This is a genomic window from Pseudomonas sp. CAU 1711 (assembly GCF_039888625.1).
In the GTDB taxonomy this organism is placed as follows: domain Bacteria; phylum Pseudomonadota; class Gammaproteobacteria; order Pseudomonadales; family Pseudomonadaceae; genus Aquipseudomonas.
In genome coordinates this window covers 53,768-109,664 of sequence record NZ_JBDQQT010000008.1, presented here as the reverse complement: position 1 = coordinate 109,664, position 55,897 = coordinate 53,768, and the positions used below count along the sequence as shown (strand labels likewise).

Sequence of the window (55,897 nt, the reverse complement as noted above, 5' to 3'; positions counted from 1 at the left end):
GAGGGCACCGCCGGCTGCGTGCGCGCCGTGCTCGAGCACGGTCTGTCCGGTGGCGGCCAGGTGCAGAAGCTGTGGTATGCCGGTCCCATGTTCCGCTACGAGAAGCCGCAGAAGGGCCGCTACCGCCAGTTCCACCAGATCGGCGTGGAAGCCTTCAACCTGCCCGGCCCGGACGTCGACGCCGAGCAGATCGTGCTGACCTGGCGCCTGTGGCAGAAGCTCGGCCTGGCCGACTCCGTGACCCTGCAGCTCAACAGCCTGGGCTCCAGCGAGGCGCGCGCGGCCTATCGCGATGCCCTGGTGACCTATCTCAACGAGCGCTTCGACCGGCTCGACGAGGACAGCCAGCGCCGCCTGACCACCAATCCGCTGCGCATCCTCGATAGCAAGAGCGCCGAGACCCAGGCCCTGCTGGCCGATGCGCCGACCCTGGCCGACTACCTGGACGAGGAGTCCCGCCTGCACTTCGAGGGCGTCAAGGCGCGCCTGGACGCCGTGGGCATCCGCTACGAGATCAACCACAAGCTAGTCCGTGGCCTCGATTACTACAACCGTACCGTGTTCGAGTGGGTCACCGACAAGCTCGGTGCCCAGGGCACCGTGTGCGCCGGCGGCCGTTACGACGGCCTGGTCGGTCAGCTGGGCGGTAAGCCGACGCCGGGCGTGGGCTTCGCCATGGGCGTCGAGCGCCTGGTCCTGCTGCTGGAGACCCTGGAGCTGCTGCCGGCCGAGCTCAATGCCCCGGCCGACCTCTACCTGTGCGCCTTCGGCGAAGCCGCCGAGCTGGCCGGACTGGGGCTGGCCGAGCGCCTGCGCGATGCCATGCCGGGCTTGCGCCTGCTGGTCAATGCCGGCGGCGGCAGCTTCAAGAGTCAGTTCAAGAAGGCCGACAAGAGCGGCGCGCGCTTCGCCCTGATCCTGGGTGAGGACGAACTGGCCGGCCGCGTGGTAGGTTGCAAACCCCTGCGCGACGACGCCGAGCAACAGACCATTGCCTGGGATGCGCTGCCCGCGCATCTCGCCGCCTGCCTGCAGGTCTGAGAATCAAGCGAATTTTAAGGAGTTATCCGGGTGAGCATGACCGAAGAAGAACAGATTGCGCAGATCAAGGAGTGGTGGCAGCGCAACGGCAAGCCCCTGCTGACCGGTGGCGCGCTGGCCCTGGCCCTGGTGTTTGGCTGGCAGGCCTGGCAGCAGCATCAGAGCAACCAGGCCCAGGAGGCATCGCTGCTGTACCAGCAATTGCTGGAGACCAGCCTGACCCCCAGCGGCCAGCCGGATGCCGGCAAGGTCGTCGAACTGGCCGGCAAGCTGAAGAAGGAGCACGCCGGCACGGCCTATGCCCAGTACGCCAGCCTGTTCGTCGCCAAGGTGGCGGTGGAGTCCGGCAAGCTGGACGATGCGGTGGCCGAACTCAAGCCGCTGCTGGACAAACCGGCCGACGCCACCATCGACGAGCTGGCGCGTCAGCGTCTGGCCCGCGTGCTGGCCGCCCAGGACAAGGCCGAGGAAGGCCTCGGGCTGCTCGACGGCGAGGCCGCCAAGGCCTGGCTGGCCAGCCGCGAAGAACTCAAGGGCGATCTGCTGGTGCAACTCGGTCGTAGCGACGAGGCGCATGCCGCCTACCAGAAGGCCAAGGATGCCCTGGCCGAAGATGCCGCCGTGGGCGGCCTGCAGATGAAACTCGATGACCTGGCTAAAGGGGATGCCTGACGTGATGCGCTGGAAGAATGCCGCCGTGCTGGCCCTGGCCGTGATGGCCGTGGGGTGCAGCAGCAACAGCAAGAAGGAACTGCCGCCGAACGAGTTGCCGAAGATCCAGGAGGAGGTGCGCCTGGAGGCCCAGTGGAGCCGCTCCATCGGCGATGGCCAGGGCGAGCTCTACAACATGCTGACCCCGGCCGTCGAGGGTGAGCGCCTGTACGCTGCCGCCGCCAACGGCGAGGTGATGGCTCTGGATCGCCTGACCGGCAAAGTGATTTGGGAAACCGAGCTGGACCTGCCGATCTCCGGCGGTGTCGGTGCCGGCTACGGCCTGGTGCTGGTCGGCACCCTCAAGGGCGAGGTGGTGGCCCTGGACGCCAGCAGCGGCGAAGAGAAGTGGCGCTCGCGCGTCACCAGTGAGGTGCTGTCCGCTCCTGCCACCAATGGCGATGTCGTCGTGGTGCAGACCCAGGACGACCGCCTGATCGCCTTCGACGCCAGCAGCGGCGAGCAGCGCTGGATCTTCGAGAACAGCCCGGCCGTACTGACCCTGCGCGGTACCAGCAGCCCGGTGGTGACCAACCGCCTGGTGGTCGCCGGCCTGTCCAGCGGCAAGCTGCTGGCGCTGGACGCCAGTCGCGGCATCCCGGTGTGGGAGCAGCGCGTGGCCATCCCGCAGGGGCGTTCCGAGCTGGAGCGGGTGGTTGATATCGACGGCAACCTGCTGCTGTCCGGCGGCAACCTCTACGTGGTGACCTACCAGGGCAAGGTCGCGGCCTTCGACTTGGACAGCGGTCGTCCGCTGTGGAATCGCGATGCCTCCAGCTATGTGGGCCTGGCCCAGGGCTTCGGCAGCGTCTACGTGAGCCTGGCCAATGGCGCCGTGGAAGGTGTCGACGAGAACTCCACCTCCGCGCTGTGGAGCAACGATGCCCTGCTGCGTCGCCAGCTGTCCGCGCCGGAAGTGTTCTCCAGCTATGTGGCGGTCGGCGACTTCGAAGGCTACCTGCATCTGCTCAGCCAGGTGGACGGCCACTTCGTCGGTCGCGAGAAGATCGACGGCGACGGCCTGCGCACCCGCCCGCTGGTGGTCGGCGACTGGATCTACGCCTACGGCAACAGCGGCAAGCTGGTCGGCCTGACCATCCGGTAGGATGGCTAGAGTCGCAGGCGAAACCCAGCATCGGCCGCACAGCGCTGGGTTTCGCTAGGCTCTACCCAGCCTGCGGAAGAATGAGTTCGGCCGCTGCCGTTTGACGGTAGCGGCCTTTGTGTTTTTTAGATTTCTTGCTGGAGGAGCCAATGGTTCCGGTAATCGCCCTGGTGGGCCGCCCCAATGTCGGCAAGTCGACGCTGTTCAACCGCCTGACCAAGACCCGCGACGCGATCGTGGCCGAGTACGCCGGCCTGACCCGCGACCGCCAGTACGGCGAGGCCAAGTGGCAGGGGCGTACCTATATCGTCATCGATACCGGCGGCATCTCCGGCGACGAGGAAGGTATCGATGCGAAGATGGCCGAGCAGTCGCTGCAGGCCATCGAGGAGGCCGATGCCGTGCTGTTCATGGTCGACTCGCGCGCGGGGATGACCGCCGCCGACCAGATGATCGCCGAGCACCTGCGCAAGCGGAACAAGCGCAGCTTCCTGGTCGCCAACAAGGTCGACACCGTCGACCCGGATATCGCCCGCGCCGAGTTCAGCCCGCTGGGCCTGGGCGACGCCCTGCCGATCGCCGCCGCTCACGGCCGCGGCATCAGCCAGATGCTGGAAGCCGCGCTGGGCATCTTCCCCAAGGACAATGCCGAAGAAGTGCTCGAAGGCGAGGAGGGCGAGGCCGAGGAAGTGGTTGCCGAGGGTCAGGAGGCCAAGCGCATCCCCGGCCCGAGCGAGAAGGACGGCATCAAGATCGCCATCATCGGCCGCCCCAACGTCGGCAAGTCGACCCTGGTCAACCGCATGCTCGGCGAGGAGCGGGTGATCGTCTACGATCAGGCCGGCACCACCCGCGACAGCATCTATATCCCCTTCGAGCGCGACGAAGAGAAGTACACCCTGATCGACACCGCCGGCGTGCGCCGTCGCGGCAAGATCTTCGAGGCCGTCGAGAAGTTCTCGGTGGTCAAGACCCTGCAGGCCATCCAGGACGCCAACGTGGTGATCTTCGTGATGGACGCCCGCGAAGGCGTGGTCGAGCACGACCTCAACCTGCTCGGCTTCGTGCTGGAGACCGGTCGCGCGCTGGTCATCGCCCTGAACAAGTGGGACGGCATGGAGCAGGGCGAGAAGGACTACGTGAAGACCGAACTGGAGCGCCGGCTGATGTTCGTCGACTGGGCGGATATCCACTTCATTTCCGCCAAGCACGGCACCGGCGTCGGCCACCTGTACAAGTCGGTACAGACCGCCTTCAAGGCCGCCGTCACTCGCTGGCCGACCAACCGCCTGACGCAGATCCTCGAGGACTGCGTGCAGGAGCACCAGCCGCCGACCGTCAACGGCCGCCGCATCAAGCTGCGTTATGCCCACCTGGGCGGCGCCAACCCACCGCTGATCGTGATCCACGGCAACCAGGTGGACGCGGTGCCGAAGACCTACACCCGCTACCTGGAGAACACCTATCGGCGCGTGCTCAAGCTGGTCGGCACGCCGATCCGCATCGAGTACAAGGGCGGCGAGAACCCCTACGAGGGCAAGAAGAACAAGCTCACCGAGCGCCAGGTCAACCGCAAGCGCCGCCTGATGAGCCACCACAAGAAGGCCGAGAAGAAGCGCAAGGACAAGAAAAGATAGCCATAAGCGGCAAGCCTCAAGCTGCAAGTGAAGCCGGGCCGCTTTTGCGTGCGGCTTGAAGCTTGTAGCTTGCAGCTTTCCCCGAGGACGTCCCGATGCTCGCCAGCAAGCTGCCGCATGTCGGCACCACCATCTTCACCCGCATGTCCCAGCTGGCCGCCGAGGTCGGTGCCCTCAACCTGTCCCAGGGCTTTCCCGATTTCGACGGCCCGCAGGCCCTGCGCGAGGCGGTGGCGCGCCATGTGCTGGAGGGACGCAACCAGTACTGCCCGATGACCGGCCTGCCGGCCCTGCGCCAGCAGGTGGCGGCCAAGCTCTCGCGCAGCTATGGCGTGCAGCGCGATGCCGACAGCGAGATCACCATCACCCCCGGCGCCACCGAGGCGATCTTCTGTGCGGTGCAGGCGCTGATCCACCCGGGCGACGAGGCCATCGTCCTCGACCCCTGCTACGACAGCTACGAGCCCTCGGTGGAGCTGGCCGGCGGCCGCTGCGTGCATGTGCCGCTGGCCCTGCCGGACTTCGCCGTGGACTGGCAGCGCCTGGCCGATGCGATCGGCCCGCGTACCCGGCTGATCTTCCTCAACTCGCCGCACAACCCCAGCGGCGCGCTGCTGACCCGTAGCGACCTCGACCGCCTGGCGGCGCTGATCCGTGGCCGCGATATCCATATCGTCAGCGACGAGGTCTACGAGCACCTGATCTACGACGGCGTGCGGCATGCCAGCGTGCTGGCCCATGAAGAGCTCTATGCCCGGGCCTTCGTGGTCAGCTCCTTCGGCAAGACCTACCACGTCACCGGCTGGAAGACCGGCTACGTGGTGGCGCCGCCTGCGCTCACCGCCGAGCTGCGCAAGATCCACCAGTACGTCAACTTCTGCGGGGTGACCCCGCTGCAGCATGCCCTGGCCGACTTTATGGCCGCATGCCCACAACATGTGGAGGAGCTGCCGACCTTCTACCAGGCCAAGCGCGACCTGTTCTGCGACCTGCTGGCCGGCTCGCGCTTCGGCTTCACCCGCGCGCCCGGTACCTACTTCCAGCTGGCCGACTACTCGGCGATCCGCCCGGATCTGGACGATGTGGCCATGGCCGAATGGCTGACCCGCGAACACGGCGTGGCGGCCATTCCGGTCTCGGTGTTCTACCAGCAGCCTCCGGCCGAGATGCGCCTGGTGCGTTTCTGCTTCGCCAAGCGCGAGGAGACGCTGCGCCAGGCCGCCGCCAAACTCTGCGCGGTGTAGGGTGGATAACCGCGAAGCGTTATCCACCGAGTTCTGGTGGATGTGAAAAACGACATCCACCCTACGGCGAGTGATATGAGATGAGCGACAAACCCGACCTCGAGCTGGCGTTGATCCAGAGCGAACTGGACTGGCACGACCCGGCCGCCAACCGCGCGCGCTTCGAGCCCTTGCTTACGCAGGCGCGCGGCGCCGACCTGGTGGTGCTGCCGGAGATGTTCAGCACCGGCTTCTCCATGCACTCGGCCGAACTGGCCGAGCCCGAGGACGGCCCGACCACGGCCTGGCTGCGCGAGCAGGCCCGGCGCATCGGCGCGGTGGTCACCGGCAGCCTGATCATCCGTGCCGCCGATGACAGCTATCGCAACCGCCTGTTGTGGGCGCGTCCGGACGCTTCGCTGGCGCACTACGACAAGCGCCACCTGTTTCGCATGGCCGGCGAGCACAAGCACTACGCGGCGGGCGAGGAGCAGGTGGTGCTGGAGCTCAAGGGTTGGCGGGTGCGCCCGTTGATCTGCTACGACCTGCGCTTCCCGGTGTGGAGCCGCGACGCCGGCGGCACCGACCTGCTGCTCTACACCGCCAACTGGCCGGCCGCGCGGCGCCAGCACTGGAACCGCCTGCTGCCGGCGCGGGCCATCGAGAACCTGTGCTATGTCGCGGCGGTCAACCGCATCGGCCAGGACGGCAAGGGCCACGCCTACGCGGGCGACAGCCAGGTGCTGGATTTCCAGGGCGAGCCCCTGCTGGCGCCGGGCGATGCCGCCGGGGTATTTCGCGTGCGTCTGTCGAGCGGCGAACTGACGGCCTACCGCGAACGTTTTCCGGCCCATCTGGATGCAGATGGATTCCGCCTGAGCTAGTTCAGGGTTGCTTCAGATAGCTGTCGTAGATGGCCTGGTAGCGGCCACTGGCCTTGAGCTCCTGCAGGCCGGCGTTGAAGTCGTCGCGGATATTCTCCGAGCGGAACACCGGTCGGTAGTTCAGCGGGTCTTCCTCGACGAACTCGTGGAAATCCACCGATTTGGCCTTGAACAGGGAAGTGCGGCCGAGTAGCTGCTCGAAGTACTGGTAGATGCTCTGGTCGCTCAGCACCACGTCGTAGCGGCCCTTGTTCAGGCCAAGGACTTGCAGCTCCTGATTGTTCTGCTCGAAGTAGAGCCCGGCGGCCTGGCTGGCGGCCAGCCATTCAGGGTAGCGTTTGGCCGCTCCCTGGAAGGCGACGATGCTCAGGCCGCGCAGGTCGGCCGGTTCGGTGATTTTCAGGCGGCGCCCCTTCAGGGTGACGAAGACATTGTGGTAGAGCACGGCCGGGTCGCCGTAATGGGCGCCCGCGCTGCTGAGATCCTGGCCGAGGTCGGTCATCGCCGCGTCCACCTCGGCCTGGCGAAAGGCCAGCGGCACTCGGGCGAGTGGGTAGTAGCGCGGTTTCAGCCGATGGCCGCGAAAGGCCAGGGCCTCGCCTATGACCTCCAGCTCGATGCCGCTGTCGCTTTCGGGAAAGCAGTAGGGTGGAATCTTCTCGCCGAAGGCCATCACCACATCCTCTGCCAGTGCCGACCCGGTAAAGGCCAGGAGCAGGGAGAACAGCAGGGGGCGCAGTGAGGGCATGGCGTGGGCTCCACGGGGTGGGCTTGTTCTGAGTCTAGAGCAGCATCCGCTCGGGCGAGCAAAAAGAAGGGGAGCTCTCGCTCCCCTTCATTCGGCTCAGGCCGCCGAGGCCTTTTCCTGTTCCTGGCTCAGGGCACGGTTGAGTGCGCTGAACAGGGCGCGGAAGGTCGCGGTGGTGAGGTTTTCGTCGACGCCGATGCCGTGCAGCGGGCGGCCGCCGTTCAGGCGTACCTCGATATAGGCCGCGGCCTGGGCATTGGTGCCGGCGCCGATGGCGTGCTCGTGGTAGTCCATGATCTCGATGCTCTGCGGCAGCGCGGCGACCAGCGCCTCCAGCGGGCCCTTGCCGGTGCCGTGCTTGCGGCGCAGTTCGCCGTCGCAGGTGACGTCGACGTCCACGGTGCAGATGCCGTTCTCCTCCTGCAGGCGATGGCTCTTCAGCGCGTAGGGGCTGTCGGCCTGCAGGTACTCGCTTTCCAGCAGCCGGTAGATCTGCTGGGCGGTCATCTCCAGGCCGAGACGATCGGTCTCGCGCTGTACCACCTGGCTGAACTCGATCTGCAGGCGGCGCGGCAGGCTGATGCCGTATTCCTGCTCGAGCAGGAAGGTGATGCCGCCCTTGCCGGACTGGCTGTTCACGCGAATGACGGCTTCATAGTCGCGGCCTATATCGGCCGGGTCGATCGGCAGGTAGGGCACTTCCCACAGCGTATCGTCCTTCTGCTGGGCGAAGCCCTTGCGGATGGCGTCCTGGTGCGAGCCGGAGAAGGCGGTGTGGACCAGGTCGCCGACATAGGGATGACGCGGGTGCACCGGAATCTGGTTGCAGTCCTCGACCACCTTGCGCACGGCGTCGATGTCGGAGAAGTCGAGCTTGGGGTCCACGCCCTGGGTGTACATGTTCAGCGCCATGGTCACCAGGCACAGGTTGCCGGTGCGCTCGCCGTTGCCGAACAGGCAGCCTTCCACGCGGTCGGCGCCGGCCATCAGCGCCAGCTCCGAGGCGGCCACGCCGGTGCCGCGGTCGTTATGGGTGTGCAGGCTGATGATCAGGCTGTCGCGCTTGTCCACGTGACGGCAGAACCACTCGATCTGGTCGGCATAGTGGTTCGGCGTGGCGCACTCGACGGTGGCCGGCAGGTTGAGGATCAGGCGTTGGCTCGGGGTCGGCTGGAACACCTCGATCACCGCGTTGCACACCTCGACGGCGAAGTCGGTCTCGGTGCTGCTGAACACCTCGGGCGAATACTCGAAGCCCCACCGGGTCTCGGGAGCGGCATCGGCCAGGCGCTTGATGGTCTTGCCGGCGGCCACGGCGATGGCCTTGACGCCGGCCTTGTCCTGGTTGAAGACGATCTTGCGGAAGCTCGGCGCGGTGGCGTTGTAGTAGTGGACGATGGCCTTCTTGGCGCCCTTGAGCGACTCGAAGGTACGCTCGATGAGGTCGTCGCGGGCCTGGGTCAGCACCTGGATGGTCACGTCGTCGGGGATATGGCCGCCTTCGATCAGTTCGCGCACGAAGTCGAAGTCGGTCTGCGAGGCTGACGGGAAGCCTACTTCGATCTCCTTCAGGCCCACGGCCAGCAGGCACTTGAAGAAGCGCATCTTCTTCTCGGCATCCATCGGTTCGATCAGCGACTGGTTGCCGTCGCGCAGGTCGGTGGACAGCCAGATCGGTGCCTGGTCGATGGCCTTGTCCGGCCAGGTGCGGTCGGGCAGGGCAATCGGCGTGAAGGGGCGGTACTTCTTCGATGGGTCTTTGAGCATGGTCATGGGCGAAATCCTGAAGGCGAGGCTTGGCGAGGTTGGCGCGAATCAAAGGGGCGGGCTTTAGCCACGCAGTCGCGGTGCAACCAGGCGCTGGCAGGCGTGCTGCCTGCGAAGAATGAGGGTGTGAGCTGTATGCATGCCGATTACCCTACTGGTCAAGGGTAATTATGGCAATGCCTGCAGATAAAACGCTATGAAATAGCTATTTTCTTGCCGTGAGGGTGAATTGTTGCGTGTTGTCGGCTTTTTGTGGCGGCTGATTGCTTGGCGATCAGGACAGCAGGCTGAGCACTGCCTGGGGCCGTTGGTTGGCCTGGGCCAGGACGCTTTGCGCGGCCTGCTGAATGATCTGCTTGGACACCAGAGTGCTGGTCTCGCTGGCGAAGTCGGTGTCGAGAATGCGCGAGCGGCTGGCGGAGGCGTTCTCGGCGATGCTCTGCAGGTTCTCGATGGTGGATTGCAGGCGGTTCTGCACGGCGCCCATATAGGCGCGCTGACGATCGATGTAGGCCAGCGCATCGTCGATGTCCATCACCGCCAGGCCGGGTAGGTCGACCAGGTCCAGGCGGCTCAGGGCCAGGCTGTCGGCGCTGAAGGAGCTGATGCCGATCCGGATGGTTTCGTAGGCTTCGGCGCCGACCTGGAAGTGGGTCTGGGCATTGCCGCCGACGCCGTTCGGGTTGAACAGCTCCGGCTCGTCGAGGGCGAAGCCCTGCGAGCCGGGCAGGCCGGTTCCCCGGTTGGGCAGCACGCTCTCGGCGGTCAGTTCGTTGCCGCCGTCGGCATCCAGGCCGCCGATGGCGCCGGTATCGGCGTTGGTCAGGTTCATGCCTGCGACAAAGGCCGAAGCGTCGGCATTGAACTGGGCGTCGAAGTCGGCCAGGCTGGAAAAGGCTCCTTTGCTGGCGTTGGTGAGCGCCTGATCGAGCGTCGAGCCAGCATTGGCGTTCAGGTAGCCCATGATGTCCTTGATGCCCTTGCCACCGGCCGCCTTGACGCTGTCGTGCATATAGCGAATGGCCGCATAGCCGGCGGAGTAGCCGGCCGAACCACTGACATCGTCGGCGTTGTAGGCGGCCAGGATGGCGGTGACGTCGGTGCCGCCTGCGGTGTCGGCGAACAGGCGCTCGTCGGCGCCATGCACCGCCTCGGCCGCGCCTTCGATGAACCAGCTGGTCAGGCCCGTCGCGAAGTTCATGGTGCGGCCCATTACCGCGTGAGCCATCTCGTGGGCTATCACCCTGTCGGTGTACTGCGCCGGGTTGGTGCCGCCGTTGGGGAGGGTCGCGGCGTCGAAGTAGGCCAGGTTGACGTCCAGTACCTGATTCAGCACGCGGCCGCTGGCGTCCGCCCCGCTGTAGGACACCGATGCCAGGGCGGTGCTACTGCTGTCATTGCTGAGGGTGATTTCCAGCTTGCTGCCGCCGGCGCGCAGGCCGTAGGCGTCGAAGACGCGCTGCTCGCCTTCGCTGATCCAGAAGCCCTTGAGCGAGTTGAGCACGGCACGCTGGTCGAGGTCTCCGAGCACCGAGTAGCTGCCCTGGTCGAACACCTTGCGTCCGGCGAAGGTGGTGGTCTCGTTGACCCGGTTGATCTCCTGCAGCAGTTGCTGGGCTTCCTGGTCGAGGGCCTGGCGCTCGCTGAGGCCGTTGGAGCCGTTCATCGCCTGCAGGCCGAGCGCGCGGATGCGCTGCAGGGCGTCGGTGACGCTTTGCAGCGCACCTTCCGCTACCTGCAGCAGCGAAATACCATCGTTGGCATTCCGTATCGCCACGTTCAGACCCCGCACCTGCGAGGTCAGTCGATTGGAAATCTGCAGCCCGGCGGCATCGTCCTTGGCGCTATTGATCCGCTGCCCGGTGGACAGGCGTTGCAGCGCCGTATTGAGGCCCGTGCTGTTGCTTTCCAGTTGGCGACGCGTGAATGACGACGAGATGTTGGTATTGACCGTCAGCATCCAGTCGGCTCACACAAATTGGCCGGACGGCAGTCCGGCTTCACTGGATAGATCGGCTCGGCAGGAAGTGGCTTGAGCGGCTGGGGAGGGAACCCGACGAACGGTAAGGTTCAGGGCCGGAACTGGCCGATGAAGATCGCCGGGTCGACGCGCGCGTCGTTGAGGCTGAGGTTCCAGTGCAGGTGCGGTCCGGTGGCGCGGCCGGTGGCGCCGACCTTGCCCAGCACGGCGCCGCGTGGCAGCTCGTCGGCGGGCTTCACGCTCACCGCCGACAGGTGGCAGAACATGCTGATCAGCCCCTGGCCGTGGTCGACGAACACCGTCTTGCCGTTGAAGAAGTAGTCGCCGATCAGTATCACCCGGCCGGCGGCCGGCGCCTTGATCGGCGTGCCGGCGCCCACGGCGAAGTCCAGCCCGGAGTGCGGGTTGCGTTCCTCGCCGTTGAAGAAGCGGCGCAGGCCGAAGGGCGAGGACAGCGGGCCGTCGACCGGCTTGTCGAGCAGCAGGTTGCTCGGCTGGCGCGGGCTGAACTGGCGGTAGGCGGCGCTCTGTTCGGCCAGTTCGCGCTCGATGCGCTTGAGATTGGCCGGGCTCGGATTGACCTGTTCCTGGTTGTTCAGGGTGATGCGCTGCTCGCGGTAATGCCTGGCGCCGACGCGAAAGTTCAGGGCGCGGCCATCCGCCTCGATGCGCTGCTCGCCCGGCGCCACGGTCAGCGGGATGCCGACTATGGCGATCCAGCGCCGGCCATCCTCCTTGATCACCAGCACCGGTTTGCCCTGGTAGCGAACCTGCGGCGCATCCTGGCCGTCGCCCAGGTCGAGCACGGCGACGCCGCCGGGCACCGGCTTGTTCAGCAGGCGGGTGATAAAGCCCTCGGCCTGGGCAGGCAGGGCGAGGCAAAGCAGGGTGAACAGGCAGACGAGGCGCATGGGCTATCCATGTGGCGATATCAGTCGAGCAGGGACAGGGTCACCGGCTCAAGATGGTTGTCCTCGACCCGCACGTCCAGTACGCCTTCGCCCAGGCGCGCCTTGAGGCGCTGGCCGGGCTGGGTCTGGCTGGCGGCGCGGATCGCCTGGCCGCGTTCGTCGAGGAGGATGCTGTAGCCGCGGCCGAGGGTGGCCAGCGGGCTGACGATATGCAGTTGCTGGCTGGCGGCGGCCAGTTGCTGGCGCTGCTGGCGCAGTTGCAACTGGATGGCGCGCGGCAGGCGCGCGGCCAGGCTGTCCAGGCGCTGGCGCAGCAGGGCCAGGGCGCGGCCCGGGTGCTGGGCGTTGAGGCGGCCCTCCAGGCGCGCCAGGCGCTCGTGGCGGCTATTGGTTTGCTGGGCGAAGGCGCGGCGCAGGCGCATATCCAGATCATCCAGGCGCTGGGCCTGCTGGCGCAGGCGCTCGCCGGGGTGGCGCAGGCGCCGGGCCAGGCCGTCCAGGCGCAGGCGCTCGCGGACCAGGCGGCTCTGCAGGCTCAGGGCCAGGCGGCGCTTGAGGCCGTCCAGGCGGCGCTGCAGCTCCGAGCTGTCCGGTGCCAGCAGTTCGGCGGCGGCCGAGGGGGTCGGCGCGCGCACGTCGGCGACGAAGTCGCTGATCGATACATCGGTCTCATGGCCGACGGCGCTGACGATGGGCGTGGCGCAGGCGGCCACGGCGCGCGCCACGGCTTCCTCGTTGAAACACCAGAGGTCTTCCAGCGAGCCGCCGCCGCGGGCCAGGATGATGGCGTCGAAGCCGGCGCGGTCGGCCAGCTCAAGGGCGCGGACGATCTGCGCGGTGGCATCGAAGCCCTGCACGGCGGTGGGCACCAGGGTCAGCGCCACCTGCGGCGCGCGGCGGCGGAACACGCTGATGATGTCGCGGATCACCGCGCCGGTCGGCGAACTGACGATGCCGATGCGCTGCGGGTGGGCGGGCAGGGCGCGCTTGCGTTCGGCGGCGAACAGGCCCTCGGCCGCGAGCTTCTCCTTGAGCGCCTCGAAGGCCAGGCGCAGGGCGCCGTCGCCGGCCGGCTCCAGCATATCGAGGATCAGCTGATAGTCGCCGCGCCCCTCGAACAGCGAGACCTTGCCGCGCACCCGCACCGCCAGGCCGTCTCGCAGGGCCTGGCGCACGCGCGCGGCGTTCTGCCGGAACAGCGCGCAGCGCACCTGGGCCTGGCTGTCCTTGAGGGTGAAATAGATGTGGCCGGAGGCCGGGCGGGCCAGGTTGGATATCTCGCCCTCGACCCAGACCTGGGCGAACACGTCCTCCAGCAGCAGGCGGGCGCGGTTGTTCAGTTGGCTGACGCTGAGTACGTCGCGGTCGAGGCCGAGGCGCTGGAAGGGATCGTTGAGCATGGCGGCATGATAAAGGCTTTACCGCCGGGGCCATAGCCGCTTGACCGGCCCGTCACCGGCATTAAGCTGCGCGCCTTTGTGCGTTTCGGTATGCCTGTCATGAGCGAGCAGATCATCCTCGTCCCCCGCATCTCCAGCCTGCCCGAGCACGAGGCCCGGGCAGGCCTGCTGCTGCGCTGGCTGGTCAGGCGCGACATAGTGGCCGCACTGCCGAGCACCTGCGGCGCCCTGGGCAACGGCATGGCCCATGCCATTGCGGCGGGCGCGCGGGCGATCGCCGAGCGCCCCGAGCGGCTACCCTTCGAGCAGCCGCTCAACGGCCTGCAGATCGTCAGCAAACGCTGCATCTATACGCCGAGCGAAGACTTCCTCGAGGAGGCCGGTTGCCCCGAGTGCCGCCAGGAGATAGGCGAGGCCCTGTTCGACAGCCTCGACGAGTGGATGCCCGGCGACACCGACAACTTCACCTGCCCTGAATGCGGCCACGAGGACGATATCAACGGCTTCCTGTTCCTGCAGCCCTGCGCGTTCTCCAATCTCGGCTTGGTCTTCAACGGCTGGGGCCCGGCCGGCCTGCGCCAGGCCTTCGTCGACGAGCTGGCCGAGCGCCTCGGTTATCCGCTGGCCCAGGTGCGGGTAAAACGCTGAGCGCACATTGAGCGCGGGCGCTCTGCTGGGTATAATGCCGCGCTTCTTATTTTTCCCTCCCGGGAGCCCCGCCATGCTGCGCATCAGCCAAGAAGCACTCACCTTCGACGACGTTCTGCTCATCCCCGGTTATTCCGAAGTCCTGCCCAAGGACGTCAGTCTCAAGACCCGCCTGACCCGTGGCATCGAGCTGAACATCCCGCTGCTGTCCGCCGCGATGGATACCGTCACCGAAGCGCGCCTGGCCATCGCCATGGCCCAGGAAGGCGGCATCGGCATCATCCACAAGAACATGACCATCGAGCAGCAGGCCGCCGAGGTGCGCAAGGTCAAGAAGTTCGAGGCCGGCGTGGTCAAGGACCCGATCACCATCGAGGCTGACGCCACCGTGCGCGACCTGTTCGAGCTGACCCGCCAGCACAACATTTCCGGCGTGCCGGTGCTGTCCAACGGCGATCTGGTCGGCATCGTCACCTCCCGCGACGTGCGCTTCGAGAACCGCCTGGACGCCCTGGTGCGCGACGTGATGACGCCCAAGGAGCGCCTGGTCACCGTGCCGGAAGGGGCCGACAAGGAGACCGTGCGCGAGCTGCTGCACAAGCACCGCATCGAGAAGGTGCTGATCGTCGACGGCGCCTTCAGCCTCAAGGGCATGATGACCGTCAAGGACATCGAGAAGGCCAAGGCTTACCCGCTGGCCAGCAAGGACGACCAGGGCCGCCTGCGCGTCGGTGCCGCCGTCGGCACCGGCGCCGATACCGGTGACCGCGTGGCCGCGCTGGTCCACGCCGGCGTCGACGTGATCATCGTCGACACCGCCCACGGCCACTCCAAGGGCGTGATCGACCGCGTGCGCTGGGTCAAGCAGAACTTCCCGGAAGTCCAGGTGATCGGCGGCAATATCGCCACCGGCGAGGCCGCCAAGGCGCTGGTCGAGGCCGGTGCCGACGGCGTCAAGGTCGGCATCGGCCCGGGCTCCATCTGCACCACCCGCATCGTCGCCGGCGTCGGCGTGCCGCAGATCAGCGCCGTGGCCAATGTCGCCGCCGCCCTGGCCGGCACCGGCGTCCCGCTGATCGCCGATGGCGGCATCCGCTTCTCCGGCGACCTGTCCAAGGCCATAGTCGCCGGCGCCTCCGCCGTGATGATCGGCTCCATGCTGGCCGGTACCGAAGAGGCGCCGGGCGAGGTCGAGCTGTTCCAGGGCCGCTCCTACAAGGCCTATCGCGGTATGGGCTCGCTGGGCGCCATGGCCCAGGCCCAGGGTTCCTCCGATCGCTACTTCCAGGATTCCTCGGCCGGCGCCGAGAAGCTGGTGCCGGAAGGCATCGAGGGCCGCGTGCCGTACAAGGGCGCCATGGCCGCCATCGTCCACCAGCTGATGGGCGGCCTGCGCGCCTCCATGGGCTACACCGGCTGCGCCACCATCGAGGAGATGCGCAGCAAGCCGGAGTTCGTGCGCATCACCGGCGCCGGCATGGCCGAGTCGCACGTGCACGACGTGCAGATCACCAAGGAAGCCCCGAACTACCGGGTCGGCTGAGCCGACTAGCCGCAAGCCGCAAGCCGCAAGCTATAAGCTGGGGCGTTGCGGCTGCAGCGCTCTATTTCAACTTGCAGCTTGCAGCTTGAGGCTTGCAGCTGCCTCGTAGAGGCACCCCATGGCTCACCACGACATTCACGCCCACCGCATCCTCATCCTGGATTTCGGCTCCCAGTACACCCAGCTGATTGCCCGCCGCGTGCGTGAGATCGGCGTGTACTGCGAGATCCATCCCTTCGACATGGCCGACGAGGCGATCCTCGCCTTCGCCCCGCGCGGCATCATCCTCGCCGGTGGTCCGGAGTCGGTGCACGAGGCCAACAGCCCGCGCGCGCCGCAGGCGGTGTTCGACCTCAAGGTGCCGCTGCTGGGCATCTGCTACGGCATGCAGACCATGGCCGAGCAACTCGGTGGCAAGGTGGAAGGCTCCAGCCTGCGCGAGTTCGGCTACGCCCGCGTCGACGTGGTCGGCAAGGCGCGCCTGCTCGACGGCATCGAGGACCATGTGGACGCCGACGGCGTGCTCGGCCTGGACGTGTGGATGAGCCATGGCGACAAGGTCACCGCCCTGCCGGCCGGTTTCCACATCCTCGCCAGCACCCCGAGCTGCCCGATCGCCGCCATGGCCGACGACGGTCGCGCCTATTACGGCGTGCAGTTCCACCCGGAAGTGACCCACACCAAGCAGGGTGGGCGCATCCTCTCGCGCTTCGTGCTGGACATCTGCGGCTGCGCGGCCCTGTGGACCCCGGCCAACATAGTCGAGGACGCCATCGCCAGCGTGCGCGCCCAGGTCGGCGGCTCCAAGGTGCTGCTGGGCCTGTCCGGTGGGGTCGACTCCTCGGTGGTCGCGGCCCTGCTGCACAAGGCCATCGGCGACCAGCTGACCTGCGTGTTCGTCGACAACGGCCTGCTGCGCCACCAGGAGGGCGACCAGGTGATGGCCATGTTCGCCGAGAACATGGGCGTGAAGGTGATCCGCGCCAACGCCGAGGACAAGTTCCTCGGTCGCCTGGCCGGCGTCGCCGACCCGGAGGAGAAGCGCAAGATCATCGGCCGCACCTTCATCGAGGTGTTCGACGAGGAAGCCACCAAGCTGCAGGACGTGCGGTTCCTCGCCCAGGGCACCATCTACCCGGACGTGATCGAGTCGGCCGGCGCCAAGACCGGCAAGGCTCATGTCATCAAATCCCACCACAATGTCGGCGGCCTGCCGGAAGACATGGCCTTCGAACTGGTCGAGCCGCTGCGCGAGCTGTTCAAGGACGAGGTGCGCAAGATCGGCCTGGAGCTGGGCCTGCCCTACGACATGGTCTACCGTCACCCGTTCCCGGGTCCGGGCCTGGGCGTGCGCATCCTCGGCGAGGTGAAGAAGGAATACGCCGACCTGCTGCGCCTGGCTGACCATATCTTCATCGAGGAGCTGCGCAACTTCGACTGGTACCACAAGACCAGCCAGGCCTTCGTGGTGTTCCAGCCGGTGAAGTCGGTCGGCGTGGTCGGCGACGGTCGGCGCTACGCCTGGGTCGTGGCCCTGCGCGCCGTGGAGACCATCGACTTCATGACCGCGCGCTGGGCGCACCTGCCCTATGAACTGCTGGAGAAGGTCTCCAACCGCATCATCAACGAGATCGAGGGCATCTCGCGCGTCACCTACGACGTGTCGAGCAAGCCGCCGGCCACCATCGAGTGGGAGTGAGCGAAAGGGCAGCGCAAGCTGCCCTTTTCGTTTATCCGGTCCACGCAAGATGCCGATTCCATCTAATGAGGCGGGGGGCTGCGGGCCTAAGCTGAGAGGTGATGCGCTTATTCGCGAGGATAGGATCATGGCTTCTCATGTCGATTGGCGGCTGCGCGGCGCGGGCGTCGACCTGTGCAACTGCGATTACGGCTGTCCCTGCCAGTTCAATGCCCTGCCGAGCCATGGCAAGTGCGAGGCGGCGGTGGGCTTTCATATAGTCGAGGGGCACTTCGGCGAGGTTGTGCTCGACGACCTGCATGTCGCCTGCACCTTCGCCTGGCCGGGGCCGATCCACGAGGGGCAGGGCCAGTGCCAGGCCTTTATCGACGAGCGTGCCAGCGAGGCCCAGCGCCAGGCCCTGCTGACCATCCTCAGCGGTCAGGAGCAGGAGCCCACGGCCTTCTTCGCCATCTTCGCCAGCACGCTGGCGACCATGCACGAGCCACAGTTCCTGCCGGTCGAGGTGCTTACCGACCGCGCCGGCCTGACCGCCAGCATCCGCGTGCCGGGGGCCATCGACGGGCGCGCGGAGCCGATTCGCAACCCCATGGACGGCTCGGTGCATAGGGTCAAGGTGGTGCTGCCCGAGGGCTTCGAGTTCACCGAGACGGACTGCGCCAGCGCCAGCTTCCGCACCCAGGGCGCCATCGCCTTGGACTATGCCGGGCGCAACGCCATGCTCTACGACCTGCACATGGGCCCCAATGGCATCATCCGCGCCTAGTCGTTTCGACTGGGGCGCCGTCGGCGCGAGCTCCGGGGTGCTGTCGCTCGGCGCGGCGGCCTGGTACTGGTCGGCGCACCAGGCGGCGGGCATGGCGGCCATGGGCGATATGCCGATGCCGCCGACCCTGTGGCTCTCGGTGCAGGGGCTGCTGGTCTTCGCCATGTGGCTGGTGATGATGCAGGCGATGATGCTGCCGGCCGCGCTGCCGGTGTTCCTGCTCTATCGCCGCTGCCTGCAGCGCGACAGCGCCCGCCCGCTCAAGCAGGCGGTGTTCTGTGCTGCCTACGCCTTGGTGTGGAGCGGCTTCGCCCTGCTCATGACCTTGCTGCAGGCCCTGGGCGAGTGGCTCGGCTGGCTCGACCCCATGGCCCTGCGCCTGCCGCCGCTGCTGGGCGCGCCGATACTGCTGCTGGCCGGCGTCTATCAGATGAGCCAGGCCAAGGCCGCCTGTCTCGCCCATTGTCAGAGCCCGCTGGGCTTCCTCCAGCACCATGCGCGCCCCGGTGCGCTCGGTGCCTGGCGCCTGGGGCTGCATCACGGCCTGTACTGCGTCGGCTGCTGCTGGGCGCTGATGCTGGTGCTGCTGGTAGTCGGCGCGATGAGCCTGTGGGGCATGGCCGCACTGGCGCTGCTGGTGCTGGCAGAGAAGCTGCTGCCCCTGGGCGCGGCCTGGCGCCGGGGCAGCGGCGTTCTGCTGCTCGCCGGCGGCGTGCTGCTGGCACTCTGGCCCTGAGCGGCGCGGCTGCGACATTCCCGCGTTCGACTTGGCCGGTGCCGAGCGCCTAAAATCGCAGCCTTTGTCATTGGCGCTAGAGCGCCGCGCATTGAAGGTGAGCGATGAATCTGAGCCGCAGGCAGGTGGTCGCCGGTCTGGCCGCCCTGGGCGTGGCGGGGCTCGGCGCCGGTGGCGTGCGCTACTGGCTGGGGCGCACGCGGGATGTGGCGAGCCACGACTACGAGCTGATCGCCGCGCCGCTTGATCTGGAGCTGGTGCCGGGGCACAGGACCCCGGCCTGGGCCTACGGCGGCCAGGCGCCCGGCCTGGAGCTGCGCTGCCGGCAGGGCGAGCGCCTGCGCGTGCGCTTCATCAACCGGCTGGAAGTGGAGACCACCATCCACTGGCACGGCATCCGCCTGCCCATCGACATGGACGGCGTGCCCTACGTCTCGCAGCTGCCGGTCAAGCCGGGCGAGTACTTCGACTACGAATTCGTCTGCCCGGACGCCGGCAGCTACTGGTACCACCCGCACACCGCCAGCGCCGAGCAGCTCGGGCGCGGTCTGGTCGGCCCGCTGATCGTCGAGGAACGCGAGCCGAGCGGCTTCGCCCACGAGCGCACGCTGAGCCTGAAGACCTGGCACGTGGACGAGCGGGGCGCCTTCACCGCCTTCTCGCTGCCGCGCCTGGCGGCGCGCGAGGGCACCCGCGGGCGCCTGTCGAGCATCAACGGTGTGCCCAACCCGACCCTGGAGCTGCCGGCCGGGCAAGTGGTGCGCCTGCGCCTGATCAACGTCGACAGCACCGTCACCTACCGGCTCAACCTGCCGGGCGGCGAGGCGCGAATCTATGCGCTGGATGGCAACCCGGTCGAGCCGCGTCCGCTGGGCAAGGACCATTGGCTGGGGCCGGGCATGCGCCTCGACCTGGCGCTGAAGGTGCCGGCGGCCGGTAACGAGCTGCCGCTGCGCAACGGCCCGCTGCGTCTGGCCACCCTGCGCAGCGTGGCCAGCGGCGAGGCGCCCGGCGACTGGCCGCCGCCCCTGCCGGCCAATCCGGTGGCCGAGCCCGACCTGGCTCGGGCCGAGACCCTGCGCTTCAACTTCGAGTGGACCGCCACGCTGGCCGACCCGCGGAAGGGGCCGGCACGCTACTGGCAGATCAACGGCCAGGCCTGGGATATCAACGACAAGCGCTGCGCCGAGCGGCCCATCGCCAGCCTCAGGCACGGCGGCCACTACATCTTCGTGCTGCGCAACATGGCCCAGTACCAGCACCCCATCCATCTGCACGGCATGAGCTTCAAGGTGCTGGACTCCGACCGCAAGCGCATCACCCCCTACTTCACCGATACCTATCTGCTGGGCAAGAACGAGACGGCGCGCATCGCCTTCGTCGCCGATAACCCGGGGGTATGGATGTTCCACTGCCATGTGATCGACCATATGGAAACCGGCCTGATGGCCGCCATCGAGGTGGTATGAGCAGCAAGCTACAAGCCGCAGGCCGCAAGCGGCGGGTGTTGCCCAGCGCCTGCCCCCGGGGGTGGCGATGAGCAGGCCACGGATAGTCGATCGCTCCCGCGATGAGGCATTCATGCGCGAGGCGCTGGAGCAGGCCGCATTGGGCGCGCAACGCGGCGAGGTGCCGGTGGGCGCGTTGCTGGTGCAGGACGGCGAGGTGATAGGGCGTGGTTTCAACTGCCCGATCTCCACCAGCGACCCCAGCGCCCATGCCGAGATGGTGGCAATCCGCGCCGCCGCCGGCGCGCTGCGGAACTACCGCCTGCCCGGCAGCACCCTGTACGTGACCCTGGAGCCCTGCAGCATGTGCGCCGGGCTGATCGTGCATTCGCGCATCGCCAGGGTGGTCTACGGCACCACCGAACCCAAGGCCGGGGTGGCGGTCAGTCGCGGGCAGTTCTTCGAGCAGGCCTTTCTCAATCACCGGGTGCTGATCGAGGGCGGGCTGCTGGCGCAGGAGTGCGGCGAGCTGCTCAGCGCCTTCTTCAAGGCGCGGCGCGGCGGCGAGCGGTAGTCCGGATGCCAGCCACAGCCGGGCTACAGCTGGCTCGGCTCTTCCTTGGGAATGGTCTTGTTCACGCCCGGCACGTGCAGGCCGCTCTCGGCCACCTGGGTGCCTTCCAGCTGCGGCTGGGTCACCCAGTTGAGGATGTCGTAGTAGCGGCGGATGTTGCGCACGAAGTGCACGGTCTCGCCGCCGCGCGCGTAGCCGTAGCGGGTTTTGCTGTACCACTGCTTCTGCGCCAGGCGCGGCAGCATCTTCTGCACGTCCAGCCACTTGTTCGGATTGAGGCCCTCGGCCTTGGCCAGCTTGCGCGCGTCGGCCAGATGGGCGATGCCGATGTTGTAGGCGGCCAGGGCGAACCAGGTGCGGTCCGGCTCTTCCATGTCCTCGGTCAGGCCGCTGTGCACCAGGGCGAAGTACTTGGCGCCGCCGGCGATGCTCTGCCTGGGGTCGAGGCGGTTGACCACGCCCATGGCCTGGGCGGTGTTCTGGGTCAGCATCATCAGGCCGCGCACGCCGGTCTTGGAGGTGGCGTCCGGGGTCCACAAGGATTCCTGATAGCCGATGGCGGCCAGCAGGCGCCAGTCCACCTTGTGCCGCTCGGCGGCCTTCTTGAAGTCCTGCTCGTAGCGCGGCAGGCGCTGCTGCAGGTGCTTGGCGAAGGTATAGGCGCCGACATAGCCGAGCACGTCGACGTGGCCGTAGTAGCGCTCCTTGAGGCGCTTCAGGCTGCCGTTCTGCTCGGCCTGGGCGAGGAAACGGTCGACTTCCTGCAGCAGGCTGCGGTCCTCGCCGGCGGCCACCGCCCAGCCGAGGTCGCGCACCTCGCCCAGGTCGAAGGCCACGCGCACGTTGGGGAAGTACACCTGGTTCATCGCCAGCTCGTTGGAGTCGACCAGGGTCAGGTCTATCTGGCCCTCGTCGACCATGCGCAGCAGGTCGACCACCTCGACCTCGGCGGACTCCTGATACTGCAGTGCGGGCAGGCTGCGCTTCAGCTCGGCCAGCTGCTCGGCGTGGCTGCTGCCCTTGAGCACCATGATGCTGCGCCCGATCAGGTCCTCGGGGCGGGTGGGGCGGCGCTGGCCGTTGCGATAGATGACCTGCGGGGTGACCTGCAGGTAGGAACGGGAGAAGTTGGCTTGCGCCCGGCGCCCGGCGCTGGCCACCAGGCCGGCGGCGGCCAGCGCCGGGCCGTTCGCCTGGTTGAGGCGGGCGAACAGGTCGTCCAGGTTGTCGGCGGTCTCGATGCGCAGCTCGACGCCGAGCTGCTCGGCGAAGCGCCTGACCAGCTCGTACTCGAAGCCGGTTTCGCCGGCGCGGTCCTGGAAGTAGGTGGTCGGGCTGTTGCGGGTGATCACGCGCAGCACACCCTCCTCCTGTACGCGCTCGAGGGTGGTGGGCGGCTTGGCGGCATTGCCGTCGCAGCCCGAGAGCGCCAGGAGGATCAGGGTCGCCAGCAACCAGGCGGTTGAGCGGATGCGCAACGCTATGTAGGCAAGCATCGGCGCAGTATACGCAAAGCCCCGGGGGCGCCATATCTGGACAGCCATCCATGGCTCTGCTAGGCGCTATCGCCACAGGTGCCGCCCGGCGGCGCTTTAGGCTAGAATGCACGGCCTCCAAGAACCTGTTCCGGAGGCCCGTGGCAGGTTCGAAGTACACCCCCTTCTCAGAGGCTGTTCTCCATGTTGATCCTGCGCGGCGCGCCCGCTCTTTCCGCCTTCCGCCACGGCAAACTGCTCTCGCAACTGACCGCCAAGGTCCCCGCCGTGACCGGGCTGTATGCCGAGTTCGCGCACTTCGCCGAGGTGGCCGGCCTGCTCGACGCCAGCGAGGAGCAGGTGCTGGCCCGGCTGCTGCAATACGGCCCGAGCGTGCCGGTGCAGGAGCCCAGCGGCCAGCTGTTCCTGGTCATCCCGCGCTTCGGCACCATCTCGCCCTGGTCGAGCAAGGCCACCGATATCGCCCATAACTGCGGCCTGGCCAAGATCGAGCGCCTGGAGCGCGGCATTGCCTATTACGTCTCGGGCGAGCTGTCCGAGGCCGAGCGCCAGGCCGTCGCCGCCATGCTGCACGACCGCATGACCCAGCTGGTGCTGGGCAGCCTGGAGCAGGCCGCCGGCCTGTTCAGCCATGCCGAACCCAAGCCGCTGACCGCGGTGGATATCCTCGCCGGCGGGCGCGCCGCGCTGGAAAAAGCCAACGTCGACCTGGGCCTGGCCCTGGCCGAGGACGAGATCGACTACCTGGTGAAGAGCTTCGTCGAGCTGGGGCGCAACCCGCACGACGTCGAGCTGATGATGTTCGCCCAGGCCAATTCCGAGCACTGCCGGCACAAGATCTTCAACGCCAGCTGGGATATCGACGGTCAGGCTCAGGAGAAGAGCCTGTTCGGCATGATCAAGAACACCTACCAGATGCACAGCGACGGCGTGCTGTCCGCCTACAAGGACAACGCATCGGTGATCGAGGGCTTTACCGCCGGGCGCTTCTACCCCAACCCGGCCACCCGCGAATACGGCGCCACTCAGGAGCCGGTGCATATCCTGATGAAGGTGGAGACGCACAACCACCCGACCGCCATCGCCCCGTTCCCCGGCGCCTCCACCGGCTCCGGCGGCGAGATCCGCGACGAGGGCGCTACCGGCCGCGGCGCCAAGCCCAAGGCCGGCCTGACCGGTTTCACCGTGTCCAACCTGAATATCCCCGGTTTCCAGCAGCCCTGGGAGAAGCCCTACGGCAAGCCCGAGCGCATCGTCACCGCGCTGGACATCATGATTGAAGGCCCGCTGGGCGGCGCCGCGTTCAACAACGAATTCGGCCGTCCGGCCCTGAGCGGCTACTTCCGTACCTTCGAGCAGGCGGTGAACACGCCGCGCGGCGAAGAAGTGCGCGGCTACCACAAGCCGATCATGCTGGCCGGCGGCATGGGCAACATCCGCGCCGAGCACGTGCAGAAGGGCGAGATCTCGGTCGGCGCCAAGCTGATCGTGCTCGGCGGCCCGGCCATGCTCATCGGCCTGGGCGGCGGCGCCGCTTCCTCCATGGCCACCGGTGCCAGCTCCGCCGACCTGGACTTCGCCTCGGTGCAGCGCGACAACCCGGAAATGGAGCGTCGCTGCCAGGAAGTCATCGACCGCTGCTGGCAACTGGGCTTGGATAACCCGATCAAGTTCATCCACGACGTCGGTGCCGGCGGCATCTCCAACGCCCTGCCGGAGCTGATCAACGACGGCGGCCGTGGTGGTCGCTTCGAACTGCGCGCGGTACCGAACGACGAGCCGGGCATGGCGCCGCTGGAAATCTGGTGCAACGAATCGCAGGAACGCTACGTGATGAGCGTGGATGCCGCCGACTTCGAGCGTTTCAAGGCCATCTGCGAGCGCGAGCGCTGCCCCTTCGCCGTGGTCGGCGAGGCCATCGCCGAGCCGCACCTGACCGTGTCCGATAGCCATTTCGGCAACAAGCCGGTGGACATGCCGCTGGAAGTGCTGCTCGGCAAGCCGCCGCGCATGCACCGCAGCGTGGCCCGCGAGGCCGAGCAGGGCGATGACTTCGACGCCGCCGGCATCGATATCGCGGAAGCGGTGAGCCGCGTGCTGCGTCACCCGGCCGTGGCCAGCAAGAGCTTCCTGATCACCATCGGCGACCGCACCATCACCGGCCTGGTCGCCCGCGACCAGATGGTCGGCCCCTGGCAGGTGCCGGTGGCCGACTGCGCCGTGACCGCCACCAGCTTCGACGTCTACACCGGCGAGGCCATGGCCATGGGCGAGCGTACTCCGCTGGCCCTGCTGGATGCCCCGGCCTCGGGGCGCATGGCGGTTGGCGAGACCATCACCAACCTGGCAGCAGCACGTATCGAGAAGCTGTCCGACATCAAACTGTCGGCCAACTGGATGGCCGCCGCCGGCCACCCGGGCGAGGACGCGCGCCTGTACGACACCGTCAAGGCGGTGGGCATGGAGCTGTGCCCGGCGCTGGGCATCACCATCCCGGTGGGCAAGGACTCCATGTCCATGAAGACCCGCTGGCAGGACGAGGGCGTGGACAAGTCCGTGACCTCGCCGCTGTCGCTGGTGATCTCCGGCTTCGCCCCGGTGCAGGACGTGCGCCAGACCCTGACCCCGCAGCTGCGCCTGGACAAGGGCGAGACTGACCTGATCCTGATCGACCTCGGTCGCGGGCAGAACCGCCTGGGCGGCTCGATCCTGGCACAGACCCATGCCCAGCTCGGCCAGGCCGTGCCGGACGTGGACGACGCCGAAGACCTCAAGGCCTTCTTCGCCGTGATCCAGGGCCTCAACGCCGACGGTCATATCCTGGCCTACCACGACCGTTCCGACGGTGGCCTGCTGACCACCGCCCTGGAGATGGCCTTCGCCGGCCACTGCGGCCTCAACCTGTTCCTCGACGGCCTGGCCGACGACGCCAGCGAACTGGCCGCCGTGCTGTTCAACGAGGAACTGGGCGCGCTGATCCAGGTGCGCCAGGATGCCACCCCGGAGATACTCGCCCAGTTCAGCGCCGCCGGCCTCGGCGACTGCGTGGCGGTGATCGGCCAGCCGGTCAACGACAGCAGCGTGGCCATCAGCTTCAATGGCGAGCCGGTGTTCGCCGGCGAGCGCCGCCTGCTGCAGCGCCAGTGGGCCGAGACCAGCTATCAGATTCAGCGCCTGCGCGACAACGCCGAGTGCGCCGACCAGGAGTTCGACCTGATCCTCGACGAGGACAACCCCGGCCTGTCGGTCAAGCTGAGCTTCGACGTCAACCAGGACATCGCCGCGCCCTACATCAAGAAGGGCGCGCGCCCGCGAGTGGCGATCCTGCGCGAGCAGGGCGTCAACGGTCAGGTGGAGATGGCCGCGGCCTTCGACCGCGCCGGCTTCTCTGCCATCGACGTGCATATGAGCGATATCCTCGCCGGCCGCGTCAGCCTGGAAGACTTCAAGGGCCTGGTGGCCTGTGGCGGCTTCTCCTACGGCGACGTGCTCGGCGCCGGCGAGGGCTGGGCCAAGTCGATCCTGTTCAACGCCCGTGCCCGCGACGGCTTCCAGGCCTTCTTCGAGCGCAAGGACAGCTTCGCCCTTGGCGTGTGCAACGGCTGTCAGATGATGAGCAACCTGCACGAGCTGATCCCGGGGAGCGAGTTCTGGCCGCACTTCGTGCGCAACCGCTCGGAGCAGTTCGAGGCGCGCGTGGCCATGGTCCAGGTGCAGGAGTCGGCGTCGATCTTCCTGCAGGGCATGGCCGGCTCGCGTCTGCCGATCGCCATCGCCCACGGCGAGGGTCATGCCGAGTTCGAGAGCGAGGAGGCGCTGCTGGAGGCCGACCTGTCCGGCACCGTGGCGATGCGCTTCATCGACAACCACGGCAAGGTCACCGAGAGCTACCCGGCCAACCCCAACGGCTCGCCGCGCGGCATCACCGGTCTGTGCAGCCGCGACGGCCGCGTGACCATCATGATGCCGCACCCGGAGCGGGTGTTCCGCGCCGTGCAGAACTCCTGGCGCCCGGACGAGTGGCAGGAAGACGCCGGCTGGATGCGCATGTTCCGCAACGCCCGCGTCTGGGTGGATTGATAGCGGGCCGCTCGCGGCCCCTCTGATGACCCTCTCCCGCGTGCGGGAGAGGGTGCCCCGCAGGGGCGGGAGAGGGCGTGTCAGACCCGCAGGATCCCAAGCTTCCCGAAGTCCGCCAGGTCTCCCCCGGCGAAAGCCATCTGCTGTGCCGCTGCGGGCGCTCGTCCGCACTCCCCGACTGTTCTCCCGGTTGCGCCGAAGGGCTGCGCCTGGAGCCCGTGCGCCAGCAATTTCTGCTGCTTTGTCGCTGTGGCCTGTCGCGGCGACTACCCTATTGTGACGGCAGCCACAATCCGCCGGCCGTGGGCCTGAAGGCGCGCTGGCGGCGCTTCGCCAAGGGCGATTAAGGCCTGTTGGCTTATGGCCAAAGGCTCTACTCAGGCCATGCACTATTGGCCTCTGGCGAACTCCAATACAGAGTTGCGAACTAGGCCACGCGAAATGTCTGAGGCAGAATGCCATTATCGCCTTGGCAGTGCGGCCGTGGGCCGCTGTATTCGTCGATGCTCGGAGGGGCTGGATGTATAAGTTCTGTTTCTATGTGCCGGAAGGCCACCTGGAAGAGGTGAAGGCAGCCGTGTTCGCCGCCGGTGCCGGGCGCATCGGGCAATACGACAACTGCTGCTGGCAGGTGCTGGGCAAGGGCCAGTTCCGCCCGCAGGCCGGTAGTGCACCCTTTCTCGGTCAGCCCGGACGGGTCGAGGAAGTGACGGAGTGGAAGGTGGAGTTGGTGGTGGCCGACGAGCTGATCCACGATGTGGTCAAGGCCATGAAACAGGCCCATCCCTACGAGACGCCGGCCTTCGATGTGTGGCGCCTGTCCGACCTGCAGTTCTGACGCTAAGGCCTGCGTCGTCCATCTGAGCAAGCCGCCTCAGGCCGGACTTCCCAAGAGTCCGCTGCACTGCTCGGGCATCAGTTCCTGTTGTCGGGCCGTTCCGGGATAGACCGCCAATTTGAAGCGGGGGTAGGCCGGCTACCCCCGTTGTGCTTGCAAGCCCCTGAAAGTAGCGCGAGGCATGTCGCGTGCCTCCGCCAGTTGGCCTGTGCGGTTAATTCGTGCATTCAAGTTCGAGTGCCAGGGTTTGCCAGACTAGACGCCGCGACGAGTCGTAGCAGAGCTACGGCGAGGAGCGGCAACGACGTATGGCGAAGCCTGGCGCCGAAATTGGATATTTGAATTAGCCAAACAGGCCACTAGGCAGGGGGGCGTGTCGACAGTTCGCTCATGCCGCTTCGGCATAGAACTCCGGCAGGGACATGCCGGTGTGCTCGTCGATGTCCGGCAGGTCGTAGTGTTCGTGACCACCGAGAGCGCAGTAGACCAGCCAGTGGTGGTCTTGGACGTTGAAGGAGAGTTCGTCGACCACTTCTTCCACTTCGTCCAGGGAATCGATCAGGTAGTCGTGATCAACGGGTTGTGGGTTCAGCATGGCGGTTCCTCCGCGGTAGTGGGACTGGATCGGTCATATGAAATGACTGATAGGTCATCCTGAGAGCATCAAACACTAGACCAGTTTGATGACAGTTTTCAGACGATTTGGTGATGACCGCAGACGCTCGTCGGAAACTAAGCTTCTAACCAGCCACCTTCCAGTAGAATGCCGCCCGCCTAGGCCAGGTCGCTCTCTGTGCAATGCCCGTTCGTGGTGCGCGATGAGGGGCTTCCAGGCGCTCTGCATGGCCCTTACGAGCCGCTCGCCGGTTTTTGGTGCGGGCTCTTTGTGCTCTTGGTGCATTTCGAGGTGAGTCGTGTCCCTGCAGTACCTCTGGAATCTGTTCTCCAGCCACCCCGCCCAATGGCTGAACGGCCTGGCCCTGTTCTTTGCCTTGGCCGGCAGTTGGGTGCTGCTTGCCACCCGGCTGCGTGAGCAGCGGGCGATGACCCATCTGGCCGCGGAGCAGAGCGAAGTCGACGAAGAGGCCTCACTGCTGGATGAGCCGACCCGGCGCATAAACCGGTTCTTCTACCAGTTCGGTGCTATCACCCTGAGCGGGGCTCTGCTGCTGTCTTGGTTCAGCACCGGCTTCTGACGCACCGGTCATCCCGCTTCCTGCGCTTTTCGTCGCACCTCTCGGCGAGCCAAGTCCGTTTGGCATCGACATCGCTCTGTCGCTCGCCCTAGCCCCTTCCCGACGGGGCTGGGGCGGAAAGCTGTCCGCGCAGTTATTGCCCATGTTCCCGCTAGAGAGGCGCTCCAGCCTGGCGTGTGAGGTTCGAGTTTGCGGGTGTGACCTGTTGGTCATAAATGGGTGCGCTGCGTGCGACTCTGTTCTTCGAATAATTATTTTGTCGATATTGATTGGTGTTTATGCTCGTGCAGTAGGCGCCTGAGTGGGCAATACAAGATGGGCGAGGAATTACCGTATTGACACCCATACAATGGCAAAATAGGATGCCCCGGCGTTGAGAGTGACCCATAAGCGACTGTTTGGAAGTCTGTCGCAATAACAATAATAATAATTTTTTTGCATTGCCTAAAATCAACCATGGCGTTGCGGGGGCATGGATGCGATATATATTGGTTTCATTTACTCTTTCCGTGAGTATGCTCTTTCAGTGGTGTGCTCATGCGGCGCAGGCTGAGCGCGCCACGGATCATTCTGAGGCAATTTCCCAAGCGCAAGATCGGCGGGCTGGCGAGATTATTCGACAAGCCGATCGTATTCGCGCTCCGGCCGAACCTTTCCGTTACGCCCTGACCCTCGTGGAAATGAAGGGCGATCAGGAAGTGACCCGGCAAAGTTTCGACGTGGCCATGCGCTTCTATAAGCCGGAGCCCGGGCAAGAAGGCGATGCGCGTGCACTGGTGCGCTTCGTCGATCCGCCTAGCGAAAAAGGCAAGTCGCTATTATCGATATTCGACAAACTTTGGTACTACGAGCCGAAGTTGCGTAGGCCCATTCCCATTTCGCGCCAGCAGCGTCTGGTCGGACAAGTGTCCAATGGCGATGTGGTGGCCACCGATTTCGATCTTTCCTATATCTCCAAGTTGGTCGGCAGCGAAGACTGTGAAGGGCGCAAGTGTTATCGCCTCGAGCTGCAGCGGCGTTGGTCCTATGTGACCTATCCGAAGATCATCTATTGGGTCGACGCCGAGAACTATCGCCCGTACAAGGCCGAATTTCTCGCCACCAATGACAAGTTGATCAAGCGTGCCTGGTACAAGGATTACAAGCCAGCGTTGGGTGTCGAGCGGCCGCACGAAATCTATATCGAAGACAGTCTGAAAAAAGAACAGTACACGCGCATGTTGTATTCCGACGTGCGTTTGGAGGCGGTGCCGGAAGCCTACTTCCAGAAAGAATACTTACTGCGTCTGCGCTGACGATCTGACAGGGAGCGGTAGGTATTCCGATGGTACGGAACGAGTTTCTGTGGGCCGGCGTTTGCCTCGCTCTGGTCGCCGGTGCGGCCAGGGCCGAGCAGTCCTGTAGTGTTTCCGGCTTCGCTGGAGCCGAGGCGGGACGTTCTGCGGTGCGGGATGCGCGGCTGAATCCGGACAAGGATTTCACCCACGCACTGAGCTCCGCGGCGGCCTATGGCGAGTTGAATGGGGATTGCACGGGCGATGCCGCGAAGCTGCACTTCAACCTGTTCGGCGAGCGTTTGCAGACATTCGGCGACAGTGGCAGCGCCCAGTCGAGCGAGGGTCATGACAATCGCGCTTTCGTCCGCGAGGCCTATATATCGCTGGCGCCGCACGAGTCGCTGTTCATCGATATAGGCAAGAAGGATATTCGCAACGGACAGTTCTTCTTCGTCAGTCCGTTGGATTTTTTACAGGCGCCGAGCAATTACTCGGAGCGTGGCACTGTCAATGCGTTGGGCGTGTCCTGGCGCGACACTTATCGCGAAGGCGCGATGGTCGCGCAACTGTCTTGGTTCAGCCAGGCAGGCACACTTGAGTTTGCCGTACTGCCGCAACTTGCCAACCCTTCGCACAAGTCGCGGGTGGCGGACTGGACAACCTTGCAGCGCACCAACTCGATGGAGCGCTACTACCTGTCGTATACCACGGCAGTATTCGAGGACTTCAATCCTCGTGCGGTGCTGGTTGGCGGCGAGAGTTACGCATTCGGTATAGGGACGAGTGGTTTTATCAATGACGACTGGATTCTCAGTGCCGAGTTCTCGGTGAGTGAAGACAGCCAGGTCAGAAAGTTCGACAGGACGGCGCTGGGCAAGTTGCAGTCATTCCAGTTGCCGACCGCAGAAGAGTTTTTCGAAGAGCAGAGTCGGGACCATTACTACCAGTTCGGTGCCGGCCTGAGATACACCACGGATAACAATACTGCCATCTCCCTGGAGTATCTGTTTCAGGATCAGGGTTGGCACCAGCAAGACTGGGATCATTATTTCGACACGCTCGATCTGCTCGAAGGGGCCTATCGAGCGACTGCCGCGGATTTATTCAGAGGTTACCAGCTGTTGTTCGTTCAGGAGGTGGACAACATGGCCCGACGCGACCTGCTGCCGGGGCGTAATTATCTGATGCTGCATCTGGACAAGAACGAAGCGGAGTTGCGCAGGCTGTCCTGGGAAAGTTCCACGATCTACAACATGGAAGATCGCAGCTTTGCCATCAATCTGCACTTCTCTTCGCAGTTGACGCGGCACTTCGAAGTGTACGCGGGGGGCGGTTATCTGGACGGTCCGGATAACAGCGAGTTCGGTCGGTTGGGAAACAGCGGGGTGGGTTATGCAGGCGTTCGAGCGATCTGGTGACAAGGCGGGTGTGGCCCTGCTGTTTCCGGGGCAGGGTACCCAGCATATCGGCATGGGCGAGGAGGTGCGCGATCAGTGCGCCGCCACCGCGCGTGTCTGGGACTGCGCCAGCGATATCGCCGGCTTCGACCTGCGCCGCCTGTGCAGCAAGGGGCCGATGCCCAAGCTGGACAAGACCCAGTACCAGCAGGTGGCGGTGACCTGCGTCAACCTCGCCAGCCTGGTGGCCCTGCGCGAACGCGGCGAGCCGCCGGTGGCGGCGGTGGCCGGGCACAGCGTCGGCGAGTTCTCCGCGCTGTTCGCCGCCGGCGTGCTGGGCATGGAGGACGTGTTCCGCGCCGTGGCCGCCCGTGGCCGCATCATGCAGGCGCTGGCGGAGCAGAGCGACGGCGCCATGTACGCCATCAAGGGCGTCGGCCGCGACGCCATCGCCGAGCTGATCGCCGCTCACGAACTGGCCGACGGCATCACCGTGGCCAATGACAACTCGCCACGCCAGCAGGTGATTTCCGGCAGCAAGCAGGCCCTCAAGGAGCTGCTGCCGGCATTGCTGCGCGCCGGTTTCGAGCAGGTCAAGCTGCCGGTCAACGGGGCCTGGCACAGCTCGCTGATGCTGCCCGGGCGCGACGACTTCCAGGCGGTGATCGACGGCCTTGAGTTCGCTGCGCCGCAGCTACCGCTGTATACCAACCAGGCGGCGGCAGCCGTCGCCGATATCGAGCAGATTCGCCGCGATCTGGTGGTCAATCTCTACTCCACCGTGCGCTGGCGCGAAACCATGCAGGCCCTGGTGGCCGCCGGCGTCGGCGGCTTCCTCGAAGTCGGCCCGAAGAAGGTCCTGGGCCGCCTGCTGCAGGACTTCACCGAGCTGCAGCCGCTGCCGCCGGTGAGCCATGTCTCCGACCATCTGGCGCCGCACGCGGCGCTGGCCGACTGAGGGCGCCCGGGACATGTTGCCGACCTTCCGCCAGCACGCCGGTCGCTATGGCTTCGGCCTGTGCCTGGGTGTCAGCCTGCTGTGCCTGCTGATGACCTTCGCCCTGCTGCGCAACAGCCAGGCCCCGGGCCTGCTGGAGCTGCTGCCGGCCGGCTTCGCCATCGCCTTCGGCGTCACCCTCGGCGCCTCCCGCGATGCGCCGGGCTACTGGATCTATGCGGCGCGCGCGCTCAAGTTCATGGTCCTGCCGGCGGAGCTGCAGCAGCTGCAACGGATGCGCATCGGACCGCTGGTCGCCGCGCTCAATCCGCTGCAGCGGCCGCTGAGCCTGCCGCTGCTGCTGGGCGGCCTGATCACCTTGCTGCTGTGGGCCGGGCTGACCCTGGTGCCGGCCTATCCGGCGGCGGTGGCGCTGCTGGTGCTCGGCCTGCTGTTCCCGCTGCTGCTGGCCCTGCTGCTCACCGGCAGCGCGTCCTACTTCATGGTGCTGGCCAGCGACCAGGGCGAGAACGCGCTGTTGCCGCACATGCGCCGCCTGCGCGACGCCGGGCGCTACCGCGTCGAGGACCTGGGCGTCAGCCTGTCGATCAGCCTGGCGCTGATCTGGCCGCTGCACAACCGCGCCGACTTCGACCTGCAGGGCGGCTACGAGCGACCGCAGTTCGTCGTGGCCGCGATGATCCTGGGCTGGATAGTCACCTTCTTCATGCTGCTCGGCGCCCGCCGCTCGCGCCTGCATGCGGCGGTGGGCGAGCGCCTCTCGGCCTTGCTGCGCAATGTGCCGCACGACCAGGTGGCGGGCGGCGGGCGCGGGTTGCCGCGCATGGCCCTGTACTACGCCCTGGTCGGCCTCTGGGCCCTGCTGCTCTGCTGGGTGCTGGCGCGGTTGCCGCAGCCGCTGCCGTTCCCGCTGTTCTGCGCGCTGCTGCTGGTCGTCCCGGGCTGGGCCTTCTGGCACGAGCGCGGCCTGACCATCAGCCGCGACGCCGAGCAGGCCGGCCAGTTCATCGACGAGCTGGGCGTGCAGCCGGTGGCCGCCGGCATGCCGCAGCGGCCGTAGGGGAGGGCACATGCATATCGGCATCGACATCGTGGAGATCGAACGCATCCGCACCGCCAGCCGGCGCAGCGGCGAGGGTTTTCTGACTCGGGTGTACACGGCGCAGGAGCGCGACTACATCGGCGACGCCGAGGCCAACGCCGAGCGCGCGGCGGGCATCTGGGCGGCCAAGGAGGCGGCGGTCAAGGCACTGGGTACCGGGTTTCGCGACGGCATCCAGTTCCACGACCTGCGTGTCGAGCATGAGGGCTCGGGGCGGCCGTACCTGGTGTTCGCCGGGCGCTTCCAGGAAGAAATGCAGCGGTGCGGGCTGACCGCGGCGAGTTTGAGCATATCCCACTGCGCAACCCACGCGGTGGCGGCGGTTGTGCTCGGGTGATAACCACAAGATAGGGCTAGGGCAATGGCAAGTTATACGGATTTGCAGGGGAAGGTCGCCTTGGTGACCGGCGCCAGCGGCGATATCGGCCTGGCGGTGTGCGAGAAGCTGCTGGAGGACGGTTGCAAGGTGTACGCCACCTACAACAACAACCCGGCGCGGCTCGGCGAGCTGGCCGACCGCCAGGAGTTCGCCGGGCGTCTGCTGACGCTCAAGTGCGACATCACCAACAAGGATGAACTGGACGCCGCCATGGTGCGGATCGAGGAGGCCGACGGCAAGCTCGACGTGCTGGTGAACAACGCCGGCAAGTACCGCGACAACCTGTTCTCGATGATGGATTTCGACGAGTTCGACGACGTCGTCAAGACCAACCTGTACGGCACCTTCATGGCCACCAAGGCCTGCCTGCGCCTGCTGCGCAAGGCCAAGCAGGCGGCGGTGGTCAACGTCTCGTCGATCGCCGGCATGACCAACAGCTTCGGCCAGACCAACTACAGCGCTGCCAAGGCCGGGATGATCGGCTTCACCCGCACCCTGGCCGGCGAGCTGGGCGCCAAGGGGGTGCGGGTCAACGCCGTGGCCCCCGGTCTGATCGAGTCGGTGATGACCAAGCGCGTGCCGCGCAACGTGATCCGCCAGACCCTCTCGGTGATTCCCCTGCAGCGCATGGGCGAGACCCGCGAAGTGGCCGAGGCCATCGCCTTCCTCTGTTCCAGCTCCTCGAGCTACGTCGTCGGCCAGACTCTGGTGGTCGATGGCGGCCTGATCATGCGTTAAGGAGGCCCCATGGCCGACTCCGAAGAAAGTCTCGTCGCACCCTCGATGCTCATGAAGATGGGCCCCTGGCGCTATCCGTTCTTCCTGGTCGACAAGATCTGCGAGTTCAAGCGCGGCTCGCGCGGCTATATCACCGCGGTGAAGAACATCTCCTTCAACGAACCGCAGTTCACCGGGCACTTCCCGGAGAGCCCGATCATGCCCGGCGTGCTGATCGCCGAGGCGATGGGCCAGACCAGCGACTACCTGACCCTGCTCACCGCCTTCTGCGAGGAGTACGAGCAGCGTTTCGACTGCGACCTGTCGGCCCGCCGCGACCTGCAGAAGGCTCTGCACAGCGAGGACGGCATGGCGATCATCGCCGCCATTCGCAAGAAGTGGGGCGGTGTGCTGGCCTCCCAGGACCTCAAGTTCAAGAGCGTGGTGCTGCCCGGCGACACCCTGTTCATGCGCAGCGAGCTGATCATGAAGGACCCGGCCGGCTTCAGCCACTTCAAGGTCGAGGCCCGCGTCGGCCGGCGCGTCACCACCGCCGGCAAGGTCGCCAACTTCTGGTTCGACATGACTAAACCACTCAACTACCCGGGCTGAGGCCCATCCGCGAGGACCACCCCATGGACAAGCAACTGCAAGACGCCATCGCCCAGCGCCGGGCCGTACTGGACAAGCTCAAGGACAGCCTGATCGACCGCCTCAACCTGTACCAGAACCGCGCCCAGATCGACGACGACACCCCGCTGTTTGGCAGCGGCCTGAAGCTCGACTCGGTGGATGCCACCGAGCTGGTGGTGATGCTCGACGAGGAATTCGGCGTGCGCGTTTCCGAGGGCGACGACCCGTCCTACATGCGCAACGTCAACTCGCTGGCCAACTTCATTCTGCAGCGCCAGGCCACAGCCGCCTGATCCCTGCCACTCAGACTTCGAGGGACATAATGATGAATCCGATGGAAGCCGTTCACCAAGCCGCCGGCGCCACCCTGGGCGAACGCAATGGCGTGCGCATCCCGCTGCACTACGGTCAGCCCGCCGCCGAGCACCAGGCCTCGCGCAAGAACATCCTGATGGTCGACTACTCGCACTTCGGCATCGTCGAGGTGCAGGGCGACGAGGCCTACGATTTCCTCAACCGCGTGGTCGGCGGCGACCTCTCGGTGATCCGCGACGAGCAGGCGCTGTACACGGTGCTGCTGGACGACAAGGGCCAGATCGTCACCGACCTCTACGTGCTGTGCGACGACGAGCGCTTCCTGCTGCTCACCGAATGGGTGCAGGGCGACAAGCTGGCCGCCAGCCTGCAGGCTCTGGTCGGCGAGGAAGAGGTCGAGATCGCCGCCAAGAACGAACTCGGCACCCTGCTGTTCGAGGGCCCCTACAGCTGGGAGCTGATGGCCGAGCTGTTCGGTTTCGACGTGCTCGGTCTGCCGTTCATCGAGTTCATGCATGTCGATGACGTGACCCTGCTGCGTGCCGGCAAGCACGGCGAGTTCTCCTACAAGGTGCTGGCGCCGCGCGAGGCCATCGCCGAGCTGTGGCAGCGCGCCCTGGAGGCCGGCGCCAAGTTCGACCTGAAGGCCGGCGGCATCGAGTTCCAGAGCCGTTCGCGCCTGGAGAACCCGTGCTGGGATCCGGCCCTGGTCGGTGAGTTCAGCCGCTGCCCGATCGAGCTGCAGTTGCAGTGGGCGGTGCGCTACGACAAGGACGAGTTCGTCGGCAAGGACGCCCTGCTGGCCAAGCTGGAGGAAGGCACCGCGCAGCGCGTGGTGGGCTTCGTGGTCAAGGGCGACGGTGCCGCCGCCAATATCGGCGACAGCATCTACAGCGGCGACAGCGCCATCGGCAAGGTGATCACCCTGGGCTGGTCCGAGGGCGTGCAGGCACATATCGGCCAGGCCCTGCTGGACAGCGAGTACGCCTATGCCGGCCTGGAGGGCTATGCCATCGACGCCAGCGGCGCGCGCGTCGCCATCAGCACCTCGGCGATCCCCTTCCTGCAGAACTTCAGCTTCCTGGTCAACCCGGCCGAGCACAGCTACGTCGACCCGTCGCGGCCGAAGAGCCTGCTGGAGCAGCAGGCGCAGTAACGACAGCAATCAGCCACAGCCGGGCGGGCCGCCGCAGCGGGCGGCCCGTGCCACAGGTCGAGGAGTAAGCAAATGGTTCAGCGCAAGCGGGTAGTGGTGACAGGGATGGGCGTGTTGACGGCGCTCGGCAACACGGTCGAGGCATTCCGCGAGGGACTGTTCGCCGAGAAGGCGGCGATCGGCGCGAGCCAGCACTTTAGCCACTACTACGAGGATGCCCTGGCCTCCGAGGTGCAGCAGCAGGTGGACTACCCCGGCATCGCCGCGGAGCGCCTGGCCGAGCTGGACCGCACCGCGCTGTGGGGCTACAAGGTCGGCCGCGACGCCCTGGAGAATGCCGGCCTGCTCGGCGACCCGCTGCTGGAACGCACCAGCCTGGTGGTCGGCGTGTCCTCGGCCAGTGCCGAGGCGATCATGCCGCTGATCGAGGGTCGTCCCGAGGAGTTCAACCCGCGCAAGATGGAGGTGTGCGGCAACTTCTCGGCGATCTGCCCGGTAGTCACCTCGCTGCTCGGCCTCAAGGGCGGCTTCGAGCTGGTGGCCACGGCCTGTACGGCCAGCACCAACGCCATCGGCATCGGTTTCGACCAGATCCAGAATTCCAAGAGCCCGGTGGCGCTGATCGTCGGCTCCGACCCGGTCTACCTGCCCACCTTCGCCGGCTTCTACGCGCTCAAGGCGATGCGCGAGGAGCCCTGCTGCCCGTTCTCCGGCACGCCCGGCATGTCCATCGGCGAGGGCGCCGGCGCCCTGGTGCTGGAGGAGTACGAGCACGCCAAGGCGCGCGGCGCCACCATCTATGGCGAGATCATCGGCTACGCCACCAGCTCCGACGCCCACCACGAGACGGCGCCGGACCCGCGCGCCGAAGGCGCCACCCTGGTGATGCGCGCGGCGCTGCGCAACGCCGGCATCGGCCCGGAGGCGATCGGCTACATCAACGCCCACGGCACCGGCACCGAGGCCAACGACCGCGCCGAGACCCTGGCGATGAAGAAGGTCTTCCCCAATATCGCCGAGATTCCGGTCAGTTCGACCAAGTCCTACTTCGGCCACAACATCGGCTCGGCCGGCATCATCGAGATGATCGCCTGCCTGACCACCCTGCCGGCCGGCAAGGTGCTGCCGACCCTGAACTTCAGCACGCCGCGCACCGGCTGCGACCTCAACTACGTGCCCAACCATTTCCAGGAGCACCAGGTCGGGCTGTTCATGAAGAACAACTACGCCTTCGGCGGCAACAACTGCAGCCTGATCGCCTCGGTCACGCCCGAGACGGCGGCGCCCACCGAGTACCGGCCACGCCGCGTGGCCATCACCGGCTTCGGCGCGCTCAGCTCGCTGGGCTACGGTGCCGAGCAGATCGCCGAGAACATCCGCAATGGCGTCGACGGCTCGCTGCTGGTCTCGGCCGATAGCTGGCTGGGCGGCGAGGGCGAGCGCGACCTGAACCAGCTGCTCAAGGCCAACCCGGCAATGGCCGAGCGCCTGGCCGGGGTGACCGAGGCCGACCTGCGTGCCATGCAGTTCCGCGCCCACGAAGTGCGCGGCATCGAGCCGCGCAAGCACGTGAAGAACTTCGATTCGCGCAAGGCCAGTCGCATCGGCACCCACGGTCTGCTGGCCCTGGAGCAGGCGCTGCAGAGCGGCGGGCGCAAGGTGCGCCATGGCGATACCGATGTGGCGCTGATCATGGGCATGTCCAAGGGGCCGCAGGCCACCATCGCGCGTTACGCGCAGAGCCTGCACCCGGACCCGAAGCGTGCGCGCACCTTCGAGTTCCCCTCGGCGCTGATGAACTCCACCGCCACCTTCTGCGCCATCACCAAGGGCCTGAAGGGCTACAACACCACCCTGTCCACCGGCTACAACGCCGGCCTCGGCGCGCTGCTCTACGGCTACGAGCTGGTGCGCCAGGGCCTGCAGCCCCAGGCCCTGGTCGGTGGCGCGGAAGAGAATGCCTACTCCGCCGTGCTGATGTCGCCGGCGGCCGCCGAGCGACTGAGCTGGAGCGAAGCCGCCGACGCCTTCCAGGTCTACGGCGCCAGCCCCAGCGGTTTCACCCTCGGCGAAGGCGCGGCGGTGGCCCTGCTCGAAGACCTCGATGCGGCGCGCGCGCGTGGCGCCGAGGTGCTCGGCGAGGTGATCGGCTACGGCCGCTCCTGCGACGCCGCCTACCCGGGCGAGTCGGGCCTGGCCACCGGCAATGCGATGATCGCCGCCATCCACCAGGCGCTGGCCGAAGCCGGCCTGCAGCCGGGCCAGGTCGACCTGATCTGCGGCACCAGTTGGGGCACCCGCGACAGCGCGGAGAAGGAACTGGGCGCGCTGCGCGCGGTGTTCGGTGCGCTGGCGGCCGAGGTGCCGCTGGTCAACTACAACGGCCACTTCGGCTTCGTCGAGTCGGCGGCCGGCCTGCTCAACCTGTCACAGGTGCTGCAGGCCCTGCGTAGCGGCGAGATCGCACCGATTCCGCATACCCGCGAGTTCTGCGCCGATGACATCGCTTTCGTCCGTCAGCCGCTGCGCCGCGAGGTGCGCCACGCGCTGGTGCTGGGCGCCTCCGATGGTGGCAACAACTACGCCCTGCTGGTGCGCAAGGATGGCTGACGCCGGGCGTGCGGTGATCTCCGGCCTGGGCGTGTTCAACGCCCTCGGCCAGGATGCGGCGTCGCTGTGCGCGGCCCTGGCCGAGCAGCGCCTGGGCCCGCGCAGCGGCTTCTTCGCCAGCGAGCGCGCGGCCCAGGGCAACGGCCTGTTGTTCAACCCGCAGCAGGTGGCCATGCCGGCTTTGCCGCGGACCCGGCGCAACCCCGGCGGCTGCGATGCCGAGACCGCCTGCGCGCTGATCGAGAAGGTGCTCGACGAGGCCCTGGCCCAGGCCGGGCTGAGCCGTGCCCAGCTGGCCGGGCGGCGGGTGCAGTTCTATATCGGTGGCCAGGGCGTGCAGCCGGACATCATGAAATTCACCGCCTATCTGCAGCGCAACGATGCCGAGGACCTGCTGTTCAACCCCGGCATTCGCCAGATGCACAGCGACAGTTACGCCGAGGAGCGCCTTGGCCGCCTGCTGATGCAGCGCGTCGGCCTGGCGCTGCCGCCGCTGGCGCTGTCCACCGCCAGCTGCTCCAGCCTGACGGCGCTGTTCCTCGCCAGCAAGGCGATCGAGACCGGCGCCGCCGACCTGGTGCTGGTGGCGTCCTGGCAACAGGTCTCGCAGTACAACCTGATGTTCATGGGCGGGGTCAATGCCCTGGCCCGCTCGGTGGCGCAGCCCTTTTCGGCGGCGACCGAGGGCGTGATGCTGGGCGGCGGCGCGGCCCTGGCGATTCTCGAGAGCGAGGCGCACCTGAGTGCGCGCCAGGGCCGCGGCCAGCTGCGCATTGACGGCTTCGCCACCTGCCAGGGCGGCGGCTCCGGACGCGGCGGGCAGTCCTTCGCCCCGGACTTCCGCACCCTGGCGCGCACCGTCGAGGCCTCGCTGGAACAGGCCGGCGTCACGGCCGCCGAGGTGAGCTGCCTGTTCATGCACGGCAACGGCATTCGCGGCAGCGATCAGGCCGAGCTGATGGCGGTGCGCAAGCTGTGGGGCGATCACGCCGTGCCGGCCGTTTCCTACAAGGCCCAGCTGGGTTACCAGGTGGCCGCCAGCGGTCTGACCGACCTGGCCATCGCCGCCGACGCCCTGCGCGAGCGCCGCCTGCTGGCCTTCAAGGCCCTGGCGCCGCTGGACGCCGCCGGGGTGCACCTGCACGCCGATGCCGAGCCCCTGCCACTGGCCAGCGACAGGCTGGTCAAGCTGGGCCTGGGCATCGAGGGTTCCATGGCTGCCTGCACGCTGACGCGGCTGGCCGGATGAGCGAGACGATCATGTCCGTCGAAGAGAAGCAGTTGACCCCGATTCGCCCGGCCAGCGCCTTAGAGCCGCGCGGCGGGCTGAACCAGGAGCATGCCCTGGCCCTGGTCGGCCTGTCCGTGCTACAGGCCGAGGGCGCGCCACGGCGTTTCGAGCCGCGCTGGTTCCGTGCCTGGGAGGCGCAGTTGCATCGCCGCGCGGCGCGCCAGACCGGGCGGCGCCAGTGGGATTTCAGTCGCTTCAGCCAGGATGGCGGTCTGGAGGCGGCCAAGGTGGGCTACCGCGACACCCTGACGGCGGTGGCCCAGGCGGCCAAGCAGGCGGTGGCCGCCGCCGAGGCCAGCTGCGGCCGGCGCGGCCCGCGCGAGCGCATGGCGCTGCTGTATTTCGACTTCTGGGGACAGTGCTCGCACCTGGAGCAGGCGTTCAACTGGCGCGACAGCTTCGATCTGGACGTGATCCCCAAATTCATCCTGCGCGACCAGGCCACCGAGGCGTTCTCCTGCAAGGTGCAGGCCGGGCGCGGCGCCTTCGTCCAGGCCCTGCGCATGGCCCGCGCCCTGCTGCACGGCGGCGGCGCCGACAGCGTGCTGCTCGGCGGGCTGTTCCGCAGCTTCCCGGTGCTGTGCTTCGCCGAAGCGCTCAGTGGCAATGCCGCCGAGCGCGCCTGGCTGGGCCGTGGCGGCCAGCACAACGCGCCGCTGGTGGAGCGCGCCGGTTTCATCGTGCTGCGCCGCGCCGAGGCCCTGGCCAGCGCGCGCCAGCCCGGCCTGCTGCTGGGCGAGCCGCACTACCTGCAGGCGCCGCGCGGCCGCGAGGCGGCCGCAAAGGCCCTGGCCGGGCGCTGGGCCGAGCTGCTGCCGGAGCAACGTGCGCTGGTCTATGGCGGCCTCTATCCCTCCAGCCTGCTGGACCAGGTCGAGGCCGGCGCCGCGGCGGCGCGCGGCGAGCAGTGGGTGTACGAGAACATCTGTCGGCGCTTCGGCGACAGTGGCGGGCTCAACCCGCTGCTGGCCCTGCAGCGTCACGCCGAACGCAAGGCCGTGGCGGCGGACACGCCGCCGGCCCTGCTGAGCCTGAGCGACAGCCAGGGCGGTACCTGGCTGCTGCGGGGAGAATGAGATGAGCGAGCAAGAAAGCAGGGCGCCTGCGGCGCCCGCCGCCGGCGAGGCGCGCCGGCTGCAGCTGGTCAAGGCCAGCCAGCTGCCGATAGTGCGCCTCGGCGCGGTGGAGAAGCGCTATGGCAAGGGCGACAACAGCGTGCTGGCGTTGCAGCGGGTGGATCTGCAGGTCGAGCGCGGCGAGTTCGTCGCCCTGGTCGGCCAGTCCGGCAGCGGCAAGAGCACGCTGCTCAACCTGATTGGCGGCATCGACCGGCCCAGCGCCGGCGCCGTGCACTTCCTAGGCCAGGACCTGGGCGAGCTGGGCGACCACGACCTGGCTGCCCTGCGCGCGCGAGAGATCGGTTTCATCTTCCAGTTCTTCAACCTGCTGCCGGTACTCAGCGTGTTCGACAACGTCTACTACCCGCTGATGCTCAACGGCTACCGCAAGGAGCAGGCGCGCCACCTGGTGATGCAGGCGCTGGAGCGGGTCGGCCTGCAGCAGCACGCGCTGCGTCGCCCGGTGGAGCTGTCCGGCGGCCAGCAGCAGCGGGTGGCCATCGCCCGCGCGCTGGTGAAGAAGCCGGCCCTGGTGATCGCCGACGAACCGACCGGCAACCTGGACTCGGAGACCGGCCATGCGGTGCTGGAGCTGATGCAGGAAATCAATCGCGAGAACGGCACCACCTTCATCGTCTCCACCCACTCCGAGGCGGTGCGCGAAGTGGCCGGGCGGGTGGTGCGCATCGCCGACGGGAGAATAGCCCATGACTAGGTTGTTAGCGCTCCTCGCCCTGCTGCTGGTCGGCCCGGCGCAGGCCGCCGTCGATGCCGAGCAGCTGCGTGCGCAGGGCCGCGCCGCGCTGGATGCCCTGGTGGCGCGCAGCGCCGCACTGCCGGCACGCGACCAGGCGATCCTGGCGGTGGTGCGGGCGCCGAGCGAGGGCGTCGCCGAGAGCACCCTGGAATCGCTCAGCGCCTGGCGCGAGCAGCACCCGGACGACCTGTCGGCCAAGCTCTACGAGGGCTACGGCTGGCTGTTCATGGCCGGCGAGTACGTCAAGCGGCAGAACTACTTTCGCGCCGCCGAGCTGGCCAAGCGCGGCTTCTTCCTGATGGACGAGGCGGTCGACCAGAATCCCGAGGACTGGCGCCTGCGCCTGCTGCGCGCGCGCATGGACTGCTACGTGCCGGCCGAGTTCGGCCGCCACGTGGTGGCGCTCAAGGACCTGCGCTATCTGCAGGAGCACCCCGAGCAGGTGCCGGCCGAGCTGCACCCGCTGGTCGACTTCCTCCAGGCCCGGGCGCTGCGCGCCGCCGGTGACGAGACGGCGGCCAAGACCCTGGCCGAACAGACGCCCTGGAGCGAGCTGCTGGGCTCCACGGAGCGCCTACCGATCACCCGCGCCGAGGTGGAGCGGGTCCTGACCCCGATCATGGAGGCGGCGCCGTGAGCGAGCTGCTGTACTACCTGGCCAACGCCATCATCGCCTACGCCCTGCTGCTGGTGCTGTGGACCGCGCTGCGCCGGCCCACCTCGATCCGCTACGCCTTCGCCAACCTGTTCCGCCAGCGCCGCCGCTCGGGCATCACACTGCTGGCGATCATCATGGGCGGTGTGGCGGTGTTCACCTTCGGTGGCTTCGTCCAGCACTCCTTCTCGGCCCTGCGCGAGCAGACCATCCGCACCAACCTCGGCCATCTGCAGCTGTACCGCGAGGGCTACCTCGCCAGCGGCGCGACCAACCCGCTGCGCCACGGCATCCCCGGCTACCCGCAGATCAGGCAGCTTCTCGCCGCCGACCCCGAGCTGGGGCCCATGCTGAAGACGGTGACCGGGCAGATCGAGTTTTCCGGCATCGCCTCGCACTACGAGGCGGAGACTTCCACCTTCATCTCCGGGGTCGGCATCGAGCCGGCCAGCTCGCTGACCCTCGGCGCGCTCGACCGCATCGTGCTGGGCAGCGACCTGTCGCGCGTCGACGGCCTCGGCGTGACCATCGGCACCGGCGTGGCCAAGGGTATCGGCGCCGGTTACGACAGCGAGCTGGACCTGCTGGTGGTCAACCCCAAGGGCGGGCAGAACGCCATGTCGGTGACGGTGCGCGGAGTGATGGAGTCGGGCATCAAGGAGTACGACGACCGCTCGCTGAAGATGCCGCTGGAGACCGCCCAGGCGTTGCTGGAGACCGACGAGGTCAGCCGCATCATCGTCCTGCTCAACGACACCGATCAGACCGCCGCCGCGCTGGCGCGGGTCGAGGCGATCATCGCCGAGCAGGGCCTCGCGCTGGAGGTGCGGCCCTGGTCCGAGCTGGCGGTGTACTACCACCAGGTGGTCAGCCTGTTCGACGGCATCTTCTTCTTCATCAAGTCGATCGTCAGCGTGATCGTGGTGTTCATGATCGGCAATACCCTGATGATGAACGTGGTCGAGCGCACCCGCGAGATCGCCACCCTGCGCGCCCTGGGCCTGACCCAGCGCGAGGTGGGGCGGCTGTTCATCCTCGAGGGCATCTTCATCGGCCTGCTCGGCGCCGCGCTTAGCGTGGCGGTGGGCATCGGCCTGGCCGAGCTGATCAACGTCAACGGCCTGCCCATGCCGCCGTCGCCCGGCTACACCAAGGGCTACCTGGCCTTCATCCTGTGGGACGAGGATTTCGAGCTGTTCTGGTTCACCTGCGCCCTGGCCATGGTCACCGCCGTGCTGGCCTCGATCATCCCGGCCAGAAGGGCCTCGAAGTTGCTGATCGCCGAGGCGTTCCGCTTCACCTGATCGAACGAGCTAAATTGCCGTCCGAGTGCCGCGTAAAATTGCACTCGGACGCTGCGGAAGAATGCAGTAACGATGCGCGGGAAGTGCAGGTGAAGTTATGCCTGGGATAAAGCGCCAAATAATGCGCTGCCGTTATTGAAGTTGTTGGGGCAGACGCACTTCATACACGGGAGTCAGGGAAAGTTATGACAGCAGAACGGCAAGTCGTCCTCATCACCGGCGCCGCCCGCGGCATAGGCGCGGCCATCGCCGAGCGCTTCATCGACGACGGCTACGATGTGGTGCTCAACTACCGCCGCACCCAGGGCAAGGGCGCCGCCAACCTCGACAACCTGGTGGCGCGTGCCGAGGCCCGTGGCGTGCGCGCCTACAAGGCGCTGGCGGACATCTCCGAGAGTCGCGACGTCGAGCAGATGGTCAAGAACCTGCAGCAAGACGGCCTGCAGCACATCCACCACCTGGTGCTCAACGCCGCCAGCGCGCCGTTCAAGCCGATCCTCGACCTGACCAAGCACGACTGGAAGCAGCTGTTCGGCACCAGCCTGGTCGGCAACGTGGCGGTGATCAACGCCGTGGCGCCGCTGATGCCGGCCGGCGGCACCATCTGCGCCATCTCCGGGGTGGGCTCGCACATGGTGCTGCCCAACTACCCGCTGGGCCTGATGAAGGCGGCCCTGGAGAACCTGGTGCGCTACATGGAGGTGGAGTTGTACGACCGCGGCATTCGTGTCAACGGCGTGTGCGGCGGGGTGGTGCGCAGCGAGATGCTGCCCTACCTGTCGGAGATGTGGCCGCGCATGATCGCCAGCATGGAGTCCGCCGGCCGGCGCTGGGCGCTGGAGCCGGAGGAGATCGCCAACGTGGTGGCCTTCCTCGCCTCGGAGCGCTCCAGCGCCATTCGCGGGCAGATCCTAGTGGCCACCGGCGGCGTCGGCCTGGCGGCCTGATCAGGGTTCACCCCTCTCCCTTTGGGAGGGGCGGCCCGCCTAGGATGAGGGGTTTGCGCGCCCCTCAGGCCTCTTAACTCTCCCAGCGCTTCAGCACCAGGGTGGCGTTGGTGCCACCGAAGCCGAAGCTGTTGCTCATCACCGTGTTCAGGCGCACGCCGTGGCGGGTCTCGCGCAGCACCGGCATATCGGTCAGCTCGGGGTCGAGGCTGTCGATATTGGCCGAGGCGGCGATGAAGTTCTCGCGCATCATCAACATGCAGTAGATCGCCTCGTGCACGCCGGCGGCGCCCAGGGCGTGGCCGGACAGGCTCTTGGTCGAGCTGATCGGCGGCTGCTGGCGGCCGAACACCTTGCGGATCGCGCGCATCTCGGCCAGGTCGCCGACCGGGGTGGAAGTGCCGTGGGCGTTGATGTAGTCGATCGGTTCCTCGACCCGCGCCAGCGCCTGCTGCATGCAGCGCATGCCGCCCTCGCCGCTGGGCGCGACCATGTCGTAGCCGTCGCTGGTGGCGCCGTAGCCGACGATCTCGGCATGGATCCGCGCGCCGCGGGCCAGGGCGTGGTCCAGCGCCTCGACCACCAGCATGCCGCCGCCGGCGGAGATGACGAAGCCGTCGCGGCGCGTGTCGTATGGCCGCGAGGCCTTCTCCGGGTTGTCGTTGTGCTGGCTGGAGAGGGCGCCCATGGCGTCGAACAGGTAGCTCTGGCTCCAGTGTTCCTCCTCGCCGCCGCCGGCGAAGACGATGTCCTGGTTGCCCATGCGGATCTGCTCCATGGCGTGGCCGATGCAGTGCGCGCTGCTGGCGCAGGCCGAGGCGATGGAGTAGCTGACGCCCTTGATGCGAAACGGCGTGGCCAGGCAGGCGGACACCGTGTTGCTCATGGTGCGCGGCACGCGGAACGGGCCGACCCGGGCGATGCCCTTCTCGCGCAGGATGTCCATGGCCTCCATCTGATTGAAGGCCGAGGCGCCGCCGGAGCCGGCGATCAGCCCGGTGCGCGGGTGGGAGACCTGCGCGCCGCTCAGGCCGGCGTCCTTGATCGCCTGCTGCAGCGCCAGGTAGGCGTAGGCCGCGGCGTCACCCATGAAGCGCTTGACCTTGCGGTCGATGCTCAGCTCGTCCATGTCCAGCGGCACGGCGCCGCACACCTGGCTGCGCATGCCCACCTCGGCGTAGGCAGGATTGAAGCGGATGCCCGAGCGGCCCTCGCGCAGGTTGCGGGTAACGCTTTCCAGATCGTTGCCGAGGCTGGAGACCAGCCCCATTCCGGTGATCACGACGCGGCGCATGTGCAAATCCCTTTTCAGATTCTGGGCCGGGCCGGTTCGAGCTGCGGAGGGCGGCGAAGATGCAGCGGAACAGAAGTTTTCGCACGCCGTCCGGTCATTGAAAGTTGCCGGTTTTTCCCGAGGCGATAACTAACCAAAGTTTGCCGGAGATTGCCAGTATTAGTTGTGCGCTAGACGATTTTTTGCGGGGAAATTAATAGGCGAGTTGTTTGCCGCAACAGTGCGCCAGATATAAAGCGAAGTTGTCGGGAAGTTTGTCCGTATGATCAATAAAAGGGCCCGCCGCACCTGTCGGCGGGCCTCGCGATCACAGTGGCAGGCCGGCCTTGACCCGGTACTGGTTGCGCACCGGGGTGGCGTACTGGCGGATCAGCCAGGGGCGCTGCTCGGCGGGGCAGGCGTCCAGGCGGCGCTGCCACTCGGCGCGGGCCGCGGTGACCTCGGCGGCCGGGAACAGCTGTTCGGCGGCCGGCACGTCCAGGGCGGCGTCGCGCTCGTCCCACTGGGCGTAGGCCAGCAGGTGCACCGGGAACAACCGGTAGTTGCCGAGGATCTGCCGGTCCATCAGTGCGGCCAGTTGCTTGGCGTCCTCGAAGCCCTCGCCCACCGGCTCGCCGAAGTGCAGGTGGACGCGGCCCTTGTAGCCGGTGATGCCGAGGGCGATGCTGGCGTCGTCCTCGCCCTGGGCCTTCTCGTAGCCGCCGGTGCTGGCGCGGATCTGCAGCTCGCGGGCCTTGGCCTGGTCGCAGGGGTCGTACTCGTAGCTGATCGACACCGGCACCAGGTTCAGCGCCGCCAGGGCCTCGGCGAAGGGTTCGTCCTTGCGGCTCATATGGAACATCTTGAGGATCGCCGAGTCGGTGCGGTCGTCGCCGTCCTTGGCCCGGCCCTCGGCCTGGGCGATCCAGATCGACTGGCCTTCTTCGCGGATCGAGTGGTTGATGTAGGCCGACAGCAGCTGGAAGGCCGCCAGCTTCTCGCGCCGCCCGGTGACGCTGCGGTGCACGATGAAGCTCTTGTTCAGGCGCATCAGGTCGCTGACGAAGGGGCGTTGCAGCAGGTTGTCGCCGATGGCGATGCGCGGCGTCGGCAGGCCGGTCTGGAACACCGCGTAGTTGACGAAGGCCGGGTCCATGACGATGTCGCGGTGGTTGGCCAGGAACAGATAGGGCGTGTCGGCCTTGAGCCGCTCCAGGCCGGAATAGGTGACGCCGTCGGTGGCCCGCTCGATGGCGCGGTCGACATAGGGCTCGATGCGCGCCTGCAGGGCGTCCACCGAAGCGATGCCGGCCAGCTCGCGGCGCAGGCGATGAGCTATAAGAGGTCTTAGCAGCCAGCCGAAAGGACCGGCCAGGCGCGGGAAGCGGAAGCGGGTGAGGGTGCCGAGGAAGGTCTCGTCGCTCAGCAGGCGCGCCAGTACGGCGGGGACCTCCTGGTCGGCGTAGGGTCGGATGGAATCGAATTCGCCCATCATGTTCTCGTTGTTGGATGCACGGGATGCCCGAATAGACCGGCGATTATACCGGCAAGTCACACGGAGGCCGCGATGCTGGAAACACAGGGGTACCAGTGTCCCTATTGCTGGGCGCGGGTCGAGGCCGTGCTGGACCTCTCGGCCGGCGATCAGAGCTATGTCGAGGACTGCCCGGTGTGCTGCAGGCCGATCCTGTTCGAGCTGCGCAGCGATGGCGAGCAGTGGTCGTTGGACGTGCGCCGGGAGGACGACTGATGCAGCGAATCTACGAACCGCAGGATCTGCTGGAGGCCGAGCTGCTGGTCGGCATGCTGGCCAGCGAAGGGGTCGATGCCCATCTGGCCGGGCGCCATCTGCTCGGCGCGGTCGGCGAGCTGCCGGCGCTGGGGCTGCTCGGCCTGCTGGTGGAGGACGAGGACGCCGAGCGCGCGCGCCGCCTGATCGCCGCGTACAATGCCGCCGCGCCGCTGCCCGGCGAGGAGCCCGAGGGCTGCCCCGGCGTGCTGCTCTGTTGATTCATCGCCGGAAACCCTTGCCCCATGAGTGGACGCTACGCCCTGTTCCGCTGGCCCCAGGCCCTGTCCGGCCTGCCCGGCTTTCCCGCCGATCTGGCCCAGCGCTGGAATCTCTCGCCCGGCGCCCAGGTGCCTTTCCTGTTCGAGCACGAGGGTGAGCTGCGCGTCGCCAGCGGGCGCTGGGGCCTGACCCCGGCCTGGCTCAGCGATTTCACCAAGGCGCCGGCCCATGCCCGCGCCGAGACCCTGGCCGAGCAGCCGATGTTCCGCGAGGCCTTCGCCGCGCGCCGCTGTCTGTTGCCGGCCAATGGCTTCTACGAATGGCGCGGCCAGGCCGCGCGCAAGCGCCCCTACTGGCTCAGCGCCGGCGAGGGCCTGCTGTACTTCGCCGGGCTGTGGGAGATCTATCCGGCCGCGGGGCAGGACTACCTCAGCGTCGCCATGGTCACCCGCGAGGCCGCCTACCTGCGCCGCCCGCTGCTGCTCGATCAGGCCAGCAGCCGCCTGTGGCTGGCGGCGGGCACCGCGCCGGAACAGTTGCAAACGCTGCTGGCCGGGCCCCAGCCGGTGCTGCGCGAGCGGGCCCTGGCGACCCTGATCAACGATCCCGCCAGCGAGGGGCCCGAGTGCCTGACGCCGGCCTGAGACATGTCCGCGGCGCTTGGGGCGAGCCATGGGCGGTGGCGCTGTTCTAAACTGCCGCCACTTTTGACCTCGCAGGAGCGCGAATCATGATCAAGTCCCGTGCCGCCGTGGCCTTCGCCCCCAACCAGCCGCTGCAGATAGTCGAGGTGGACGTGGCGCCGCCGCAGAAGGGTGAAGTGCTGGTGCGCATGGTCGCCACCGGCGTGTGCCACACCGACGCCTACACCCTGTCCGGCCAGGACAGCGAGGGTGTGTTCCCCTGCATCCTCGGCCATGAGGGCGGCGGCATAGTCGAGGCGGTGGGCGAGGGCGTGACCTCGGTGGCGGTCGGCGACCATGTGATCCCGCTGTACACGGCCGAGTGCCGCCAGTGCAAGTTCTGCACCTCCGGCAAGACCAACCTGTGCCAGGCGGTGCGCGCCACCCAGGGCAAGGGCCTGATGCCGGACGGCACCTCGCGCTTCTCCTACCAGGGCCAACCGGTCTACCACTACATGGGCTGCTCGACCTTCTCCGAGTACAGCGTGCTGCCGGAAATTTCCCTGGCCAAGATCCCCAAGGAGGCGCCGCTGGAGAAGGTCTGTCTGCTCGGCTGCGGCGTCACTACCGGCATCGGCGCGGTGCTCAACACGGCCAAGGTGACCGAGGGCTCCAGCGTGGCCATCTTCGGTCTCGGCGGCATCGGCCTGGCGGCGATCATCGGCGCCAGGATGGCCAAGGCCGCGCGCATCATCGCCATCGATATCAATTCGGCCAAGTTCGACGTGGCCCGCGAGCTGGGCGCGACCGACTTCGTCAACCCGGCGGCGCACGCCAAGCCGATCCAGGAGGTGATAGTCGAGATGACCGACGGCGGCGTGGACTACAGCTTCGAGTGCGTCGGCAACGTGCAGCTGATGCGCGCGGCGCTGGAGTGCTGCCACAAGGGCTGGGGCGAGTCGACCATCATCGGCGTGGCGCCGGCCGGCGCGGAGATCAGCACCCGGCCGTTCCAGCTGGTCACCGGGCGGGTCTGGCGCGGCAGCGCCTTCGGCGGGGTCAAGGGCCGCACCGAGCTGCCGGGCTATGTGGAGAAGGCGCAGAAGGGCGAGATTCCGCTGGATACCTTCATCACCCACAACCTGCCGCTCGCCGAGATCAACACCGCCTTCGACCTGATGCACGAAGGCAAGAGCATTCGCACCGTTATCCATTTCTAAGCAGCTGCAAGCGACAAGCCCCGAGCCGCAAGTGGCACGCGCTGCTGGCGGCCCGGAGTGTGCAGTGGAGAACTTCATGGAAATTCTTTCCAGCAACAGAAGCTTCGGCGGCTGGCACAGGCGCTACCGGCATCGTTCGAGTACGCTCGACTGCGAGATGCAGTTCGCCGTCTACCTGCCGCCGCAGGCCGAGCGGGGCGAGCGGCTGCCGGTGCTGTACTGGCTGAGCGGCCTGACCTGCACCGACGAGAATTTCATGCAGAAGGCCGGCGCCCAGCGCCTGGCCGCCGAGCTGGGGCTGGTGCTGGTCGCGCCGGACACCAGCCCGCGCGGCGAGGGCGTGCCGGGCGACCCGGACGGCGCCTGGGACTTCGGCCTCGGCGCCGGCTTCTACCTGAACGCCACCCAGCAGCCCTGGGCGCGCCACTACCGCATGCACGACTATGTGGTGCACGAGCTGCCGGCGCTGATCGAGGCGCACTTCCCGGTCAGCGACAAACGCGGCATCAGCGGCCATTCGATGGGCGGCCACGGCGCGCTGGTCTGTGCCCTGCGCAATCCCGGGCGCTACCACTCGCTGTCGGCCTTCGCGCCGATCAGCCAGCCGAGCGCCTGCCCCTGGGGCGAGAAGGCCTTCGGCCGTTACCTGGGCGAGGATCGCGCCAGCTGGCGCGAGTGGGATGCCTGCGAGTTGCTGGCGCAGGCGCCGGAGCGCCTGCCGATCCTGGTCGACCAGGGCGAAAGCGACGGCTTCCTCACCGAGCAGCTGCGCCCCGCTGCCCTGCAGGCCGCCGCCGAGGCCGCCGGCCACCCGCTGACCCTGCGCCTGCAGCCGGGCTACGACCACAGCTACTACTTCATCGCCAGCTTTATCGACGATCACCTGTACCACCATGCGGCGGCCTTGCGGCAGCCATAAGTGGCAAGCCACAAGCTGCAAGCAAGGGCAGAGCTTGCGGGGGGGGCGACCATCCGCCCTGCCGCTTTCAGTTAGAATCGCGCCCTGACTTTTTCAGGGCCTGATTTTTCATGAACAGCTCTATGCGTATTGGCCATGGCTACGACGTGCACCGCTTCGCCGAGGGCGACTTCATCACCCTCGGCGGCGTGCGCATTCCCCACAGGTTCGGGCTGCTCGCCCATTCCGACGGCGACGTGCTGCTGCACGCATTGAGCGATGCGCTACTCGGCGCGGCGGCGCTGGGCGATATCGGCCGGCATTTCCCCGACACCGACCCGAGCTTCAAGGGCGCCGACAGCCGCGCCCTGCTGCGTCACGTGGTCGGCCTGATCCAGGCCAAGGGTTATGCGGTCGGCAATGTCGACGCCACCATAGTGGCCCAGGCGCCGAAGATGGCGCCGCATATCGAGGCGATGCGCGCGCATATCGCCGCCGACCTGCAGGTGGAGCTGGACGCGGTCAACGTCAAGGCCACCACCACCGAGAAGCTCGGCTTCACCGGGCGCGAGGAGGGCATCGCGGTACACGCCGTGGCCCTGCTGCTCAAGGCATGACCGAACTGGAACTGCTGGGCCCGCGCGCCCATGGCGAGGCCTGTGGTCAGGCCGTACTGAAGGCCGTGGCGGAGGACTTCCAGGTCGACGAGGTGCTGGACATTCCGCTGTCCGGCCAGGGCGAGCACCTCTGGCTATGGGTGGAGAAGCGCGGCCTCAACACCGAGGAGGCGGCGCGCCGCCTGGCCCGTGCCGCCGGCGTGGCGCAACGGGCGATCAGCTATGCCGGGCTCAAGGACCGCCAGGCGCTGACCCGCCAGTGGTTCAGCCTGCATCTGCCGGGCAAGAACGATCCCGATCTGGCGCGCGCCGAGGACGACAGCCTGCGCGTGCTCAAGGCCGTGCGCCATTCGCGCAAGCTGCAGCGCGGCGCCCATGCGGCCAATGGTTTCACCCTGCGCCTGACCCGTCTGCAGGCCGATCGCGAGCAGCTGGAGCGACGCCTGCAGCGGATCAAGGCGCAGGGCGTGCCCAACTATTTCGGCCTGCAGCGCTTCGGCTTTGGCGGCGGCAATATCGACGAGGCCCGCCATTTCGCCGCCGAAGGCAAGTTGCCGGAACAGCGCAACCGCCGTTCGCGCCTGCTCTCGGCGGCGCGCAGCCTGATCTTCAATCGGGTGCTGGCGGTGCGGGTGGCCGAGGGCAGCTGGAATGTCGCCCAGGTCGGCGACTTGCTGGCCTTCAGCGGTAGCCGCAGCTTCTTTATGGCCGGTGAAGCCGAGTGTGCGGACCCGCGCCTGGCGGCGCTCGATCTGCACCCCAGCGGCCCCCTGTGGGGCGCCGGCGCCTCGCCCGCCGGCGGCGCGGTCCAGGCGCTGGAGCAACGCATCGGCGCGCTCGAGGGTGCTCTGGCCGACTGGCTGGTCGCGGCGGACATGGCGCACGAACGGCGCATCCTGCGCCTCCCCATCGCCGACCTGTCGTGGCATTATCCCGAGTCTGACACGTTGCAACTGGCTTTCGTTCTCCCGGCCGGCTGCTTCGCCACCGCCGTGGTGCGCGAACTGGTCGACCTGCTGCCGGCAGAGCAGACGGATACTCCATGCGAATTCTGATTTCCAACGACGACGGGGTGATGGCGCCCGGTATCGCCGCGCTGCACGATGCGCTGGCCGACTACGCCGAGTGCGAGGTGATCGCCCCCAGCGAGGACAAGAGCGGCGCCAGCAGCTCGCTGACCCTGGACCGCCCGCTGCATCCGGCGACCCTGCCCAATGGCTTCATCGCGCTCAACGGCACGCCGACCGACTGCGTGCACCTGGGCCTCAACGCGCTGCTCGATCCGCTACCGGACATGGTGGTGGCGGGCATCAACTTGGGCGCCAATCTGGGCGACGACGTGCTCTATTCGGGCACAGTGGCCGCCGCCCTGGAGGGGCGCTTCCTGAGCAAGCCGGCCTTCGCCTTCTCGCTGGTGTCGCGGCGCACCGACAACCTGCCGACCGCCGCCTACTTCGCGCGCAAGCTGGTCGAGGCGCACGCCAAGCTCGACCTGCCGCCGCGCACGGTGCTCAACGTCAACGTGCCCAACCTGCCGCTGGAACATGTCCGCGGCGTGCAGCTGACCCGCCTGGGGCATCGCGCGCGCGCCGCCGCGCCGGTCAAGCAGGTCAACCCGCGCGGCAAGGAGGGCTACTGGATCTCGGTTTCCGGCGATGCCGAGGACGGCGGCCCGGGCACCGACTTCCACGCGGTGATGCAAGGCTATGTATCGGTCACCCCGTTGCAGCTCGACCGCACCTTCCACGAGGCCTCCGGCGGCCTGCAGGTCTGGCTGAAGGAGTTGCTGTGATGCGCGACCATCAGCATCACGGCATCGGCATGACCTCGCAGCGCACCCGCGAGCGGCTGATCGAGCGGCTGTACGAGGAGGGGTTGTCCAACCCCCGCGTGCTGGAGGTGATCCGCCGCACGCCGCGCCACCTGTTCGTCGACGAGGCTCTGGCCCATCGCGCCTACGAGGACACCGCGCTGCCCATCGGGCATAACCAGACCATCTCCCAGCCCTATATTGTCGGGCGCATGAGCGAACTGCTGCTGGCCGGTGGGCCGCTGGACAAGGTGCTGGAGATCGGCACCGGCTCCGGCTACCAGACCGCCGTGCTGGCGCAGCTGGTGGAGCGGGTGTTCTCGGTGGAACGCATCCAGGCCCTGCAGGACCGCGCCAAGGAGCGCCTGGCCGAACTCGCCCTGCGCAACGTGGTGTTTCGCTGGGGCGATGGCTGGGAGGGCTGGAATGCGCTCGGCCCCTACAACGGCATCATCGTCACCGCGGCCGCCAGCGAGGTGCCCCAGGCCCTGCTGGACCAACTGGCCATCGGTGGCCGGCTGGTGATCCCGGTCGGTTCCGGCGAGACTCAGGAGCTGCTGCTGATCGTCCGCGAGGAGGACGGCTACAGTCGTCACGTGCTCGATCTGGTGCGTTTCGTGCCGCTGCTCCAGGGTACGCTGGCTTGAATTCATCGCTACGGAAAGCCTCATGAAAAAATCCTTCCTGTTGTTCGCCAAGGGCATGGCCATGGGCGCCGCCGATGTGGTGCCCGGCGTCTCCGGCGGCACCGTCGCCTTCATCTCCGGCATCTACGACGAGCTGCTGCGCTCCATCGCCAGCGTGCCCGAGGCGCTCATGCTGTTGCTGCGCGGGCGCATCGTCGATGCCTGGCGAATGGCCAACGCGACCTTCCTGCTGGTGCTGCTGTCCGGCATCCTCACCAGCGTGTTCAGCCTGGCGCGCCTGATCACCTGGCTGCTGGCGCATCATCCGATCCCGGTCTGGTCGTTCTTCTTCGGCCTGATCCTGGTCTCCTGCCACCTGGTGGCGCGGGAGATCGAGCGCTGGAACTGGACCCGCGGGGTCAGCTTCCTGCTCGGCGGCGCCTTCGCCTGGTGGATCACCGTGGCTGCGCCGGTGCAGTGGGGCAACGACCCGCTGAGCCTGTTCCTGGCCGGTGCCATCGCCATCTGCGCGATGATCCTGCCGGGCATCTCCGGCAGCTTCCTGCTGGTGCTGATGGGGCTCTACGCGACCGTGCTGGGCGCGGTGAAGAGCCTCGATCTCGCCGTGCTGGCGGTCTTCGCCGGCGGCTGCCTGGTCGGCATCCTCAGCTTCGCCCGCCTGCTCAGCTGGCTGCTGGCGCGTTATCGCGACCTGACCCTGGCCTTCCTCACCGGGCTGATGCTCGGCTCGCTGAACAAGGTCTGGCCCTGGAAGCACACCCTGACCTGGCGCACCGACAGCCATGGTCAGCAGGTGCCGGTGCTGCAGGAAAATCTCTGGCCCCAGCAGTTCGCCCTGCAGAGCGGCCAGGATGCCCAGCTCTGGGCCGCCATACTGCTGGCGGTGGTGGGCGTGGTCTTGGTGCTCGGCTTGGAGTGGTTGGCCGGTCGCAGGCAACGGGCGGCTGGTGCCGCCGAATAATTTCGGCACAATACGCCCACCTATTCCAAGAACAGCAGGAGCTCGGGGTGACTCTCTCTCAGCAGCGCAAGCGCCAGGCTCTGGCGACGGCGGTTATCGCCGCTTTACTGGCGGGCTGCAGCAGCAAGTCGTCGAACACCGTGCAGGTGGTCGACCGCACCCAGGGTGGTAGCCAGCAGGTCGCGCGCCAGCCCCAGGCCACCAGCGGGCACTATGTGGTACAGCGTGGCGATACCCTGTACTCCATTGCCTTTCGTTTTGGCTGGGACTGGAAGGCGCTGGCGGCGCGCAACAACATCTCCGCGCCCTATGTCATCCGCCCCGGGCAACGCATCCGCTTCGATGTGCCGCAACAGGGCGTCAGGCCCGTCGTGGCTCAGCCGAGCAGGCCGGTGGCGAGCCCGGTGCCGACGGCGACCCGGCCGCCGGTGCAGACGCAACCCCCGCTCAAGCCAGCGCCTCAGGCGCAGCCCCAGCAGCCGGTAGCGGGGGCGAGCGAGGGCAAGGTGCAGCCCGTACAGCGTTCCGCCCAGGGCTGGGCCTGGCCGGCCAACGGACTGCTGATCGGCAAGTTCTCGTCAAACGGGAGTTTGAATAAAGGCATTGATATCGCCGGCGAATTGGGCCAGCCTGTTTTGGCTGCGTCTGATGGTTCCGTTGTGTACGCCGGAAGTGGTTTACGGGGCTACGGCGAACTGGTGATCATCAAGCACAGCGATGCCTACGTAAGCGCCTACGGACATAACCGCAGGCTGCTGGTGCGGGAGGGACAGCAGGTCAAAGTCGGAC

53 protein-coding genes (2 of these 53 cut by a window edge) are annotated in these 55,897 nt (G+C 67.2%); 44 read left to right on the top strand and 9 right to left on the bottom strand.

All coding sequences use genetic code 11. From position 1 onward, the window contains the following. The 6 genes from hisS to AAFN46_RS10920 all read left to right on the top strand — a co-directional run. Positions 1–1,041 carry the 3' portion of a histidine--tRNA ligase gene (gene hisS / locus AAFN46_RS10945; protein ID WP_347808722.1) on the top strand. It extends 246 nt beyond the left edge of the window, so the window shows 1,041 of its 1,287 coding nt (coding positions 247–1,287); its start codon lies beyond the left edge, outside the window; its stop codon occupies positions 1,039–1,041. A gap of 36 nt (positions 1,042–1,077) precedes the next feature. Further along, a complete protein-coding gene (locus AAFN46_RS10940; RefSeq protein WP_347808721.1) occupies positions 1,078–1,713 on the top strand; it encodes a tetratricopeptide repeat protein in 636 nt (211 codons plus the stop codon). Next, positions 1,706–2,857: an outer membrane protein assembly factor BamB gene (gene bamB, locus AAFN46_RS10935; protein ID WP_347808821.1), complete on the top strand. Its 1,152-nt coding sequence runs from the start codon at positions 1,706–1,708 to the stop codon at positions 2,855–2,857. Before AAFN46_RS10940 ends, bamB begins: the two co-directional genes overlap by 8 nt. 149 nt (positions 2,858–3,006) lie before the next feature. Further along, on the top strand, positions 3,007–4,494 hold the full coding sequence (der, locus tag AAFN46_RS10930) for a ribosome biogenesis GTPase Der (protein WP_347808720.1): 1,488 nt from the start codon (positions 3,007–3,009) through the stop codon (positions 4,492–4,494). Between the two features lie 95 nt (positions 4,495–4,589). Then, on the top strand, positions 4,590–5,738 hold the full coding sequence (locus AAFN46_RS10925; RefSeq protein WP_347808719.1) for a pyridoxal phosphate-dependent aminotransferase: 1,149 nt from the start codon (positions 4,590–4,592) through the stop codon (positions 5,736–5,738). Positions 5,739–5,818: 80 nt separating this feature from the next. Continuing rightward, positions 5,819–6,601, top strand: a complete 783-nt coding sequence (locus AAFN46_RS10920; RefSeq protein ID WP_347808718.1) for an amidohydrolase — start codon at positions 5,819–5,821, stop codon at positions 6,599–6,601. 1 nt (position 6,602) lies between these two features. On the opposite strand, the gene AAFN46_RS10915 is transcribed toward AAFN46_RS10920, so the two are convergent. The 5 genes from AAFN46_RS10915 to xseA form a co-directional block, all read right to left on the bottom strand. Beyond that, complete coding sequence (locus AAFN46_RS10915; RefSeq protein ID WP_347808717.1) at positions 6,603–7,349, bottom strand: ABC transporter substrate-binding protein; 747 nt, start codon at positions 7,347–7,349, stop codon at positions 6,603–6,605. Positions 7,350–7,445: 96 nt separating this feature from the next. After that, positions 7,446–9,122 carry a 2-isopropylmalate synthase gene (gene leuA, locus AAFN46_RS10910; protein ID WP_347808716.1) on the bottom strand — a complete coding sequence of 559 codons (1,677 nt, stop codon included), beginning with the start codon at positions 9,120–9,122 and terminating at the stop codon, positions 7,446–7,448. A gap of 268 nt (positions 9,123–9,390) precedes the next feature. Continuing rightward, positions 9,391–11,076: a flagellinolysin gene (locus AAFN46_RS10905; RefSeq protein WP_347808715.1), complete on the bottom strand. Its 1,686-nt coding sequence runs from the start codon at positions 11,074–11,076 to the stop codon at positions 9,391–9,393. Positions 11,077–11,186: 110 nt separating this feature from the next. Then, positions 11,187–12,008, bottom strand: coding sequence for a peptidoglycan DD-metalloendopeptidase family protein (locus AAFN46_RS10900; protein WP_347808714.1), 822 nt, complete (start codon positions 12,006–12,008; stop codon positions 11,187–11,189). 20 nt (positions 12,009–12,028) lie between these two features. Then, the gene (gene xseA / locus AAFN46_RS10895) at positions 12,029–13,408 is read right to left on the bottom strand and encodes an exodeoxyribonuclease VII large subunit (RefSeq protein ID WP_347808713.1); all 1,380 of its coding nucleotides are present in this window, start codon (positions 13,406–13,408) and stop codon (positions 12,029–12,031) included. 99 nt (positions 13,409–13,507) lie between these two features. On the opposite strand from xseA, the gene AAFN46_RS10890 reads away from it, so the two are divergent. The 7 genes from AAFN46_RS10890 (at position 13,508) to tadA (ending at position 20,822) form a co-directional block, all read left to right on the top strand. Beyond that, complete coding sequence (locus AAFN46_RS10890; RefSeq protein WP_347808712.1) at positions 13,508–14,056, top strand: sugar ABC transporter ATPase; 549 nt, start codon at positions 13,508–13,510, stop codon at positions 14,054–14,056. A 73-nt stretch (positions 14,057–14,129) separates the two neighbouring features. Continuing rightward, positions 14,130–15,599: an IMP dehydrogenase gene (guaB, locus tag AAFN46_RS10885; protein WP_347808711.1), complete on the top strand. Its 1,470-nt coding sequence runs from the start codon at positions 14,130–14,132 to the stop codon at positions 15,597–15,599. 118 nt (positions 15,600–15,717) lie between these two features. Then, entirely contained in the window at positions 15,718–17,298 is a 1,581-nt protein-coding gene (guaA, locus tag AAFN46_RS10880; protein WP_347808710.1) for a glutamine-hydrolyzing GMP synthase, read from the top strand. A 127-nt stretch (positions 17,299–17,425) separates the two neighbouring features. Beyond that, positions 17,426–18,064: a DUF1326 domain-containing protein gene (locus tag AAFN46_RS10875; RefSeq protein ID WP_347808709.1), complete on the top strand. Its 639-nt coding sequence runs from the start codon at positions 17,426–17,428 to the stop codon at positions 18,062–18,064. Next, on the top strand, positions 18,045–18,800 hold the full coding sequence (locus AAFN46_RS10870) for a DUF2182 domain-containing protein (protein WP_347808708.1): 756 nt from the start codon (positions 18,045–18,047) through the stop codon (positions 18,798–18,800). Before AAFN46_RS10875 ends, AAFN46_RS10870 begins: the two co-directional genes overlap by 20 nt. Before the next feature lie 104 nt (positions 18,801–18,904). Then, positions 18,905–20,269: a multicopper oxidase family protein gene (locus AAFN46_RS10865; protein ID WP_347808707.1), complete on the top strand. Its 1,365-nt coding sequence runs from the start codon at positions 18,905–18,907 to the stop codon at positions 20,267–20,269. A gap of 67 nt (positions 20,270–20,336) precedes the next feature. Continuing rightward, positions 20,337–20,822: a tRNA adenosine(34) deaminase TadA gene (gene tadA, locus AAFN46_RS10860; RefSeq protein ID WP_347808706.1), complete on the top strand. Its 486-nt coding sequence runs from the start codon at positions 20,337–20,339 to the stop codon at positions 20,820–20,822. Between the two features lie 23 nt (positions 20,823–20,845). Here the strand turns inward: tadA and mltF are convergent, their stop codons facing one another. After that, positions 20,846–22,318, bottom strand: a complete 1,473-nt coding sequence (gene mltF / locus AAFN46_RS10855) for a membrane-bound lytic murein transglycosylase MltF (RefSeq protein WP_347808705.1) — start codon at positions 22,316–22,318, stop codon at positions 20,846–20,848. A gap of 183 nt (positions 22,319–22,501) precedes the next feature. Between mltF and purL the strand changes: the two genes are divergently transcribed. From purL to AAFN46_RS10840, 3 genes are all read left to right on the top strand, one after another. Then, on the top strand, positions 22,502–26,398 hold the full coding sequence (gene purL, locus AAFN46_RS10850; protein ID WP_347808704.1) for a phosphoribosylformylglycinamidine synthase: 3,897 nt from the start codon (positions 22,502–22,504) through the stop codon (positions 26,396–26,398). A gap of 77 nt (positions 26,399–26,475) precedes the next feature. Continuing rightward, positions 26,476–26,745, top strand: a complete 270-nt coding sequence (locus AAFN46_RS10845) for a CDGSH iron-sulfur domain-containing protein (protein ID WP_347808703.1) — start codon at positions 26,476–26,478, stop codon at positions 26,743–26,745. A 173-nt stretch (positions 26,746–26,918) separates the two neighbouring features. Continuing rightward, positions 26,919–27,236, top strand: a complete 318-nt coding sequence (locus AAFN46_RS10840) for a YqfO family protein (protein WP_347808702.1) — start codon at positions 26,919–26,921, stop codon at positions 27,234–27,236. Between the two features lie 388 nt (positions 27,237–27,624). Here AAFN46_RS10840 and AAFN46_RS10835 read toward each other — a convergent pair whose 3' ends face one another. Continuing rightward, on the bottom strand, positions 27,625–27,831 hold the full coding sequence (locus tag AAFN46_RS10835) for a hypothetical protein (RefSeq protein ID WP_347808701.1): 207 nt from the start codon (positions 27,829–27,831) through the stop codon (positions 27,625–27,627). Positions 27,832–28,150: 319 nt separating this feature from the next. Between AAFN46_RS10835 and AAFN46_RS10830 the strand changes: the two genes are divergently transcribed. The 17 genes from AAFN46_RS10830 (at position 28,151) to AAFN46_RS10750 (ending at position 45,048) form a co-directional block, all read left to right on the top strand. After that, positions 28,151–28,432, top strand: coding sequence for a hypothetical protein (locus AAFN46_RS10830; protein ID WP_347808700.1), 282 nt, complete (start codon positions 28,151–28,153; stop codon positions 28,430–28,432). A 476-nt stretch (positions 28,433–28,908) separates the two neighbouring features. Next, positions 28,909–29,727 carry an outer membrane lipoprotein-sorting protein gene (locus AAFN46_RS10825; protein ID WP_347808699.1) on the top strand — a complete coding sequence of 273 codons (819 nt, stop codon included), beginning with the start codon at positions 28,909–28,911 and terminating at the stop codon, positions 29,725–29,727. 29 nt (positions 29,728–29,756) lie between these two features. Then, positions 29,757–31,127 (top strand): hypothetical protein, encoded by a 1,371-nt coding sequence (locus tag AAFN46_RS10820; RefSeq protein ID WP_347808698.1) that lies wholly within the window; start codon positions 29,757–29,759, stop codon positions 31,125–31,127. Positions 31,128–31,137: 10 nt separating this feature from the next. Continuing rightward, the gene (locus tag AAFN46_RS10815) at positions 31,138–32,064 is read left to right on the top strand and encodes an ACP S-malonyltransferase (protein ID WP_347808697.1); all 927 of its coding nucleotides are present in this window, start codon (positions 31,138–31,140) and stop codon (positions 32,062–32,064) included. Between the two features lie 13 nt (positions 32,065–32,077). Beyond that, positions 32,078–33,124, top strand: coding sequence for a hypothetical protein (locus AAFN46_RS10810; RefSeq protein WP_347808696.1), 1,047 nt, complete (start codon positions 32,078–32,080; stop codon positions 33,122–33,124). Positions 33,125–33,134: 10 nt separating this feature from the next. Then, complete coding sequence (gene acpS, locus AAFN46_RS10805; protein ID WP_347808695.1) at positions 33,135–33,503, top strand: holo-ACP synthase; 369 nt, start codon at positions 33,135–33,137, stop codon at positions 33,501–33,503. Between the two features lie 24 nt (positions 33,504–33,527). Then, positions 33,528–34,283: an SDR family NAD(P)-dependent oxidoreductase gene (locus tag AAFN46_RS10800; RefSeq protein ID WP_347808694.1), complete on the top strand. Its 756-nt coding sequence runs from the start codon at positions 33,528–33,530 to the stop codon at positions 34,281–34,283. A gap of 9 nt (positions 34,284–34,292) precedes the next feature. Further along, positions 34,293–34,874 (top strand): 3-hydroxyacyl-ACP dehydratase FabZ family protein, encoded by a 582-nt coding sequence (locus AAFN46_RS10795; RefSeq protein WP_347808693.1) that lies wholly within the window; start codon positions 34,293–34,295, stop codon positions 34,872–34,874. A 23-nt stretch (positions 34,875–34,897) separates the two neighbouring features. Further along, a complete protein-coding gene (locus AAFN46_RS10790; protein WP_347808692.1) occupies positions 34,898–35,188 on the top strand; it encodes an acyl carrier protein in 291 nt (96 codons plus the stop codon). A gap of 41 nt (positions 35,189–35,229) precedes the next feature. Further along, positions 35,230–36,366 carry an aminomethyltransferase family protein gene (locus AAFN46_RS10785; RefSeq protein WP_347808691.1) on the top strand — a complete coding sequence of 379 codons (1,137 nt, stop codon included), beginning with the start codon at positions 35,230–35,232 and terminating at the stop codon, positions 36,364–36,366. A 72-nt stretch (positions 36,367–36,438) separates the two neighbouring features. Then, the gene (locus AAFN46_RS10780; protein ID WP_347808690.1) at positions 36,439–38,976 is read left to right on the top strand and encodes a beta-ketoacyl-[acyl-carrier-protein] synthase family protein; all 2,538 of its coding nucleotides are present in this window, start codon (positions 36,439–36,441) and stop codon (positions 38,974–38,976) included. Then, the gene (locus AAFN46_RS10775; RefSeq protein WP_347808689.1) at positions 38,969–40,225 is read left to right on the top strand and encodes a beta-ketoacyl synthase N-terminal-like domain-containing protein; all 1,257 of its coding nucleotides are present in this window, start codon (positions 38,969–38,971) and stop codon (positions 40,223–40,225) included. The genes AAFN46_RS10780 and AAFN46_RS10775 overlap by 8 nt, the downstream gene beginning before the upstream one ends. Before the next feature lie 11 nt (positions 40,226–40,236). Beyond that, positions 40,237–41,343 carry a hypothetical protein gene (locus AAFN46_RS10770; protein WP_347808688.1) on the top strand — a complete coding sequence of 369 codons (1,107 nt, stop codon included), beginning with the start codon at positions 40,237–40,239 and terminating at the stop codon, positions 41,341–41,343. 1 nt (position 41,344) lies between these two features. Next, positions 41,345–42,100 carry an ABC transporter ATP-binding protein gene (locus AAFN46_RS10765; RefSeq protein WP_347808687.1) on the top strand — a complete coding sequence of 252 codons (756 nt, stop codon included), beginning with the start codon at positions 41,345–41,347 and terminating at the stop codon, positions 42,098–42,100. After that, entirely contained in the window at positions 42,093–42,779 is a 687-nt protein-coding gene (locus tag AAFN46_RS10760; RefSeq protein ID WP_347808686.1) for a hypothetical protein, read from the top strand. The genes AAFN46_RS10765 and AAFN46_RS10760 overlap by 8 nt, the downstream gene beginning before the upstream one ends. After that, on the top strand, positions 42,776–44,101 hold the full coding sequence (locus AAFN46_RS10755; RefSeq protein WP_347808685.1) for an FtsX-like permease family protein: 1,326 nt from the start codon (positions 42,776–42,778) through the stop codon (positions 44,099–44,101). Before AAFN46_RS10760 ends, AAFN46_RS10755 begins: the two co-directional genes overlap by 4 nt. A gap of 185 nt (positions 44,102–44,286) precedes the next feature. Continuing rightward, positions 44,287–45,048, top strand: a complete 762-nt coding sequence (locus AAFN46_RS10750) for an SDR family oxidoreductase (RefSeq protein WP_347808684.1) — start codon at positions 44,287–44,289, stop codon at positions 45,046–45,048. A 73-nt stretch (positions 45,049–45,121) separates the two neighbouring features. Here the strand turns inward: AAFN46_RS10750 and fabB are convergent, their stop codons facing one another. Together fabB and AAFN46_RS10740 are read right to left on the bottom strand one after the other, a co-directional pair. Further along, complete coding sequence (fabB, locus tag AAFN46_RS10745; RefSeq protein ID WP_347808683.1) at positions 45,122–46,342, bottom strand: beta-ketoacyl-ACP synthase I; 1,221 nt, start codon at positions 46,340–46,342, stop codon at positions 45,122–45,124. Positions 46,343–46,649: 307 nt separating this feature from the next. Next, entirely contained in the window at positions 46,650–47,816 is a 1,167-nt protein-coding gene (locus AAFN46_RS10740; protein WP_347808682.1) for a 1-acyl-sn-glycerol-3-phosphate acyltransferase, read from the bottom strand. Between the two features lie 72 nt (positions 47,817–47,888). Between AAFN46_RS10740 and AAFN46_RS10735 the strand changes: the two genes are divergently transcribed. The 11 genes from AAFN46_RS10735 to AAFN46_RS10685 all read left to right on the top strand — a co-directional run. Further along, positions 47,889–48,071 (top strand): CPXCG motif-containing cysteine-rich protein, encoded by a 183-nt coding sequence (locus tag AAFN46_RS10735; protein ID WP_347808681.1) that lies wholly within the window; start codon positions 47,889–47,891, stop codon positions 48,069–48,071. Then, on the top strand, positions 48,071–48,331 hold the full coding sequence (locus AAFN46_RS10730; protein ID WP_347808680.1) for a DUF2007 domain-containing protein: 261 nt from the start codon (positions 48,071–48,073) through the stop codon (positions 48,329–48,331). The genes AAFN46_RS10735 and AAFN46_RS10730 overlap by 1 nt, the downstream gene beginning before the upstream one ends. Positions 48,332–48,355: 24 nt before the next feature. Further along, positions 48,356–48,976, top strand: a complete 621-nt coding sequence (locus AAFN46_RS10725) for an SOS response-associated peptidase (RefSeq protein WP_347808679.1) — start codon at positions 48,356–48,358, stop codon at positions 48,974–48,976. Positions 48,977–49,062: 86 nt separating this feature from the next. Further along, a complete protein-coding gene (locus AAFN46_RS10720) occupies positions 49,063–50,175 on the top strand; it encodes an S-(hydroxymethyl)glutathione dehydrogenase/class III alcohol dehydrogenase (protein WP_347808678.1) in 1,113 nt (370 codons plus the stop codon). A 64-nt stretch (positions 50,176–50,239) separates the two neighbouring features. Beyond that, positions 50,240–51,094: an S-formylglutathione hydrolase gene (gene fghA / locus AAFN46_RS10715; protein ID WP_347808677.1), complete on the top strand. Its 855-nt coding sequence runs from the start codon at positions 50,240–50,242 to the stop codon at positions 51,092–51,094. A 122-nt stretch (positions 51,095–51,216) separates the two neighbouring features. Further along, on the top strand, positions 51,217–51,690 hold the full coding sequence (gene ispF / locus AAFN46_RS10710) for a 2-C-methyl-D-erythritol 2,4-cyclodiphosphate synthase (protein ID WP_347808676.1): 474 nt from the start codon (positions 51,217–51,219) through the stop codon (positions 51,688–51,690). Further along, on the top strand, positions 51,687–52,745 hold the full coding sequence (gene truD / locus AAFN46_RS10705; RefSeq protein WP_347808675.1) for a tRNA pseudouridine(13) synthase TruD: 1,059 nt from the start codon (positions 51,687–51,689) through the stop codon (positions 52,743–52,745). Before ispF ends, truD begins: the two co-directional genes overlap by 4 nt. Further along, a complete protein-coding gene (surE, locus tag AAFN46_RS10700) occupies positions 52,733–53,482 on the top strand; it encodes a 5'/3'-nucleotidase SurE (RefSeq protein WP_347808674.1) in 750 nt (249 codons plus the stop codon). The genes truD and surE overlap by 13 nt, the downstream gene beginning before the upstream one ends. A gap of 29 nt (positions 53,483–53,511) precedes the next feature. Beyond that, entirely contained in the window at positions 53,512–54,147 is a 636-nt protein-coding gene (locus tag AAFN46_RS10695; RefSeq protein WP_347808820.1) for a protein-L-isoaspartate(D-aspartate) O-methyltransferase, read from the top strand. A 22-nt stretch (positions 54,148–54,169) separates the two neighbouring features. Beyond that, on the top strand, positions 54,170–55,108 hold the full coding sequence (locus AAFN46_RS10690) for a DUF368 domain-containing protein (protein ID WP_347808673.1): 939 nt from the start codon (positions 54,170–54,172) through the stop codon (positions 55,106–55,108). Positions 55,109–55,155: 47 nt separating this feature from the next. Beyond that, on the top strand, positions 55,156–55,897 hold the 5' portion of the coding sequence (locus tag AAFN46_RS10685; protein WP_347808672.1) for a peptidoglycan DD-metalloendopeptidase family protein. It continues 110 nt past the right edge of the window; only the first 742 of its 852 coding nucleotides appear in the window; the start codon lies at positions 55,156–55,158; its stop codon lies beyond the right edge, outside the window.

Bases quoted from the DNA above. Each gene is read 5' to 3' on its own strand.
- AAFN46_RS10940 (WP_347808721.1), top strand. From the start codon at position 1,078: ATGACCGAAGAAGAACAGATTGCGCAGATCAAGGAGTGGTGGCAGCGC.
- bamB (WP_347808821.1), top strand. From the start codon at position 1,706: ATGCCTGACGTGATGCGCTGGAAGAATGCCGCCGTGCTGGCCCTGGCC.
- der (WP_347808720.1), top strand. From the start codon at position 3,007: ATGGTTCCGGTAATCGCCCTGGTGGGCCGCCCCAATGTCGGCAAGTCG.
- AAFN46_RS10925 (WP_347808719.1), top strand. From the start codon at position 4,590: ATGCTCGCCAGCAAGCTGCCGCATGTCGGCACCACCATCTTCACCCGC.
- AAFN46_RS10920 (WP_347808718.1), top strand. From the start codon at position 5,819: ATGAGCGACAAACCCGACCTCGAGCTGGCGTTGATCCAGAGCGAACTG.
- AAFN46_RS10915 (WP_347808717.1), bottom strand. From the start codon at position 7,349: ATGCCCTCACTGCGCCCCCTGCTGTTCTCCCTGCTCCTGGCCTTTACC.
- leuA (WP_347808716.1), bottom strand. From the start codon at position 9,122: ATGACCATGCTCAAAGACCCATCGAAGAAGTACCGCCCCTTCACGCCG.
- AAFN46_RS10905 (WP_347808715.1), bottom strand. From the start codon at position 11,076: ATGCTGACGGTCAATACCAACATCTCGTCGTCATTCACGCGTCGCCAA.
- AAFN46_RS10900 (WP_347808714.1), bottom strand. From the start codon at position 12,008: ATGCGCCTCGTCTGCCTGTTCACCCTGCTTTGCCTCGCCCTGCCTGCC.
- xseA (WP_347808713.1), bottom strand. From the start codon at position 13,408: ATGCTCAACGATCCCTTCCAGCGCCTCGGCCTCGACCGCGACGTACTC.
- AAFN46_RS10890 (WP_347808712.1), top strand. From the start codon at position 13,508: ATGAGCGAGCAGATCATCCTCGTCCCCCGCATCTCCAGCCTGCCCGAG.
- guaB (WP_347808711.1), top strand. From the start codon at position 14,130: ATGCTGCGCATCAGCCAAGAAGCACTCACCTTCGACGACGTTCTGCTC.
- guaA (WP_347808710.1), top strand. From the start codon at position 15,718: ATGGCTCACCACGACATTCACGCCCACCGCATCCTCATCCTGGATTTC.
- AAFN46_RS10875 (WP_347808709.1), top strand. From the start codon at position 17,426: ATGGCTTCTCATGTCGATTGGCGGCTGCGCGGCGCGGGCGTCGACCTG.
- AAFN46_RS10870 (WP_347808708.1), top strand. From the start codon at position 18,045: ATGGCATCATCCGCGCCTAGTCGTTTCGACTGGGGCGCCGTCGGCGCG.
- AAFN46_RS10865 (WP_347808707.1), top strand. From the start codon at position 18,905: ATGAATCTGAGCCGCAGGCAGGTGGTCGCCGGTCTGGCCGCCCTGGGC.
- tadA (WP_347808706.1), top strand. From the start codon at position 20,337: ATGAGCAGGCCACGGATAGTCGATCGCTCCCGCGATGAGGCATTCATG.
- mltF (WP_347808705.1), bottom strand. From the start codon at position 22,318: ATGCTTGCCTACATAGCGTTGCGCATCCGCTCAACCGCCTGGTTGCTG.
- purL (WP_347808704.1), top strand. From the start codon at position 22,502: ATGTTGATCCTGCGCGGCGCGCCCGCTCTTTCCGCCTTCCGCCACGGC.
- AAFN46_RS10840 (WP_347808702.1), top strand. From the start codon at position 26,919: ATGTATAAGTTCTGTTTCTATGTGCCGGAAGGCCACCTGGAAGAGGTG.
- AAFN46_RS10835 (WP_347808701.1), bottom strand. From the start codon at position 27,831: ATGCTGAACCCACAACCCGTTGATCACGACTACCTGATCGATTCCCTG.
- AAFN46_RS10825 (WP_347808699.1), top strand. From the start codon at position 28,909: ATGCGATATATATTGGTTTCATTTACTCTTTCCGTGAGTATGCTCTTT.
- AAFN46_RS10820 (WP_347808698.1), top strand. From the start codon at position 29,757: ATGGTACGGAACGAGTTTCTGTGGGCCGGCGTTTGCCTCGCTCTGGTC.
- AAFN46_RS10810 (WP_347808696.1), top strand. From the start codon at position 32,078: ATGTTGCCGACCTTCCGCCAGCACGCCGGTCGCTATGGCTTCGGCCTG.
- acpS (WP_347808695.1), top strand. From the start codon at position 33,135: ATGCATATCGGCATCGACATCGTGGAGATCGAACGCATCCGCACCGCC.
- AAFN46_RS10800 (WP_347808694.1), top strand. From the start codon at position 33,528: ATGGCAAGTTATACGGATTTGCAGGGGAAGGTCGCCTTGGTGACCGGC.
- AAFN46_RS10795 (WP_347808693.1), top strand. From the start codon at position 34,293: ATGGCCGACTCCGAAGAAAGTCTCGTCGCACCCTCGATGCTCATGAAG.
- AAFN46_RS10790 (WP_347808692.1), top strand. From the start codon at position 34,898: ATGGACAAGCAACTGCAAGACGCCATCGCCCAGCGCCGGGCCGTACTG.
- AAFN46_RS10785 (WP_347808691.1), top strand. From the start codon at position 35,230: ATGGAAGCCGTTCACCAAGCCGCCGGCGCCACCCTGGGCGAACGCAAT.
- AAFN46_RS10780 (WP_347808690.1), top strand. From the start codon at position 36,439: ATGGTTCAGCGCAAGCGGGTAGTGGTGACAGGGATGGGCGTGTTGACG.
- AAFN46_RS10775 (WP_347808689.1), top strand. From the start codon at position 38,969: ATGGCTGACGCCGGGCGTGCGGTGATCTCCGGCCTGGGCGTGTTCAAC.
- AAFN46_RS10770 (WP_347808688.1), top strand. From the start codon at position 40,237: ATGTCCGTCGAAGAGAAGCAGTTGACCCCGATTCGCCCGGCCAGCGCC.
- AAFN46_RS10765 (WP_347808687.1), top strand. From the start codon at position 41,345: ATGAGCGAGCAAGAAAGCAGGGCGCCTGCGGCGCCCGCCGCCGGCGAG.
- AAFN46_RS10760 (WP_347808686.1), top strand. From the start codon at position 42,093: ATGACTAGGTTGTTAGCGCTCCTCGCCCTGCTGCTGGTCGGCCCGGCG.
- AAFN46_RS10750 (WP_347808684.1), top strand. From the start codon at position 44,287: ATGACAGCAGAACGGCAAGTCGTCCTCATCACCGGCGCCGCCCGCGGC.
- fabB (WP_347808683.1), bottom strand. From the start codon at position 46,342: ATGCGCCGCGTCGTGATCACCGGAATGGGGCTGGTCTCCAGCCTCGGC.
- AAFN46_RS10740 (WP_347808682.1), bottom strand. From the start codon at position 47,816: ATGATGGGCGAATTCGATTCCATCCGACCCTACGCCGACCAGGAGGTC.
- AAFN46_RS10735 (WP_347808681.1), top strand. From the start codon at position 47,889: ATGCTGGAAACACAGGGGTACCAGTGTCCCTATTGCTGGGCGCGGGTC.
- AAFN46_RS10730 (WP_347808680.1), top strand. From the start codon at position 48,071: ATGCAGCGAATCTACGAACCGCAGGATCTGCTGGAGGCCGAGCTGCTG.
- AAFN46_RS10725 (WP_347808679.1), top strand. From the start codon at position 48,356: ATGAGTGGACGCTACGCCCTGTTCCGCTGGCCCCAGGCCCTGTCCGGC.
- AAFN46_RS10720 (WP_347808678.1), top strand. From the start codon at position 49,063: ATGATCAAGTCCCGTGCCGCCGTGGCCTTCGCCCCCAACCAGCCGCTG.
- ispF (WP_347808676.1), top strand. From the start codon at position 51,217: ATGCGTATTGGCCATGGCTACGACGTGCACCGCTTCGCCGAGGGCGAC.
- truD (WP_347808675.1), top strand. From the start codon at position 51,687: ATGACCGAACTGGAACTGCTGGGCCCGCGCGCCCATGGCGAGGCCTGT.
- surE (WP_347808674.1), top strand. From the start codon at position 52,733: ATGCGAATTCTGATTTCCAACGACGACGGGGTGATGGCGCCCGGTATC.
- AAFN46_RS10695 (WP_347808820.1), top strand. From the start codon at position 53,512: ATGACCTCGCAGCGCACCCGCGAGCGGCTGATCGAGCGGCTGTACGAG.
- AAFN46_RS10690 (WP_347808673.1), top strand. From the start codon at position 54,170: ATGAAAAAATCCTTCCTGTTGTTCGCCAAGGGCATGGCCATGGGCGCC.